This window comes from Arcicella aquatica (assembly GCF_034928825.1).
Taxonomy (GTDB): Bacteria; Bacteroidota; Bacteroidia; order Cytophagales; family Spirosomataceae; genus Arcicella; species Arcicella aquatica.
The window spans coordinates 1-52,744 of the sequence record NZ_JAYFUL010000040.1 but is presented as its reverse complement, the minus strand read 5'-3'; the positions used below and the strand labels follow the sequence as shown (position 1 = coordinate 52,744).

The 52,744-nt window shown below is 35.9% G+C and carries 42 protein-coding genes; 19 read left to right on the top strand and 23 right to left on the bottom strand.

Annotated elements, in window-relative coordinates:
• Nucleotides 1-100 precede the first annotated feature (100 nt).
• Nucleotides 101-313 carry a PIN domain-containing protein gene (locus VB264_RS25140; RefSeq protein WP_407654665.1) on the top strand — a complete coding sequence of 71 codons (213 nt, stop codon included), beginning with the start codon at nt 101-103 and terminating at the stop codon, nt 311-313.
• Between the two features lie 36 nt (nt 314-349).
• On the opposite strand, the gene VB264_RS19260 is transcribed toward VB264_RS25140, so the two are convergent.
• The 3 genes from VB264_RS19260 to VB264_RS19250 all read right to left on the bottom strand — a co-directional run bounded on the left by VB264_RS19260 (nt 350) and on the right by VB264_RS19250 (nt 2,939).
• Entirely contained in the window at nt 350-1,063 is a 714-nt protein-coding gene (locus VB264_RS19260) for an endonuclease/exonuclease/phosphatase family protein (protein WP_323252009.1), read from the bottom strand.
• Between the two features lie 85 nt (nt 1,064-1,148).
• Entirely contained in the window at nt 1,149-2,174 is a 1,026-nt protein-coding gene (locus VB264_RS19255) for a dienelactone hydrolase family protein (RefSeq protein ID WP_323252007.1), read from the bottom strand.
• A gap of 303 nt (nt 2,175-2,477) precedes the next feature.
• Nucleotides 2,478-2,939 (bottom strand): GyrI-like domain-containing protein, encoded by a 462-nt coding sequence (locus VB264_RS19250; RefSeq protein WP_323252005.1) that lies wholly within the window; start codon nt 2,937-2,939, stop codon nt 2,478-2,480.
• A gap of 263 nt (nt 2,940-3,202) precedes the next feature.
• Between VB264_RS19250 and VB264_RS19245 the strand changes: the two genes are divergently transcribed.
• Complete coding sequence (locus VB264_RS19245) at nt 3,203-4,195, top strand: YhdH/YhfP family quinone oxidoreductase (protein ID WP_323252003.1); 993 nt, start codon at nt 3,203-3,205, stop codon at nt 4,193-4,195.
• Between the two features lie 73 nt (nt 4,196-4,268).
• Here the strand turns inward: VB264_RS19245 and glpK are convergent, their stop codons facing one another.
• The 4 genes from glpK to hpt form a co-directional block, all read right to left on the bottom strand.
• Nucleotides 4,269-5,759, bottom strand: coding sequence for a glycerol kinase GlpK (gene glpK / locus VB264_RS19240; protein ID WP_323252001.1), 1,491 nt, complete (start codon nt 5,757-5,759; stop codon nt 4,269-4,271).
• A gap of 64 nt (nt 5,760-5,823) precedes the next feature.
• On the bottom strand, nt 5,824-7,416 hold the full coding sequence (locus VB264_RS19235) for a glycerol-3-phosphate dehydrogenase/oxidase (protein WP_323251999.1): 1,593 nt from the start codon (nt 7,414-7,416) through the stop codon (nt 5,824-5,826).
• Between the two features lie 236 nt (nt 7,417-7,652).
• Nucleotides 7,653-8,732 (bottom strand): alpha/beta hydrolase, encoded by a 1,080-nt coding sequence (locus tag VB264_RS19230; RefSeq protein ID WP_323251997.1) that lies wholly within the window; start codon nt 8,730-8,732, stop codon nt 7,653-7,655.
• 199 nt (nt 8,733-8,931) lie between these two features.
• Nucleotides 8,932-9,471, bottom strand: coding sequence for a hypoxanthine phosphoribosyltransferase (gene hpt / locus VB264_RS19225; RefSeq protein WP_323251995.1), 540 nt, complete (start codon nt 9,469-9,471; stop codon nt 8,932-8,934).
• A gap of 191 nt (nt 9,472-9,662) precedes the next feature.
• Here hpt and VB264_RS19220 point away from each other — a divergent pair, with 191 nt between their 5' ends.
• From VB264_RS19220 to VB264_RS19205, 4 genes are all read left to right on the top strand, one after another.
• A complete protein-coding gene (locus VB264_RS19220; protein WP_323251993.1) occupies nt 9,663-10,901 on the top strand; it encodes a tetratricopeptide repeat protein in 1,239 nt (412 codons plus the stop codon).
• A 211-nt stretch (nt 10,902-11,112) separates the two neighbouring features.
• Nucleotides 11,113-14,049 carry a DEAD/DEAH box helicase gene (locus VB264_RS19215; RefSeq protein WP_323251991.1) on the top strand — a complete coding sequence of 979 codons (2,937 nt, stop codon included), beginning with the start codon at nt 11,113-11,115 and terminating at the stop codon, nt 14,047-14,049.
• 134 nt (nt 14,050-14,183) lie between these two features.
• Nucleotides 14,184-14,735 (top strand): transposase, encoded by a 552-nt coding sequence (locus tag VB264_RS19210; RefSeq protein ID WP_323251989.1) that lies wholly within the window; start codon nt 14,184-14,186, stop codon nt 14,733-14,735.
• A complete protein-coding gene (locus VB264_RS19205) occupies nt 14,701-14,940 on the top strand; it encodes a hypothetical protein (protein WP_323251987.1) in 240 nt (79 codons plus the stop codon). Before VB264_RS19210 ends, VB264_RS19205 begins: the two co-directional genes overlap by 35 nt.
• 6 nt (nt 14,941-14,946) lie before the next feature.
• Here the strand turns inward: VB264_RS19205 and VB264_RS19200 are convergent, their stop codons facing one another.
• The 4 genes from VB264_RS19200 to gldB all read right to left on the bottom strand — a co-directional run bounded on the left by VB264_RS19200 (nt 14,947) and on the right by gldB (nt 22,360).
• Nucleotides 14,947-18,147 carry a S41 family peptidase gene (locus VB264_RS19200; protein WP_323251985.1) on the bottom strand — a complete coding sequence of 1,067 codons (3,201 nt, stop codon included), beginning with the start codon at nt 18,145-18,147 and terminating at the stop codon, nt 14,947-14,949.
• A 596-nt stretch (nt 18,148-18,743) separates the two neighbouring features.
• A complete protein-coding gene (locus VB264_RS19195; protein ID WP_309924688.1) occupies nt 18,744-19,169 on the bottom strand; it encodes a Fur family transcriptional regulator in 426 nt (141 codons plus the stop codon).
• A complete protein-coding gene (locus VB264_RS19190) occupies nt 19,166-21,094 on the bottom strand; it encodes an ABC transporter ATP-binding protein (protein ID WP_323251983.1) in 1,929 nt (642 codons plus the stop codon). The genes VB264_RS19195 and VB264_RS19190 overlap by 4 nt, the downstream gene beginning before the upstream one ends.
• A gap of 231 nt (nt 21,095-21,325) precedes the next feature.
• Complete coding sequence (gene gldB / locus VB264_RS19185) at nt 21,326-22,360, bottom strand: gliding motility lipoprotein GldB (RefSeq protein WP_323251981.1); 1,035 nt, start codon at nt 22,358-22,360, stop codon at nt 21,326-21,328.
• A gap of 74 nt (nt 22,361-22,434) precedes the next feature.
• Between gldB and VB264_RS19180 the strand changes: the two genes are divergently transcribed.
• Complete coding sequence (locus VB264_RS19180; protein WP_323251979.1) at nt 22,435-23,199, top strand: outer membrane beta-barrel protein; 765 nt, start codon at nt 22,435-22,437, stop codon at nt 23,197-23,199.
• Here VB264_RS19180 and VB264_RS19175 read toward each other — a convergent pair.
• Together VB264_RS19175 and sppA are read right to left on the bottom strand one after the other, a co-directional pair.
• A complete protein-coding gene (locus VB264_RS19175; RefSeq protein ID WP_323251977.1) occupies nt 23,196-23,684 on the bottom strand; it encodes a SixA phosphatase family protein in 489 nt (162 codons plus the stop codon). The genes VB264_RS19180 and VB264_RS19175 overlap by 4 nt on opposite strands.
• 389 nt (nt 23,685-24,073) lie before the next feature.
• The gene (sppA, locus tag VB264_RS19170) at nt 24,074-25,849 is read right to left on the bottom strand and encodes a signal peptide peptidase SppA (protein WP_323251975.1); all 1,776 of its coding nucleotides are present in this window, start codon (nt 25,847-25,849) and stop codon (nt 24,074-24,076) included.
• A 220-nt stretch (nt 25,850-26,069) separates the two neighbouring features.
• Between sppA and VB264_RS19165 the strand changes: the two genes are divergently transcribed.
• From VB264_RS19165 to VB264_RS19155, 3 genes are all read left to right on the top strand, one after another.
• Nucleotides 26,070-26,855, top strand: coding sequence for a hypothetical protein (locus VB264_RS19165; protein ID WP_323251973.1), 786 nt, complete (start codon nt 26,070-26,072; stop codon nt 26,853-26,855).
• Between the two features lie 197 nt (nt 26,856-27,052).
• A complete protein-coding gene (locus tag VB264_RS19160; RefSeq protein ID WP_323251971.1) occupies nt 27,053-27,328 on the top strand; it encodes a hypothetical protein in 276 nt (91 codons plus the stop codon).
• Nucleotides 27,329-27,396: 68 nt separating this feature from the next.
• Nucleotides 27,397-29,277: an ABC-F family ATP-binding cassette domain-containing protein gene (locus VB264_RS19155; protein ID WP_323251969.1), complete on the top strand. Its 1,881-nt coding sequence runs from the start codon at nt 27,397-27,399 to the stop codon at nt 29,275-29,277.
• Between the two features lie 253 nt (nt 29,278-29,530).
• Here VB264_RS19155 and VB264_RS19150 read toward each other — a convergent pair whose 3' ends face one another.
• The gene (locus VB264_RS19150) at nt 29,531-31,747 is read right to left on the bottom strand and encodes an alpha-galactosidase (protein WP_323251967.1); all 2,217 of its coding nucleotides are present in this window, start codon (nt 31,745-31,747) and stop codon (nt 29,531-29,533) included.
• A gap of 142 nt (nt 31,748-31,889) precedes the next feature.
• Here VB264_RS19150 and VB264_RS19145 point away from each other — a divergent pair, with 142 nt between their 5' ends.
• The 6 genes from VB264_RS19145 to VB264_RS19120 all read left to right on the top strand — a co-directional run bounded on the left by VB264_RS19145 (nt 31,890) and on the right by VB264_RS19120 (nt 38,385).
• The gene (locus VB264_RS19145) at nt 31,890-33,236 is read left to right on the top strand and encodes a glycoside hydrolase family 88/105 protein (RefSeq protein ID WP_323251965.1); all 1,347 of its coding nucleotides are present in this window, start codon (nt 31,890-31,892) and stop codon (nt 33,234-33,236) included.
• A gap of 156 nt (nt 33,237-33,392) precedes the next feature.
• Nucleotides 33,393-34,121 carry an SIMPL domain-containing protein gene (locus tag VB264_RS19140; RefSeq protein WP_323251963.1) on the top strand — a complete coding sequence of 243 codons (729 nt, stop codon included), beginning with the start codon at nt 33,393-33,395 and terminating at the stop codon, nt 34,119-34,121.
• A 274-nt stretch (nt 34,122-34,395) separates the two neighbouring features.
• Nucleotides 34,396-35,652: a metal-dependent hydrolase family protein gene (locus VB264_RS19135; protein ID WP_323251961.1), complete on the top strand. Its 1,257-nt coding sequence runs from the start codon at nt 34,396-34,398 to the stop codon at nt 35,650-35,652.
• A gap of 94 nt (nt 35,653-35,746) precedes the next feature.
• Nucleotides 35,747-37,219 carry a DUF4301 family protein gene (locus tag VB264_RS19130; RefSeq protein WP_323251959.1) on the top strand — a complete coding sequence of 491 codons (1,473 nt, stop codon included), beginning with the start codon at nt 35,747-35,749 and terminating at the stop codon, nt 37,217-37,219.
• Between the two features lie 180 nt (nt 37,220-37,399).
• The gene (locus tag VB264_RS19125; RefSeq protein ID WP_323251957.1) at nt 37,400-37,894 is read left to right on the top strand and encodes a hypothetical protein; all 495 of its coding nucleotides are present in this window, start codon (nt 37,400-37,402) and stop codon (nt 37,892-37,894) included.
• A 5-nt stretch (nt 37,895-37,899) separates the two neighbouring features.
• Nucleotides 37,900-38,385 (top strand): GAF domain-containing protein, encoded by a 486-nt coding sequence (locus VB264_RS19120; protein ID WP_309924554.1) that lies wholly within the window; start codon nt 37,900-37,902, stop codon nt 38,383-38,385.
• A 42-nt stretch (nt 38,386-38,427) separates the two neighbouring features.
• Here the strand turns inward: VB264_RS19120 and VB264_RS19115 are convergent, their stop codons facing one another.
• Both VB264_RS19115 and VB264_RS19110 read right to left on the bottom strand, forming a co-directional pair.
• Nucleotides 38,428-39,978 (bottom strand): FG-GAP repeat domain-containing protein, encoded by a 1,551-nt coding sequence (locus tag VB264_RS19115; RefSeq protein WP_323251955.1) that lies wholly within the window; start codon nt 39,976-39,978, stop codon nt 38,428-38,430.
• Nucleotides 39,979-40,247: 269 nt separating this feature from the next.
• Nucleotides 40,248-40,907, bottom strand: coding sequence for a phosphatidylserine decarboxylase family protein (locus VB264_RS19110; protein ID WP_323251953.1), 660 nt, complete (start codon nt 40,905-40,907; stop codon nt 40,248-40,250).
• A 179-nt stretch (nt 40,908-41,086) separates the two neighbouring features.
• On the opposite strand from VB264_RS19110, the gene VB264_RS19105 reads away from it, so the two are divergent.
• Both VB264_RS19105 and VB264_RS19100 read left to right on the top strand, forming a co-directional pair.
• Nucleotides 41,087-41,638, top strand: coding sequence for an RNA polymerase sigma factor (locus VB264_RS19105; protein ID WP_323251951.1), 552 nt, complete (start codon nt 41,087-41,089; stop codon nt 41,636-41,638).
• Between the two features lie 50 nt (nt 41,639-41,688).
• On the top strand, nt 41,689-43,140 hold the full coding sequence (locus VB264_RS19100) for a porin family protein (RefSeq protein ID WP_323251949.1): 1,452 nt from the start codon (nt 41,689-41,691) through the stop codon (nt 43,138-43,140).
• A gap of 7 nt (nt 43,141-43,147) precedes the next feature.
• Here the strand turns inward: VB264_RS19100 and VB264_RS19095 are convergent, their stop codons facing one another.
• The 4 genes from VB264_RS19095 to VB264_RS19080 form a co-directional block, all read right to left on the bottom strand.
• Nucleotides 43,148-44,233 carry a type III polyketide synthase gene (locus VB264_RS19095; protein ID WP_323251947.1) on the bottom strand — a complete coding sequence of 362 codons (1,086 nt, stop codon included), beginning with the start codon at nt 44,231-44,233 and terminating at the stop codon, nt 43,148-43,150.
• A 118-nt stretch (nt 44,234-44,351) separates the two neighbouring features.
• Nucleotides 44,352-45,137: an alpha/beta fold hydrolase gene (locus tag VB264_RS19090; protein ID WP_323251945.1), complete on the bottom strand. Its 786-nt coding sequence runs from the start codon at nt 45,135-45,137 to the stop codon at nt 44,352-44,354.
• A 6-nt stretch (nt 45,138-45,143) separates the two neighbouring features.
• Nucleotides 45,144-46,526, bottom strand: a complete 1,383-nt coding sequence (locus tag VB264_RS19085) for an MFS transporter (protein WP_323251943.1) — start codon at nt 46,524-46,526, stop codon at nt 45,144-45,146.
• A gap of 357 nt (nt 46,527-46,883) precedes the next feature.
• Nucleotides 46,884-47,324 (bottom strand): Dabb family protein, encoded by a 441-nt coding sequence (locus tag VB264_RS19080; protein WP_323251941.1) that lies wholly within the window; start codon nt 47,322-47,324, stop codon nt 46,884-46,886.
• Between the two features lie 190 nt (nt 47,325-47,514).
• Between VB264_RS19080 and VB264_RS19075 the strand changes: the two genes are divergently transcribed.
• A complete protein-coding gene (locus VB264_RS19075; protein WP_323251939.1) occupies nt 47,515-48,093 on the top strand; it encodes an NADPH-dependent FMN reductase in 579 nt (192 codons plus the stop codon).
• A 190-nt stretch (nt 48,094-48,283) separates the two neighbouring features.
• On the opposite strand, the gene VB264_RS19070 is transcribed toward VB264_RS19075, so the two are convergent.
• From VB264_RS19070 to VB264_RS19060, 3 genes are all read right to left on the bottom strand, one after another.
• Nucleotides 48,284-48,988: a sulfite oxidase-like oxidoreductase gene (locus VB264_RS19070; RefSeq protein ID WP_323251937.1), complete on the bottom strand. Its 705-nt coding sequence runs from the start codon at nt 48,986-48,988 to the stop codon at nt 48,284-48,286.
• A gap of 386 nt (nt 48,989-49,374) precedes the next feature.
• The gene (locus VB264_RS19065) at nt 49,375-50,616 is read right to left on the bottom strand and encodes an MFS transporter (RefSeq protein ID WP_323251935.1); all 1,242 of its coding nucleotides are present in this window, start codon (nt 50,614-50,616) and stop codon (nt 49,375-49,377) included.
• A 257-nt stretch (nt 50,617-50,873) separates the two neighbouring features.
• Complete coding sequence (locus VB264_RS19060; protein ID WP_323251933.1) at nt 50,874-52,406, bottom strand: M20/M25/M40 family metallo-hydrolase; 1,533 nt, start codon at nt 52,404-52,406, stop codon at nt 50,874-50,876.
• Nucleotides 52,407-52,744: the final 338 nt, after the last annotated feature.

Sequence of the window (52,744 nt, the reverse complement as noted above, 5' to 3'; positions counted from 1 at the left end):
TTTTAGCAGAAACAAAATACAGAAAAACCCTGAAAATTGCCAATATTGACACTTTTTCGGGGTTATTTTATTTATAATGTATTGATAATCAAATAATTATATTACTAAAGGGAAGCCATTTTCACAGATTCATGACGTAGATACAACCTTAGTTGATATTACCATTAATATCAGACAGGAATACAAAGTAAAACTCCCAGATGCAATTATTGCTGCTACAGCTTTAGCAAAAGATTTAACATTAATCTCACGTAATTTAAAGGATTTTCATGGAATTACTGATTTGAAATTTATCAATCCTTATGAGTTGTAACCGAGGTTGAATCATATTTTGACTTTATTACTTTTTCTATCTATCCTCAAATATTATTATCATTGGTGAATGGTCACTTAAATGTTTCCAATTTTCAAAAGGCTCTACTGTAACATTGTTTAGATTATCAACGAATTGCATTGAAGCGAAGCAATAGTCAATATGATAAGGTTTTAAAATATTCCTATGTAAGTAAAAGGTAGGTTGAGATTCCTTTCCTTGTTCTTCTTTTGTGAAGGTATGATAAAGGCTTTCAATACCTATTTCTTTCAACTCCTTTACTACGTCGGAATGGTTCCACCATCTGTCCCATTGATCCCATATTGTATTACTATTAAAATCACCTGCAATGATAGCATTAGTTACTTTATGTTTATTTATCTGTAAATATTTCCAGAACTGACCTATATAGCCAAAATTGGGTGAATAATTTTGATGTGTCCAAACTGCAAGTAGGTCAAATTTTCCATTTATAGAGCAAGGCAGAAAATGTTTGACCCGATGACCGTTATAAATATCCGACCAATCTAAGGGCTTCAAATCAATGTGCTGTTTGGCAAATACACCAAGACCTTTGTTTTTTGTATCTCCTATCCATAAGTAGTTTATAGCCCAATCGACGTATTTTTTATCTTTTGATTCAGCAGGATTTTCACATTCTTGAACAATAATCAAATCTGCATTAAAGTCTAAAAGACTTTCAAACTTTTTTCTCAAAGCTCCATTACAATTCCATACAATAATTTTCATGCTGTATATAATATCTAGAACAATTTGTTTTAATGCTTATGAATATTATCCTGCAAGGATGAAAATAATTGGCATTCATTGATAATTATTTTAACCATTCCATCCAATCTTTGGCTACATCATCTCCACGATAAACCTTATCAATTACTTTTCCAGTAGTATCTTTTTTCAATTCAAAAAACTGGTGATTATGATTTGGATAAGCTTTCAATGTTAGATTCTTTTTTCCTTTTTCTATAAAATCTAGCGGTAAATAATCTAAGCCTATTGTAATTTCATTATCCTCAGTACCATAAGCGATATATAGCGGAGTATTGATTTTAAGCAAATTATTAATATTCTTTGTAGAAAACGAATGCCATGCATAGTAGGTATCTCCTAATGTTTTATCTGTTGCCTTTGGATATTTAGTAATATCTTCCCAAAACTTATAAAGTTCTTCTATTTGCTTTTGTCCTTCATTTGCATCCATTTTACCTTGTTTGATAGCATCGCGAATCTGATAGATTTCAAACTCAAACCGTCTGCCAGTATGGCCAGAAAAAAGAATAGTATGGGTTATAGATTTATTATAATTAGCTACCAAATTAGCCCCAATCGTAAATCCTTCAGAACCTCCGCAAAACACGATTTTACGAGTATCAATCCAAGGCTGTTTTACTAAAAAATTAAATACTTGGTTACATTGCTCCGTTGCTTTGTCAAGATTGTTATTTTCTTGGTATTCTTTCGTGAAGAATCTTGGATTGCCAGTTTTTAGCCCATCTTCTAATTGAGCCATATAAGCAGAATCTGCTACAAAAACAGTCCCTGATTTTTGTACCATCACAAAATGATAATCCTTTTGATAGGGTTTTATACTAAAAGGCATCTGGGGGTAGTATTTGCCTTGATAAATCTCTAGTAAAGGTCTTGGCTGTGAACCTTGGCGAAAAAAGAAGAGAGGTTTTTTGATTTTTAAATCTTGTTTTGTACCAAATACAATAAAGGTGATGGTATCTTTTTTATTTGTCAGATGAAAAACTTGACAGAGTTCTTCTAGGTTTTTAGTTTGAGAAAATCCATCAATATTAATAAGAAAAAATAAGAGGAGTAAAACTGTTTTTTTCATGGCTTTGTGATAAAATTATTCATGAAATAAAACAAAGCATTTTAACTTTAAATGACAATCTGTTTAACATCTTTTAAGAAAATTAAACTAGTATAATCGTGGGTTAGTACCTACCCTCGCTATTTCTAATATTCTTGCTAAGCGATGGTCATCGTGTTCTGTCACAAATAGGAATAAATCTAACGTTCTCATTGGTGTTTATCTAACATTCGTTATTGATAATAAATCGATAAATAAAATGCCTATCAAAGAAATACATTTCCATGATAGGCACTCTAAAAAGTCAAACTTACATTCCAAACACTATTCAATTCCCAATAAAATATCCGTAACATTTTCAGAAGAAGTCAAATCTACCCACTTGATATATACCTCTCTGGTTTGTGTAGTAGGCTTATGGCCTTGTGCGAATAAATTGTTGAAAAGTTCTTTATAAACAGGCATGATGTTACTAAAATCGCCATAATGGGTATAGGCGAAGGCTTTGAAAGCGGGATGTTCAACCAGTTCATAAGGTGAAGGAACTTCTACTGTTTGATTTCCCACAGGCAATGCAATTTCCAATGTAAATGGTTTTTCTACATCACCTGTAGCTCCCCAATAGATAAACTCAAGAGGTGCTGAGGTGTCTAAGCCCAATTGTCCTGCTGTAGCATACAGCGTGTCAATCTCACGCACGGCAATAGCATTTACGTTTAAAAGCGTAGTTTCTGTACGATAGATAAAATACTTCTGAGCAGGTATTTCTTTTGCTTGTACTTGCATGTTAATTTATATTTTGAGGTTTATGTTTTTTGTTAACAATGCAAAGTAAATAGGGCTTACTGACAACAGTATGTCAGTGCAAAAATCAATTATTCATTTATTTTTATTGTTTTTCTAGTGCTATAAAAATTAAGTACTTGATTATCAGAAGAACTGTACTTTTTGTGAGTAATTGTAAGCTTTGTAACTACTTGACTTTCAATGTTTTTTTGTTGAGGTTTACAATATAAATATAGCTTGTTTCATCAAACAAACACAAAACCATGAGCCATTCTTTTAAAGCCTTAGTGATTGCTGAAAATGCCGAAAAGCAGTATGTTCGCAATATTGTACAAAAAGATATTTCAGATTTGCCTGTAGGTGACGTTTTAATAAAAGTACATTATTCAGCATTAAATTATAAAGATGCCTTGTCGTCAGTAGGAAATAAAGGTGTAAGCAAAAATTATCCGCATACCCCAGGCATTGATGCTGCAGGAGTTGTGGAAGCAAGCGATTCTTCCGATTTTCAAGTAGGAGACCAAGTAATAGTGACTAGCTATGATTTAGGGATGAATACCGCAGGTGGTTTGGCAGAATATATTCGTGTACCCGCCAATTGGATTGTGAAACTACCCGCAGGACTAACCTTAAAAGAAGCAATGATTAACGGAACGGCTGGTTTTACGGCTGGTATGTGCATCAATGCGTTACTTAATCATGGATTAAATCCTGAAAAAGGGAAAGTATTAGTAACAGGCTCGACGGGGGGAGTGGGAACGCTAGCCATTGCGATGCTTGCAAAATTAGGTTTTGAAGTTGTTGCAGTCACAGGGAAACCTGAAGCCGTTGATTTTTTAAAGAAAATAGGCGCTAGTGAAATAGTTGGAAGAGAAGCATTAGACGATCAGTCGGGGCGACCATTGTTAAAATCTGTTTACGCAGGGGTGGTTGATACCGTTGGCGGGAATATTTTGGCAACAGCGTTGAAGTCTTTAACGTATGGTGCTTCGGCTGCCATTTGTGGGTTAGTAGCTTCTGCTGAATTACATACTACAGTATTACCTTTTATTTTGCGTGGCAATACATTGTTTGGAATAGATTCAGCAGAATGCCCAATGTCTTTACGACAGAACATTTGGCAAAAATTAGCGACAGACTGGAAACCAAATGATTTAGCATTGCTTGCCCATGAAATTTCCTTAGAAGAAGTACCCGAAAAATTAGATTTGATGTTGAAAGGAAAAGCTCTGGGTAAGACCATAGTTAAGCTATAATTTAAACCGTAGCACGAGTTTTTAACTCGGGTCACATTAATTTGACGAGTTGAAAACTCGTGCTACGGATTTATTACTCTTCCCACTCAAAGCTGCGAGTGACGGCTTTTTTCCAATAATGATAAAGTTTTTCTCTTTTTGATGTCTCCATGTTGGGTGTCCACGTTTGTGCAATACCCCAGTTTTGTTTCAAGTCTTCTAGGTCTTCCCAATAGCCAATGGCTAAGCCTGCGGCATAAGCAGCACCCAAAGCGGTGGTTTCTATCATAGCAGGACAAACCACTGGCACATCTACCATATCTGCCTGAAACTGCATTAAGGTTTCGTTTACCACCATCCCGCCATCTACTCTTAGCGAAGAAATTTCAATGCCCGCATCCTTTTCCATCGCCTCTAATACTTCTAAGGTTTGATAAGCGGTAGCTTCCAAAGCGGCCTTTGCAATATGGGCTTTGGTGACATAGCGTGTCAGTCCTACGATTACTCCACGAGCATCTGCTTGCCAATAAGGGGCATACAAACCTGAGAAAGCAGGGACGAAATAACAACCTCCGTTGTCTTCCACAGCATTTGCCAATGTTTCAATCTCAGCACTATTTTTAATGATTTCTAAATTATCACGAAGCCACTGTACCAATGCCCCCGTAATGGCAACAGAACCTTCCAATGCATATTTTACAGGCTGATTTCCAAACTGATACGCTACTGTAGTAAGTAATCCGAAGGTTGAAGGCGTTATTTTCTCGCCTGTATTCATTAACATAAAACAACCCGTACCATAAGTATTTTTGGCTTCGCCAGGGGCAAAACAAGTTTGCCCAACAAGAGCAGCTTGCTGATCGCCTAAATCACCTGCCACAGGTACACCCGAAAGTACACCACGGGCTTCGCCATAGACTTCACTACTTGATTTTATGGCGGGCAACATTGCTTTAGGAATATTTAATTTCTGAAGTATATCATCATCCCAAGCTAAGGTTTTCAAATTCATTAACTGGGTTCTGCTGGCATTGGTTACGTCGGTAATATGGATTCCACCATCTGTTCCGCCCGTTAAATGCCAGATGATAAAAGTATCCATATTCCCAAAAATAGCCGTTCCTTCTTCAGCATCTTCTCTCAGCCCTTCAACGTTTTCTAAAAGCCATTTTAGCTTCAAACCGCTGAAATAAGTAGCCAGAGGCAAGCCTGTCTTTTCACGGAAACAATCGGCTCCTCCTTCTTTGGCTAAATCTGCTACCATGTTGCCAACGCGGGTATCTTGCCATACAATGGCATTGTAATAAGGCTGACCAGTGAATTTATTCCATACCACTGTTGTTTCTCGTTGATTGGTAATGCCTACCGCTGCAATATCTAAAGGCGAAAGGTTGGCTTTCCCTAATGCTAGCCCGATTACTTCCTGTGTATTGCTCCAGATTTCGTCTGAGTCGTGTTCTACCCAGCCAGCTTGTGGATAAATCTGAGAATGTTCTTTTTGTCCGACAGAAATTTGATTGCCTTGTTTGTCGAAAATGATGAAGCGGGTACTGGTAGTCCCTTGGTCAATAGAGCCTATATACATTTTAAAGAGTGTTTTTGATAGTTAATTAGGTAATTGAATAAATTAGAGCTTTGTAAATCTTTGTTTAATTTTCAATATTTTGATGACTGATAAATGTTTTTCCAGGACTTAAAAAAGCCTCTACTAAGCTTTCAGATTCTTTGGCAGCTTGCGCGTCTCTTAATCCTAAACCCAACCTTCTGTTTAGTACATCTTGGGTAGTAACTGCCATTTCTTCTTGAATCGCATACACAATCTCAGCTTGGATAAATGGATGATTAGGATGAATTAACTCTTTCAATTCAGATTGATTTTTTGCTAAACTTAATACTGTTGCTGCCAATGAACCATATTTTTTCATTAAGTGCTGTGCTATTGTTGGGGAAACATGATATTGACTGACAAGTTGTTGCCAATCCTCAAAATGATACCCTTCTGCACCATGCAATAATTGATGTTCGGATGTACAAAGTACAGGTTCTTTGTGCCAAATGGTTTCATAAACATGGTCTATGGTATCTTTTGCCATTAAGCGATAGGTAGTCCATTTTCCACCCATGATACTTACTAATTGACTGCTCTTGTCAATCTCCACCTCGTGGTCACGAACTAGCGATTTGGTATCAGAACTTTTTTCAGCTTTTCCGAGCAATGGTCTTTGTCCTGCAAAACCACTGGTAATTTCTTCGGGTGTAACGTCTTTTTCTAAATAACGATTTACATAGCTTAATAAGTACGGAATTTCGTCTGGTTCTAAGTCTGGATTTTCAGAAAGTTTATCTTCTTCGTCGGTTGTACCTACCAACAAATGGTCTTGCCAAGGAATGATAAACAATACTCTTCCATCATCCGTTTTGGGTACTAAGATAGCAGTTTCATTTTTCATCAAACTGGTAGGCAAAACAATGTGAGCCCCTCTGCTTACTTTCATCCGAGGTTTCAATTTTGTGTTAGCCATCTTGCGAATATGGTCTGCAAAAGGCCCCGTAGCATTGATAAATACTTTCGCCTGAACTGTTAAAGTATTGTTGCTCACATTATCTTTAATCGTCAAAGCAGTTAGCTTTCCTTCATTATCTTTTTCAAACCGAAGGGCTTCTGCATAGTTCAAAACGGTTGCCCCCAAAGCTTCTGCTTTTTGGATAATCGCTAAACAATAACGTGCATCATCCAATTGCCCATCGTAATATAATACTGCGGAGGTTAGATTTTCTTTTTTTAACTCAGGAATGGTTTTCAATGCTTCTTTTCTCGATAGCCATTTACTGGCACCAATACCATGATTACCTGCTATCCATTCATAGAGTTTTAAGCCGATTGTAAGGTAAATACCTTCAATCCAAGAATAACAGGGCGTTAATAAGGCTAATGGACGAGTGAGATGAGGGGCGTTTTTGATAAGGGTATCTCTTTCATGGAGACTCTTTTGCACCATTTTGTACTGTTCCCAATCCAATTTTTTTACAGCTTGCTCAAGATAGCGTACTCCACCATGAATAAGTTTGGTAGACTTAGATGTAGTTTGACCTGCAAAATCAGCTTTATCAATTAACAATACCTTTAAACCTCTTAGGGTAGCATCTAAGGCAATACCTGCACCTGTTGCTCCGCCACCTATGATGCACAAATCAAATTGTTCTATTGACGAGATTTTACTTAATTGTTCTATACGATTCATAATGGATAATTTACCTGAATATTAACAAAATATACTCATAAAAAAGGACTGACAGCAATAAGCAAAAATAGAGGATATTTAATAATTTACAACAATGATATGCTGTAAGTTATCTAATGGTATAACAAACCTAAATGCCATAACATTTCATAAAACATAAAAACAAAAAAGCGGCTCATCTACTTACAAAAATGTAAATAAATGAGCCGTTTGAAGATTAAATTTTTCATGAATGACTAACGATAGAATAACCACTCTATCGCTTTAGGGAATTCTTTGCCCCATTGGTCTTCGTTGTGCATTCCATCAGGGTCATACGAAAGATGAATATCCGTTTTTCTGATACCTTGTCTCTGGAAAGTTTGCTTTAGTTTTTCCACATTTGGTAACATCATCGTTCCTTCGTCACCACCCGCATATACATAAATGTCGGTTGGCAAATGTGAAATGAAATCAATCGCATCAAAGTAAATATTAGGTGAAACCCACAGTGATGGCGAGAAAACCATCAACTTCCCGAATACTTCTGGAAACATCAAGCCTGAATAAATACTGATTAAGCCTCCTAGCGAGCTTCCGCCAATACCCGTAAATTCTCTTTCTGGGCGTGTACGAAAGTTTTTGTCAATATATGGTTTTAGCGTTTTAGCCAAAAACTGAGTATATTTTCTACCCTGTCCTTTTCCCATTTTTGGGTTATTATAGGGCGAATATTCTTGATAGCGTTGTTCACCACCGTGTGCTACTGCCACAACAATGATATCGCCATGCCCACGAGCTGCCAAAACGGCTAATTGCTTATCAATTCCCCAGTTTCCAAATACAGAACCTCCGCCAAATAAATTCTGAGCGTCTTGTAAATAAATTACAGGATAGTGTTTGTCGGATGTTTCGTAATTATGGGGCAAAAGGATATACACAGCACGCTTTCTATCAAACTGTGGTATCTCAAAAGCATCAGAGATTAAGCGGATTTCAGGCATTAAATCACCCGAAAGATTTTCGCCATCTAGTCGCCAGTGTGGTACAAAGTCTTTTAGAACCCCTGTTTTTACTTTAGATATTCTGTTGGCTGTAGGTTTACCAAATTCATCTAATTCTACTTGATTCCATCCACCTTTGGTATATTTATACTCAAAGCTTTCTGGCAGTTTGATAGTATCTGGTAACTTCAATTCATATTTTCCGTCTTCAACTTTGTTTAAACGGAATTCTTCTTTATTGGGCAGCCATTCGTTGAAACTCCCTGAAATAAATACAGGTCTATTGTCTTCAACGGGGGTTGTTAGTTCAAAATATAATACGCCTTTACTCATTAGTGATTTATTTGTCGAACCACAAATTTAATTAATAATATTTGCTTTTTTATAACAATATTCCAATATAGAATATTGTGTGTAACAAGCTGAGCATCAGTAATGAAAACCTTTCTGTTTCGATATACAAGTATTATATGCAACTATTGTACCAAACGCATCCTTGCTCTTTAGCGATAGTCTAAAGCTTTGTACTGCACTATTCACACAATACATACAAATCTGCCAGATTTCTTCCTAATCCATCATAATCTAAACCATAACCCAATACAAATTTATTTTCTAAATCAAATCCGACATATTGCACATCAATAGGAACTTTTAACGCTTCTGGTTTTTGGAAAAGCGTAGCTATGGACAAAGAACTTGGATTTTGAGCCAACAATTGTTTTTTGATTTCAACCATCGTTAGTCCAGTATCGATAATATCTTCAATAATGATGATGTCTCGATTTTCAATATTTTCAGTTAAGCCCAAAATCTGGTGTACTTTCCCTGTAGATGCTGTTGCTTGATAAGAGGAAACTCGTAAGAAAGTGATTTCGCAACTTACCGAAATAGATTTCATCAGTTCAGCAGCGAACATAAATGAGCCATTCAGAATAGCTAAAAACAAAGGTTGTTTTCCTGTGTAGTCTTGGTTGATTTCAGCGGCAAGGGCATTGATGCGCTTTTCTAAAATGCTTTGTTCGATAAATACTTCAAAATGTTTATCGTGTACTTGTATCGTGGATTTCATAAATACTTGATTTCTAATTTGTAAAAATACGCTAATCTATAGAGCTCGCCAAATCATTAGAAAGCAAGTAATTACTCTTGTGAATAGAATATCTGGATAAATGACACTTTTTAATAATGCTTTTCGTTGTATCATTCGTTAGAGCAATACTTAAAATTTCCTTAAATTTACATCCAGAAAAGACAATCACCATGAAAAAAGTATTTGATTTATCGATTTATATAAAAGTATTCCTCTTGTGCAGTTTGTTGGTTTCACAACAGCAAATGGCTAACGCACAATGGTGGAAAGATACAGAGAAAGCAGAACAGGAACGTTCAAAAGGAATGCTTTTGCTTACGACAGAAGTACAAATTGAAGCGACACAGGCTATCAATCACATGTATAATTTCAAGTTTTATGAAGCCGAACGCGAGTTTAATTATTTGAAAGTAAAATATCCTGACCATCCGCTCCCTGAATTTTTATTGGGATTAATGGAATGGTGGAAAATTGTGCCTAATACTGAAAATGTCATTTACGATGAGCGATGTATAGAATACATGGATAAAAGCATTGAAAAGGCTGAGAAAATATGGGATGATTCTGAAAATCCAGAGGCGGCTTTCTTCATGGCGGCAGCCTATGCTTTTAAAGGACGTTTGCATTCTGAAAGAAAACATTGGACGAAGGCTACTTTTGCCGCAAAAAATGCACTAAAATACCTTGATAGGTCAAGAAGTTTCTCTGATTTTAGTCCAGAATTGATGTTTGGTGATGGTCTCTACAATTATTACTTCCATTATGTAAAAGAGAATTATGCGATGCTTCGTCCAGTACTTTGGTTGTTTCCTAAAGGTGATAAGCCAAAAGGAATCAGTCAGTTAGAAAAAGTAAGTTATAATGCTTTTTATACACGTACAGAGGCACGCTACTTTTTATTACAGATTTATGGACTAGAAAACATGAATGAAAAAGCGTTGAATTTGTCAAAATACACGTATGAGACGTACCCAGACAATCCGTTTTTTCAACGATTCTATGCTAGAAGTGCCTTTGTAGCTGGTCGTGTTTCTGAAGCTAAAACCATTGCCAAAAGTATTTTGCAAAAAATAGACGAGCATTATCCTGGTTATGAAGGCGTGAGTGGTAGATATGCTGCTTATATTCTGGGTTATTATGCGATGAATTATGATAGAGACAATAAAGAAGCAAAGACGTATTTTCAAAAAACAATAGACTTTGCCAAACAAACGGGGTCGACTAATTCGGGTTATTATTGGTCATCGATGATAGCCCTAGGAAAAATAGCTTCGCAAGACCAAGATTATGATACTGCGATAGAGTATTACAAACAGGTAATAGATGATTCTGAGCGAAAATCTTCCCAAAGAGAAGAAGCAAAAAAATTACTAACCGAAGCAAAAAAGGCACGAAGGAAGAAAAAATAATTAAAACTAAAAAAAGTCGCTTTATCCTATAAAGCGACTTTTTTATTATCAAGCCTTAAATTTGTGATTAATTATTTGGTAAAACCCATCAAGTTTAGCTATATTTAGGATTCATTATCTTAAAAAATAATGACTTCTTTGCTTTATTGAATAACTTTTTAGTTAACTAAAACCTCTACTTGGTCAAAAAAATGAATTTGACTAATCTATCATGAAAGTTTCTACTTCTCAGCCATTTCAGATTATTTATTCGATACTCAACCACGAGTACCTCGGCTATCTCTTTGAGGCCTTTGTCGTTCAGTTAGATGACAAACAAGAATTGACTTTGCTCAACCAAAATGTTTCGATAAAAAACATCAACGAGTTTGCACACGGCTTAGACGAAAACGATTTGCAGTTAGTAAAGCTCATTGATTACCTTCAATCAGAAAATATTTATAAAAAATTCGTTGGCTCAAAAAAAAGAACAGTCGTTGATTTTTTCTTGAAAGTATATGACCAACAAAAAGGAGAGAAGGCTTTACAAGAAATAATTGCTGCTTATGTCGAAAAAATAAAAGCAGAAATGTTGCCCTTACTGCTAGGCAAACAATTGTTTATCATGGGAGGAGACGGCAATCCTATCTGGCAAAAAGTAGAAGTATTGTCTGAAAAAGCAACGGTATTTTTTCATTTTATGCGAAATGAAGAAAATACTCATTACTATCCTACGATTAAATATGAAGGGGAAAAAATAGATTTTCAATATAAGAATGCCTACATCGTTTGTGACGAACCCGCATGGATGATTCTTGAAAATAAGCTTTATCATTTTGCCAAAGAAGTAGATGGTAAAAAGCTTAGGCCTTTTTTAAAGAAGAAATTTATTGTCATACCCAAGACCATTGAGGAAGATTATTACCGCAAATTCGTTACATCCATCATCAGTATGTTTGATGTGCGACCTAAGGGTTTTAAAATTTTGAACGAAAAATATGCCGTTATTCCTATTTTGAACCTTGCCGAGCAAAAGAGTCATCAAACAGTATTGGTTGAAGCGAATGATGTGGATGTTCAGAAAGAAGAAGATGTTACGTTAGCCATTAGTCTGTCTTTTCAATACGGAAAATTCACTTTTAGGTTCGATAGTTTTTCTACCGAAGTAAATGTGAGCATGGAAAAAAATGGAGACGATTATGTCTTTCATAAAGTAGAAAGAAATTTGACGTTTGAGAAAGCCACTTTAGCAAAGCTTGAAGCGTTGGGTTTAGAACTGAAAAATGGGCGAATGATTCTCCCTAAAAGTGATGCATTGGCACTCATTCAGAAAAATTATGCTGAACTAACAGCAACAGGTTTCACCATAGAACAGAGTGTAGAAGAGGATGCTAAAAAATATTTCTTAGGTTATTCAAATATAGAAGTAAATATTACCGAAGGAAATGATTGGTTCGATATTCATGCGATTGTGCATTTTGGTGATTTTGAAATACCTTTTCTGAAACTTAGAAATTTGATTTTACAGAAAAAAAGGGAATTTACGTTACCAAACGGCGAAATCGCTGTGATTCCAGAAACTTGGTTTACCCAATATTCCGAGCTTTTTGCTTTTATTGAACATCATTCAGAAAGAGATGGCTTTATCTTGAATAAACACCATCTTTCATTGGTGCAAGATTTACAAAGTGAGTCATTGGCATCGGCAGTGTTGAGTAGAAAGTTGGAGAAACTGAGAGATTTTGAAGAAATGCAAACCTATCAGTTACCCAAAGGCTTTACTGGCAGTTTGCGTCCCTATCAAAAAGCAGGATACGATTGGATGCGATTTCTGAATGATTATCATTTTGGCGGATGTTTGGCGGATGATATGGGCTTGGGTAAAACCGTTCAAACCCTTACGTTGTTACAATCACAAAAAGAACAAAAGAATAATCAGCCAAGTTTATTGATTTTACCTACTTCCTTGATTTATAACTGGGAGATGGAAGCACGAAAATTTACGCCAGAACTTAGGATACTGACTTATACCGGTACTTATCGCGATAAAAATATTGAAGTTTTTGATAATTATGATGTAGTCCTTACTACCTATGGCATCATCAGAATTGATATTGATTTACTGAAAAACTATCGATTTAATTATGTGATTCTGGATGAATCACAGGCCATTAAAAATCCATCTTCTTATATCACTAAAGCCGTAATGCAATTGAATTCTCGGAATCGATTAGTATTAACGGGAACGCCTTTAGAAAATAGTACAATGGATTTATGGTCGCAGATGACCTTCATTAATCCTGGGTTATTAGGCTCACAGCATTTTTTTAGGAATGAATTTCAAGTGCCGATTGAAAAGAAAGGGGACGATGTAAAAATGCAAAGGCTTTATTCTATCATCAAGCCTTTTATGTTGAGAAGGCATAAGTCACAAGTAGCCACCGAACTACCACCTAAAATAGAAAGCATCCATTATGCTCAGATGACAGAGCAACAACAAAAGGAATATGAAGAAGCAAAATCGTATTTTAGGAACTTAATTTTAGAGCATATCGAAGAAGCAGGCATGGCGATGTCACAAATGGTGGTGTTACAAGGTCTGACTAAATTACGTCAATTGGCCAATCATCCACGCATGACAGAACCTGATTATCAAGGAGATTCTGGTAAGTTGGAAGATGTAATGGAAAAGCTAGACACAATTCTAGAAGAAGGACATAAAGTGTTGATTTTTAGTCAATTTGTGAAACATCTCGACCTTTTCAAAGAACGCCTTGACCAAGAATCACGAACGTATGCGTATTTAGACGGAAGTACCCACGACCGACAAGCACAGGTAGAGAAGTTTCAGAATAACGAGGACATACAGATTTTTTTAATTTCTTTGAAAGCAGGAGGACTAGGGTTAAACCTTACTGCGGCTGACTATGTATTTATCTTAGACCCTTGGTGGAATCCTGCTATTGAGGCTCAGGCAATAGACAGGGCGCATAGGATAGGGCAAGTAAATACCGTTTTTACATATAAGTTTATTACTAAAAATACTGTTGAAGAAAAAATATTAGCATTACAGCAAAGCAAACAACGCCTAGCGAACGAATTGATTACAACAGAAGAGAGTTTTGTAAAATCCTTGACAAAGGATGATGTATTGGCTTTATTGGAGTAGAACATAGCAATTCTTTAAAGATAGAAGGTAATATCTTTTATCTCGATACCCATGGCTGGTCTCCCGACCAGTCCATTTCTCTCCCGACCAGCCCATTCTAATTTCAAACAGTCCATTATAACAAATTCTACACTATGAATGCACCTCAAATACGTAATTCACACATGGAGATTGGTGAAGTTTATTTTTATACATCAACAATACTTGGATGGAAACATCTATTGAAACACGACTTATATAAAACTGTTATTATAGACAGTTTAAGAAATTTAGTAGAACGTGATTGTATAAAAATCTATGGATTTGTCATTATGCCAAATCATATACATCTCCTTTGGGAGATGTTAAAAAAGAATGGAAAAGAAATGCCTGATACTAGTTTTACTAAGTTTACAGCACATCAATTTAAGCATGATTTAAGTAAAAATCATCCTCACATATTAGAAAAATTCAAGTCTGAAAAAAATGACCGACAATATCACTTTTGGCAAAGAGACGCTTTAGCAATAAGGGTTTTTTCACGAGAAATGTTTATTCAAAAACTAGCATATATACACTTGAATCCATTGCAGGAAAGATGGAATTTGGCAAATAGACCTGAAAATTATGTTTGGTCTTCAGCTAAGTTTTATGAACTTGGAGAAGATAATTATGGGTTTATTACTCATTTTATGGATAGGTTTTAGTTTTATTGCTTCGTACTCATGGATTGCTTACGCATTTATGGACTGGTCGGGAGACCAGCCATGGGTGTTAGGCAACACTATCATTGGTTGCCCGATGAATAAACATGGTTGGTATCCTAACAAATACCCATGGCTGGTCTCCCGACCAGTCCATAAAAAATCCGTAACCAACAATTTGTTGATTACGGATTTTCATTTTTACTAAACAATTTTACTTTTTAGCATCAATATCTTTCAATAGTGTTTCCACTGCTACTTTCAATTGTTCGTCAGTGCCTTTAGCTATCCAGTCTGGTGTGTTTTCAACGATAACATCAGGAATGGCAGCACCTAACTCTTGGTTTTTATCAGTTGTTTTAGTGTACCAACCTCTTCCCGGCAATCTAACAAACGAACCATCCATTAATGATTTTCCTCCTGTTGAAATTACCGAACCATTTGTTGGTAAGCCTACTAATTTACCTATACCCAAAGATTTGTATGCGTGTGAGAAAATCTCAGCATTAGAATAACTTCCTTCATTACAAAGAGCAATTGATGGCTTTGTCCAAGCTGCATATACCAAGCGTTCACCTATTGGGTAATAGTCTCTAAATTTTTTCTTGTCCTTTTCTAAATCATTGCTTGCACCTCTTGGAATGGTATAAGCATGTTGTTTATAATTTAAAATAGTCATTAAATAATCCGTTGTCGACCCACCACCATTATAACGAACATCAATCAAAATACCTTCTTTGCCATAACCAGCAGCAGTAAATTCTCTTTCTACAACTTCAAAACTAGGGAAATCCATGCTTTTAATGTGAATATAACCTAGACGACCATTCGAGAATTTTTCTACTAATTTCTTTCTGCCTTCAACCCATTCATTGTATAAATTATCACTAATGCTTTGTGTAAGACGCACTACCACTTCTCTACTTTTACCTGCGGCATCAACTACACTGACGATTACTTTTTCGTTCGCTAATCCATTTAACAAACTATAGAAGTTTTCGTTTTCGCTAACTTGTTGTCCGTTGATAGCAGTGATGGTTTCGCCTTCGTTGATAACACTCTTAATTTTTGTTACAGGTGTTTCTGGTACAACATGGTTTACTTTCATACCCGTTGGCGTTGGAATAAGTTCTGTTCCTAACAATCCAGTCAATTCTCTCTGCGTTTCAGCACGGTCTGGTGCGGTTAAGCCCATGTGGCTAGAATTTAATTCACCTAATAGTAAATTAAACATATCTCTAAAGTCATTAGAAGTACTAGCATTGATACAACGCTCTTTGTATTTATCGTGCAATTGTACCCAGTTGTTTCCGTGGAACTTAGGGTCATAAAAACCATCACGAATGGTTCTCCAAGCTTCTTCAAATACCTGTGTGCGTTCTGCCAAATAGTCTATTTTCATTTTGGCAGCAAACGGCATTGGTTCAGACATCCCCGTTTTTACATCAACGCGAGATAAGCTACCGCCCATTTTTGTATAGTAGATATATTTACCTTCCTTATCTAATGTTAGGTTATTAGGGTTACTGCCACCTTTCGTAATTTCTTTTAGTTCTTTCCCATCCCATTTAACACTGTATAAATCTCTACCTTTTGCCGAGCTAGTTGATGTAGTATAAAAGAATGTTTCACCATCTTTTGAAATCACAAAATCGTTTTCATCGCCAGGGAAATTTGTTACTTGTACTACTCTTTCGTGGATATTATCAAAATCGATAACGATTGGTTTTACACTTTTTTTCTCTGGTTTAGCATCAGGAGCAGGTGTTTCTTTTTCTTGCCAGTCTTGTGTTTCTTTTTCCCAATCTTCTTTTTTCAACCATACAAACCAAACGTCAGCACTACGACCAGCGCTTCTTTCTGAAACAAAACCTAATTTAGAACCATCAGCACTCCAGAATGGATTACTATCGCCACGTGGGTGCATACTAACATTGACAGGTTTGCTTGAATTATCAGCCGTTCTGATATATACTTCTTGGTTATAATATAAATCAGATTGACTATAAGCGATGTATTTGCTATCAGGGCTCCAAGCGATGTCAGAAGGATTGTTCCAACCTTCTGACAAGATTTTTTCGTTCGTTAGTTTTCCATCAGCACTAATATCAGCAACGATAAAGTTGCCTCTCCCTCTTACATAAGCAATCTTTTTATTATCTGGTGAAACTGTAGGAGAAGTCTCATCTTCTGGCGTTTTAGTAAGTTGTACGATTTGATGTTTCAACGATTTGAAGATATTATGCTCAGCACCATCAGCAGAATTTACTAGATACAAATCAAAATTGCCATTGTTGCGGTCGCTAGTAAACAACAAAGTTGAGTCATTCAACCAAGCTGGTGAAACGTCACGGAAAGCATGTTTAGAAACATTAATGCTTTTTGTTTTTTCTTTGTCAGCTTCCTTGATGAAAATTTCTCCACGAATGCTATAAGCAAGTAATTTACCGTTCGGAGAAACTTTGTAATTATCTAGACCAGTAGCCAATGTTTTTTGTTCTGATGCATCAAAACGCTCATCTGCATTGATGATCACGTTGATTTTATCAATGGCACCATTCGCAATTTTATAGGTGAAAAGTGCCATTTCTTTTTCAAATACGATAGTATTACCATCATTTGAAATACTAAAATGACGAATAGATTCATCTTTAAATTGCGTTAATTTTTTAGGAGCACCTATTGCCTTACCTTCGTCCGAAATTTTGATTTGGTATAAGTTATACGCTCCGTCAACGCTACTCAAAAAGTAAAGTAAGCCATTCTTGCCCCATTGAGGAATGATGTCGTTGGTATCAAAAAGGGTTATTTTATTAAAGCTCTTGTTTTTGGTATTGTACATCCAAATATCTCTGTTTGAGCTACCATTATAAGCCTGACGAGCTACAGGGTTAATGTCTCCACGGACAAAGGCTACCAATTTTCCGTCAGGTGATAGCACAGGGTCGAAACCAACGGCTTCTAATAAACGAGACTCTGTTCCCCCTTTGGGACTAATCGTATAAACTTCTTGTGGGCGTTCAATTTGTTTAAATTCACGGCTTGTAGAGAATAATATTTTATCGCTCTGTGTCCAGCTAGCTACTACATCTTGACTTGAGTGATAAGTCAACCGTTTAGGCAAGCCACCTGTTGCAGGTATTACAAAAATATCGTTATTGCCAAAGCGAGTACCTGAGAAGGCTATTTGCTTGCCATCAGGGCTAAAAATAGGATTATTCTCGTAGGCCTCATGAATGGTAAGCCTTGTTGCATTTCCACCTGAGCTTGGTACAGTCCAGATGTCTCCTTGATATGAAAATGATACTACCGAACCGTCGTTATTAATACTTGGTTGGCGAAGTAACAGCGGGCTTTGAGCTATAGTACTTCCTGCGGAAAGCAATGAAAAAAGTAATAAAAAATGTTTTTTCATGAATTTGTTAATGATTTGATGAAGATTTAAGCCACAAATAAGTAATAATTTGCCAAATTAATAAATTATCAAAAGAATATTCGCCCAACAGCCCTTTTTATGCGATGTTTGCTGGGAGACCGGTTATGGACTTTAAGATTAGAAGACTTTAGGACTAAAAGATTAATCAATGCTGAATGAACGCTGTTATTCGTTTATAATATATCATAAAAATAGGCTATCCATCACTGAATAGCCTAATAGAAAAAACATATTTTTAGTGCGACTGCTCTAGTTTAACATCTAACATCTTCTAGTCTCATATCTAATATCTTCTAGTCTCATATCTAGCGTCTTCTAGTCTAACATCTAGCATCTCTTAGTCTAATATGTAGCGTCTTCTAGTCTAATATCTAGCATCCTCTAGTCCAAACATCTAGCGTCTTCTAGTCTAACATCTAGCATCTTTTAGTCTAATATGTAGCGTCTTCTAGTCTAATATCTAGCATCCTCTAGTCCAAACATCTGGCGTCTTCTAGTCTAACATCTAGCATCTTTTAGTCTAATATCCAGAGTCCTCTAGTCCTTAAGTCTCAACATCCTCAAGTCTACAGAAACTATCGATTACAAGCCTTACAAACCCCTTGTACTAACAAATTAGTCTCAACACGTTTATATCCTTCGGGCAGAATAAAATTAGGAATCACCACATGATCTAAACAAGTTGTTAAGCCACAAGTAGTACATTTAAAATGCACATGGTCGTGGTGATGAGTATGGTCTTCTGAATGGCAATTGTCTTTACAAAGTGCATATTTAATACTACCCTCATCGTCCAGCACTTTATGAATTAATCCCTTATCTACAAAAGTTTTTAAGGTTCTATATACTGTTACTCTATCAAACTGTTCAGTTAATTGCGATTCCACATCTGCATGAGCCAAAGCATGTTCTTTGCTCATAAAAACATCTAAAATACCTTCACGACAGTCTGTTTGGCGAAGGTTATATGATTTTAATGTGTCTTTTATTGCTGGTTTCATTCTATTATCATTGCATTTTCAAACTGCAACTTTACTAAGTTAGCATAAATTCCTTCATCAATCAAGACCAATTCGTCATGTGTTCCTTTTTCGGCTACTTTGCCATCTTTCAATACATAGATTGTATCTACATTACGAATAGTTGCTAAGCGATGGGCAATAATTATTGTAGTACGGTTTTGCATCAAGCGGTCTAGGGCATCTTGAACCAATCTTTCAGATTCCGAATCTAGTGCACTTGTTGCTTCGTCTAACACCAAAATGGCAGGGTCTTTTAAAATCGCACGAGCAATAGCAATACGCTGACGTTGCCCACCCGAAAGTTTTACGCCACGTTCACCCACAATCGTTTTAAAACCTTCAGGAAATGAATTGATAAAATCTAAAGCATTTGCTTTTCTGGCGGCTTCAATGACCAAATCCTCTGTTGCTTCTGGATTACCATAAGCAATGTTTTCATAAATTGTGCCACCAAAAAGCATTACTTCTTGCGGTACAATGGCTATATTTTTTCTTAATTCTGTAATATCAAAAGTGTTGATGTTTTTACCATCTACTAAAACTTCCCCTTTGGAAAGGTGATAATAACGCATTAATAATTGCACAATGGTTGATTTTCCTGCCCCCGAATGACCAACTAAGGCTATTTTTTCGCCAGATTTTACAGATAAAGAAATATTCTTCAACACTTCCATATCTGGGCGAGAAGGATAATTAAAAGCAACATTCTTGTATTGAATTTTAGGGATAGCAAGCTCATTATTTGTCTTCGCTGGTGCTGGTATAACAGCTGTTTTCGGAGCATTTATGTCAACAATTTTTACTTCTGATTCTTCATCTAAAATTTCTAAAATACGTTCAGAAGCACCTACTGTTTTTTGAATCTGCGCATACATATCGCCCAAACCACCTACAGAACCTCCGATAAAACCTGTATAAATGATAAAAGTGAAAAGGTCTTTGAAGGATAATTCGCCTTGCAATACCAAATTACCACCATACCATACTACGCCCACTACGCCACCAAACAGTACAAAAATAATAAACGAAATAAAGCCTCCTCTGAAAGTAGCAGCCTTTAAGGCATAATCTACTACTTTTTGAACAGATAGCCCATATCGATGCGCTTCTAGGCTTTCATTGGTGAAAGCTTTTACAACATTGATAGATTGTAACGTTTCTTCAACAATGATGTTAGTAGCGGCTAGTTCGTCTTGTACCTTTTTAGAATTTTTACGAATAAATCTCCCAAAAACAATGGCAGCAATTACCAAGAATGGGAAAGTAAGCAACATAAAAAGCGTTAGCTTGCTCGATAAGTAAGAGATTAATACAATACCACCGACTAAAGTAAATACTTGACGAAAAAGTTCTGCCAGTGTAATAGATAGGATATCTTGTAGCTGACCAATGTCTGTTGTAATTCTACTCATTAATTCACCCACACGATTTTTTTCAAAAAAAGGAACTGGTAACGTAATGATTTTACTATATAGGGCATTGCGTAAATCACGCATTGATTGTTCAGAAACCCTTGTAAATGTATATACTCTGAAAAAAGAGAATACAGATTGTAAAATAAGTAATCCAATAAAGAAAAGAGTTACTTCGTTCAAGGTAAATTTAGGTGCTTCATGAAAAACGTGTTGAAGTTTATCCGTCATCATACCACTACTCATTCCCGAAGCAGCGTCTGGTAGTTTGTCTGGTGAAACTATTGAGCCAACCATTTGACCCATCAATAAAGGAATACTCATAGTGGTAATCTGCGAGAGTACCAAAAATATAAAACCTATTAAAAATGTGCCTTTATAAGGAAGGGTAAATCTAAAAATCTTTAAGGCTTTCTGAAAACCTTCTTTGCTTACTTTTTTCTTGTCTTCTGGAGAAACCTCTGCTCCAAAATTGCTACTTCGCTTTGCCATTTTTTGGGTTAATTACTAAAAAGCTATTAATTTAGTTATGAATTAGTGATTAAGTGATTGTTTAAATATCAAGCATAAAGCTCGAGTATGTAACCCTAAATTTAATAAGTGTGCAAAAATTTTAGGTATATTTATCACACACGTACAATATTCACTTTCTATTAGGGGGCGACTTAAGTCGCCCCCTAATAGAAAAATTGGAGAGTTTGCTGTTCAAAGCCTAAGCCAAAATCACTCTTCCTCATCTGGTAATCCTTTATAATGAGACTCTTCAAAAATCTTCTGGGCATTTGTTTCCTTCATCAATTCCTGAATCGTCAGTTTATCATTCTCGTCAAAATATTTTCCTACAATTCGCCAGCCTAGCCAACGACCGATTCCCCCTGGACAAGATGCTCCAATCTCAGGCGTCGTAGGTCTATCCATGATATACTTTGCTTTGATGGGGTCATCATTGGTATGCAATAATTTATTATCAATAAAATGAGCCCAAATATCTTTTTGGAACGTATAACAGTCGGTCAATTGTGCATCTGAATAACCAATAAACAGGCTATCAGCCTTTGAGGGCATCATCGTATGACCAAAAACATAACTTTTTCCATACCAAACCATATCTGCTAATAACGATTTTTCAGAAGGTTTGGTTGCATTGTATTTGGCAGAAAGTAAAAGCACAGCTTGTGGCACAATAGCATGAGGAGAAGCTTTCCTTAATTGATAGTCATAAATGTCAGGTAAGAATTTTCCTTTCTTTCCCATGAAATAATCTAATCCAATAATAATTAATGAGTCCGAAATTATTAATTCTGGACTACTTAGTATATCCTGCGCAAAAAAACCTGTAAAAATTGTAATAATTTTAGGCTCTTTGAAGTCAGGATAATAATATTTCAGGTGCTGAAAAGCTTCTTTAAAATCATCTTCAAGCTCGGTATTTCCAAAAAAAGCTTGTTCTTGAGATTGCTTATAAAAGTCTTGAAAAGCCTGATTGGTGATTACTGGGAGTAATCTTTCAGCCAATTTATCAAAGTCTTGTGGTAAAACTTGAAAGTAAGTACTCACAAAGCTTTTATGTGCATTGAAGAAATTTATTAACTGATTTTTGTCTTTACACGCAAGTAAATCTTTGTCAAGTCGTTGAATAGCTACATTTACTTTTACCGAACTAACATCGGGTTCAGAAGAACTATCTTGTTCGGAAGTACAAGCAAAAACTAAGCTTGAAAAGAGGAGAATAATATAATATTTATACTTTTGAAGCATAAGTTTTTTAGATTAATAGTTTTAAGCAGTAGTATTCGTCTAAGTTTCAAAACCATATTTAACAGTACAAAATTATGAAGAAAAACGCATTTTTAGTCCTTTTTATTCTGTTGATGATAACGAGAGGTTACGCTCAAAATTATGGATACGGTTCTGGATATGGCGGAGGGTATCGTAACGGGCTATATAAATTAAAAATAGGGTTTAAATTTTCACCCACTATTACACTCAACGAAGTAGATGCATCAAAGGAATTCCGCGGTTTTGATGCATCGGGAATCAACCTGAAAATGAGCTTAGGACCTGTAATAGATTTCTATTTTGCCGAAAAATATGCTTTTAGTACAGGATTATGGTACAGTGTCAAAGGAGTTAGTTATGCTGTTGGAAGCAATTTTTATGATAATGATTTGTTTGGCACGTATCCACTCACTGCCGATGAGCATACGGGGAATAAAGCGGCATATAACCTACAATATTTACAAGTGCCCGTTACACTCAAGATTTTTAGTGACGGTGTTTTTTCAGATACACCTGTTTATTTGCAGTTTGGAGGTACGTTCGATTTGAAAATTGCCGAAAAACCCATTGATAGAACCTCCAATCCGCTTTATCAATATAGCCAACGGGTAATGAATCAACCAGATGTTTTTAGTTTGGGAGATATCAATCTATTGTTAGGATTTGGTATTGAAAAGCGATTGAATGGCGGAGACGATTCTTTTATTTTTGGGATTCAATACCAAAGAGGCTTAACCGAAATTAACCACACAAAAGGCTATAGTAATTTAATTACTAAAAATGGGCTAATTTCTCTAGATTTGGGTTTGAAGTTTTAATACTTCTCGGCCTTGAATTCAACGAGTTTTTTGTCTTTTATTTTTACGACATACAAATTGTCATATTCGCTCTCTGGAATTATTTTTAGGTCAAAGTTTGCACCCAAAAGCCTAACAATTTCAGGAACAGTATTCGAATGTCCAATGATTAAAATGTTTTTACGAGGTTCAACTTTATCCAAAAAATGAGCATTTCTAGCACTATAAATAGTAGTATCTATTTGATTATTGATACGCAGAGAGTCGCCAGTTTGTTGTACTCTTAGGTATTCAGTAGCATAAATTTTAGTAATTTTTTCATTGGCTAAACGTTTGGCAAGTTTACCAGCACGTTGATACCCCGAAGCACTTAAAGGACGGAAATGGTCATCACCTTTATAGACTAAATCCTTCTCTGCATGGCGTACCACAAAAACTGTAGAGACTTTGCTTGTACAAGCAGCCAAGAAGATAACAATTGTTAAAAAAGGTATCCATTTTTTCATAAGAATAGTCAATGAGAAATATAAATTCGGAAATCGGACTTCAGTTGTCGGCTATCAAATTTTAGAGTTGGCGAAAAATTAAAACAAGATAATCATTAACTTTTATTCATTGTGATTCGTCTAAAGCTAAAGATATTAAATATGAGTTATCTCAAATTTTAAAATCAAAAAAGCGGTCAGAAAACTATTTTAGACCGCTTTTTTGTGATTGATAAGCAACGAATTCCTACTGTTTGAGCGAAGCGAGTTTAGGAATTCTTGATTTTTTTGTTACTTTTTGTATCAAGACAAAAAGTAAGGTCGACAATAAAATAAAAACTCTTCAAGCCTTCTAAAACTTTTTATTTTAAAGGGAAATTCTGAATGACTTATGCTTAATATTTCAAAATCTATTTAAATTCAATCACCTCAGGCATCAAAGTCATTAAGCCTTCACGAGCTTTCAAGTCTTGAATTTGTTTTACATAAGGTGCTAATTCACCAAATTGTGCTTTCATAATTTTAGCTTGTGCTTCTTCCTCTTTTTTCTCAAAAATTTCTTCAATGAAAGATTTTGGTTGTGGATAAAACTTCGCTTTATAATCACCATCTTTTAGTTTTGCTTTTTTCGCTGCAATCTTAATTGCATCGTCCAAGCCTCCTAATACATCTACTAAACCATTCGCTTTTGCTTCTATTCCCGACCAAACGTGTCCTCCTGCTAATGATTTCAATTTCTCAATCGTCATTTTTCTACCTTTTGCCGCTTTAGAAGTAAAGGTTTCGTAGCCTGCATCTACACTTCTCTGAAACCAATCTTTTTCAAAATCAGTCATTTCACGAGTAACTGTTGGGAAATCAGAATGAGCATTAGTATTTACACGGTCGTTGGTAATACCCAATTTGTTCTTCAAGAAGTTTTCAAAGTTGAAAAACTGAGCAAAAATCCCGATAGACCCTGTAATGGTTGTTGGTTCAGCAACGATAGTATCAGCCGCCATTGCCATGTAGTATCCTCCAGACGCTGCGTAGTCTGCCATTGAAGCAATCACAGGTTTTACTTTTCTGGTTAATTCTACTTCACGCCACATTACATCAGAAGCTAATGAAGAACCCCCTGGGCTATCAATTCTTAATACAATGGCTTTTACTTTTTTATCTTCACGAGCTTTACGAAGTTCAGCCACCCAATCATCCGAGCCAATATTTCCTTTATCTGCTTTTGCTCCGATAATCGCTCCTTCACCTACAATTACGGCAATTTTGTTTTGAGAGTCGTTAAAAGGAATAGCAGATTCTGCTTTTAAGAATTTTGAAAGACCTACGAAATCAATTTTGTCTTCTGTTTCTTTCTTTAACTTCTTCTTGAAATCAGCCTCAAATTCATCGTAATATCCCACATCTGTCACCAATTTTGATGCTAAAGCTCCTTTTGGTTTGTAGGCAATTAATTCATCAGCAACCTTTTTCAACGTTGCAACGTCGATGTTTCTTGATTTTGCAATTTGCTCAAAGATATGATTGTTGATACTATTTAGTAGTAATGAGTATTGTTGCTTATTGGCATCACTCATGTTTTCACGAAGATAAGGTTCAACCGCTGATTTATATTCGCCTACTCTGAAAACTACGGGCTTGATATCTAGTTTATCTAAAGCACCTTTATAAAAACTTACTTCAGCACTGATACCGTTGAAATCCATTCCGCCCGCAGGGTTCAAATAAATTTTATCAGATACCGAGGTAACATAATATCCTTTTTCAGTAAATGATTCGCCGTAGCTATAGATAAACTTTCCAGATTTTTTGAAATCTAACAGCGCATTGCGGATTTCTTCTAATTGAGCATAGCCTGCCTGAGGGTAATGTGCTTGTAAATAAATTCCTTTGATATGACTATCAACGGCGGCACGTTTCAAAGCCTCTCTGATTTGAACCATACCAATGCTTTCATTATTGTCCATGAATGCTCCACCTAAATCCTTGAAAGGATTTTCATCGTCGCTAACATTTTCAACAATGCTATGATTGAGGTCTAATTTTAAAACAGAATTATCCTTAAGAGTAGTTTCGTCTTTAGAAGAGCCAACTGCGGCAGCAATACCAATAATTATAAAAAGGCTAACAATAGAGAAAACTATTAATCCGACTATGGTAGCTAAAACATATTTAAGAAATTGTAACATGAGTTTTCGTTTTGGTTTTAATACTTACAACCTACAAGATTAAGAACTTTTATGATAAGTCGTAAACCCAAAAATAAATTGACTTGTTTCCAAAAAAAAGTTTATGTGTTCAATGGAGAATTGGCTTGATAGGAGGGTGTATTAAAGAAAACAGAAATCCAGAAAGGATTGTTATTGACAAAAGTATTTGTCATTTCGTAAATTTGTATATTTGTAACAAATGGAAAAATTCGGAGATATAGAGATAAGAGTTATTGGTAACTATGGTAATATCAAGCTTTCACCAGAAAGTTATGATATAAAGGAGATTTCTTTGCTTCTACAAAATGTTGAAGATTTACTCTATCCCATTAATAAAAAAGACAGACCTCTAATTAGTTATAATCTTGAAAAAGGTTCGGTAAGGAATGTCTTTAGAACTGGTCTCCAAGCTGTTATCAGTTTAAGTGCTGTTTTAACTCAAATTAGCCATCTTAACTCAATAGATTTTTTAGAACTAAAAACAGCTCAGGCTATTGAGAATATCCAAGCACTATCTATCCAAAAAAACTATGAATTTGAGTTTAGAACTTCATTGAGAAAAGATAATGAACTTGAACTAAGAATTACCCCTCAGACGAGTTTTGTTAGAACAAAAAATATCTGGGTAGATGCAGAGCTATATTTTTATGGCACTCTTACCAATGCTGGCGGGAAAAGTAAAGCTAATATTCATATCGATACTCCAGATTTTGGCTCTTTAACAATAGATACATCAAAGACATTTTTGGAGGGTCAAGAAGAAAATGTGCTATATAAAAAATATGGTGTCAGGGTGTACGGAAAACAAAATATAGATACAGGCGAAATTGATAAAAGTACTTTAACACTCTTGGAGTTAATAGACTTTAATCCTAAATATGATGATTCATACCTCAATGCTTTAATTGGTAAAGCAAAAAAGAATTGGAATGGAATTGATGCAAATGAATGGTTATTTAATTTAAGAGGGACGTATGAATTATAGTGTTTTGTTAGACACCAGTTTCTTCATTAGATTATTAAATGATGAAGACCCATTACATACTAATGCAAGAGGGTATTTTAAATATTTTCTTGAACAAGGAGTTATCTTAAAAATATCTACTATTTCTATAGCAGAGTATTGTGTTTTGGGTTCAATTAATGAGTTGCCTTTAAAGAATATTCAGATATTAATTTAATTTGAATCATGCTAAAAGAACAGGAGAGTTTGCTAAGATAGTTTTTACCGAAAAGGGTAAAACAAGAGAAGAATTAAAACCTCGAACTGTTATACCAAATGATTCCAAACTTTTTGCTCAGTCAGATACTGAAACGTCAATCAATTACTTTGTGACTTCTGATGCTCGTTCGTTGGCAATCTATAATATCCTTAAAAACGAAACCAAATTGAATTTTCACATTATAGATATTAACCATTCTCATAGTGAAGTTTTTGGACTGCTAGACCTTAAGTAATTAATCCCTTTCTACCTAATTCCCTCAACTCTCTATCCTTTTACAGCTTTAGTTCCTACCTTTGTAGTATGAATTATTTATCAGCAGAAAATATCTCGAAAAACTACAGCGAAAGGTGGTTGTTTCGTAACATAAATTTTGGTATCTCGAAAGGAGATAAAGTAGCTTTAGTCGGACAAAATGGAGCAGGTAAAACTACTTTAATGAACATTCTGGCAGGATTGATTCCTTCTGATGAAGGAACTGTAAGTATCCGTAAAGGTATTTCGGTAGGATACCTTTTCCAGAATCCAGATTTTAATGAGCAATTGAGTGTAATGGATACGCTTTTTACTGGCGATTCTCCAGCCAATCAAGCCTTGAAAATGTATGAAAAGGCGATGGAAAATCCAGAAGATTCAGACCTTTTGTCGGATGCTTTAGAAATGATGGACAAGCACGATGCTTGGGATTATGAAAGTAGGGTGAAGCAAATCTTGGGGAAACTAGGTATTCACGATTTTGAGCGTAAAATCTCTCAACTTTCGGGTGGACAACGTAAGCGTGTAGCTATGGCGAAAGTATTGATTGATGAGCCCGATTTGATGATTTTTGATGAGCCTACCAACCACTTGGATTTAGAAACGATAGAATGGTTGGAACAAACACTTTCTGCTCAGAATATCACTTTATTGTTGGTTACTCACGACCGTTATTTCCTGGACAGAGTGTGTAATAACATTGCTGAATTAGATAACGGAACGATATATCCTTACCGTGGAAATTATAGTTATTTCTTAGAGAAAAAAGCTGAACGTGAAGCCTCGGAAGCGGCGAGTATCGATAAAGCAAAAAATACGTTAAGGACAGAATTGGAATGGATGCGTCGCCAACCAAAAGCGCGTGGTACAAAAGCTCAATATAGAATCGATGCTTTCCATGAGCTGAAAGAAAAAGCTTCGCAATCTAAAGACGATTCAAAAGTTACTTTGAATGTAAAAATGTCTCGTCAAGGTAGTAAGATTCTTGAAATTGAGGGATTGAATAAAGGATTTGGCAATCAAAAGATTGTTGAAAACTTCTCTTACATTTTCCAACGTAAAGACCGAATAGGTATTATTGGTAAAAATGGTATCGGGAAATCTACTTTCTTGAACATGATTACCCAAAATCTAAAGCCAGACTCTGGTAGTATTACTACGGGCGAAACTGTAGTGTATGGTTATTATACCCAAGGAGATTTAGATTTTAAACCAGGCGATAAAGTAATTGACGTTATCAAAGATATTGCGGAGGTAGTGACGGTAGGAACGGGCGAAACCATTTCTGCAAGCCAGTTTTTAACGCACTTCAAATTTGAACCGAAAGTACAATATGCGGCGGTAGATAAACTCTCGGGGGGAGAAAAGAGACGTTTGCAATTGATGAAAGTATTAATAAAGAACCCCAACTTCTTGATTCTTGATGAGCCTACCAACGACCTTGATATCCAAACGTTGAATATCTTGGAAGATTTCTTGATTGCTTTTGGAGGTTGTCTATTATTGGTTTCTCACGACCGTTACTTTATGGATAAATTGGTTGAACACCTTTTTGTATTTGAAGGCGACGGACAAATTAGAGATTTCCCTGGAAACTATACTGACTATAGAGAATGGTTGGAAGAAAACGAAATTACTTTAGGCGAAAAACCTAAAGCGAAAAGTGAGCCAGTTTCAACGAATAATCATAAGTTAGAACCTTCTGTTCAGGTTTCAACGACGAAAAGAAAACTTTCTTTCAAAGAACAAAAAGAATACGAAGATTTAGGCAAAGCCATCGAAAAAGCAGAAAAAAAGAAAGCAGAATTAACGACACGATTAAACAATGGCGGTAGTTATGAAGACTTAACTGCTTGGGCAAAAGAAATAGAAGAAATCAATAATGATTTGGATGAGAAAGAATTAAGATGGTTAGAGCTTTCAGAGTAAGATAGTTTGGCTGTCTGATTTCGGACTTCAGCTTTCGGATAAACAAAATAGGGGTCATCCCAAATTTGAAAATCATAAAAAATCGGTCGAAATTAGTTTTTCGACCGATTTTTTATGATTGATGAACATCGAATTCCTACTGTTTGAGCGGAGCGAGTTTAGGAATTCTTGATTTTTTTGTTACTTTTTGCATCAAGGCAAAAAGTAAGGGCGAGTATAAATCCAAAAGTCTTTGAAATCTTCTAAAAATCACCTATTTTACTGCTGTCAGTTCTAGTACTACACTTGTTCTTCTGCGTGTAATATCTGGATTGATACCTACATTCATTAAATAATCGCCAGAGTAAACAAGGTCTTTTGCTAAGCTAGACTTCGTATCAGGATAAATATTGATTTCCTGAACCTTGTATCTTTTCTTAGGGTCTAATCCTTTTAATTTCACAGGCGTAATACTGAACACTTGGTCGTATCTGTTGGTAGTTAAGTATGAAAATACCACCGCATGGTCTTGTTGTGCATTACTAAACATCAACGAAGCATAAGGATTTTCCCAAGGGTTTTTCAAACGATACAAATCACCATGCCAGATAACATCACTAACATTCTTATAATTTGCCAAGGCTTGTTGACTAAACTGTAAATCTTTTTCAGATAACTCACTTACTACAATATCATAACCCATTTTACCCATCATCGCTACGTCAGTACGGTATTTAATACCTACTTTACTCCAATCTGTAATATGGTTACACTGAGCAATGGCTGGATAGAAATAAGAATATTCCCATTGTAAAAATACTCTTTCAAGTGGGTCTGTATTATCACTTACCCAAAATTCCGTAAAGTATTTTAAGGCTTCGTAGTCTACTCTACCACCTCCGCCAGAGCATAACATCATAGGTACTTTAGGATATTTAGCCCTGATTTTTTCTAATACTTTATACAACCCTCGGACATATTCTACATACAAATGGGTTTGAGGTAACCCCTTTTTCTGTAAATATTCTGAATGAGCATTATACGTTACCGCATTACAATCCCACTTAATAAAAGCAATCTCTGGATTTTTAGTAAACAAATTATCAATTACACCATATACAAAATCTTGTACTTCTGGATTCGACAAGTCTAAAGGCAATTGATTTCTAAAATATTGCTCTGGGCGTTCAGGCTCACGGATTACCCAATCACGGTGTTTTTCATACAACTCAGATTTCGGATTTACCATTTCTGGTTCTACCCAAATACCAAATTTAATGCCTGCCTTTGTGGCTTCCTTTACTAAATAACCAATACCATTCGGTAGCTTTTTGCGGTTTTCTTGCCAATCGCCCAAACCTGCATTATCACCATTTCGTGGGTATTTGTTAGCAAACCAACCATCATCTAATAAAAACATATCAACGCCCAACTTTTTACCATCTTTGAAAAGTTCTGTAAGTTTAGGCTCATCAAAATCAAAATAAGTAGCTTCCCAGTTGTTCAACAGTGTCAGTCTAGAGCCTTCACCATCCAAAATCCTGTATTTTCTAGCCCAATTGTGCATATTTCTACTGGCTTCGCCTTTTCCATTTTCAGAGAAAGTAAAGATGAATGAAGGCGTTTTAAAATCTTGGTTACTAGCCAAAGAGTACTCAGAAGCAAAAGAATTGATTCCCGCCAATAAACGAAGATTATGATAGGTGTCTAGTTCAAAATCAATCTTGAAATTACCAGACCACGCCAATGTTCCTAATAATACTTTTCCGTAGTCTTCCGTGGCAGGTTTATCGAAAGATAGCATGAAAGTAGGAGGCTGAAATAAGTTAGCTCTTGTGCCTAATTTAGAATCTAATGTTTTAATCCCAGCCGTTAGCTTTGTTTCCTCTGGCTTCATTTCTTTAGCCCAACCACCATGATAATGATTGAGGTAATAATCATCTGCCATGAAATACAAATTGGCAGAAGCATACTTTTGTAAAGTAATATTTTTAGCTTCCTGATGTTTGATAATAGACCATTGCTCGATGACGTTCTCTTTGAAATAGGTTTTGTAGAAAAGCCTAACTTCTACCGCATAAACAGGATCTTTCAGCACAATCATTGTCTGAGAAACATTGTCATCAATTTTTGTTACTTCATGGCTTACATACTTTAGCTCCAACGAAGTATTGCCGTCAGCATGTTTTACTTGAATAGCAGGTTCTACTAAATTCCAAGTACCACTAGGCGTGTAAACGGAGTTGAAAATCCCCGAATTTTCATCGCTGTTTTTATATTCCTTAGAAACTACAGGATATTCTGATGCTTGAGCGAGCTTCTTGCCGAAGAAGACTGTTCCGAGACGGTTTTCTTGATCTGTCTGAAAAACCAAGGCGTTCTGAGCGGTTTGTATAGGAATAGTAACAACGGGCTTTTGGGCTGAAAGACCAAAGCTGATGAGAAAAAGACCTAAAATGATATAAAACGTTTTCTGAGAGTGATTAAACATATTATTGTTTTTTAATTATTTATGCCAAATTAAATCATTTTATATACTTGAATAACCAATCTTATCATGAAATATACTTAAACTTCATTAGATTTCTGAGAGTATTGCCTTTATGCTCTCAACAACCATAATACATTTAAGCATGAAAAAAATTAAACAAAGCTCTTTTCTCCTTCTGTTATGTTTAGGTACAGCTTTACCTTCTTTGGCACAGCAAAAATCTTTACATTCAGAAATGCTTCATACGGCTCAGCCAGATTACCCTGTGGCTTATACTACACCGAAAGTAGAGGAGGTTACCCAGTTGCTCAATAGAGTACATAAATATTTGGATGCCGTAACACCTACCAAAGTAATTAGCAATACGACTAAAAAGGAGATTACAGATTTTTCTAAAATAGATACTAGTGCCGTTGTAGAAAGAGGAACTTTTAGCTTAACTAGCTACGAATGGGGCGTTACTTACTCAGGAATGTTAGCAGCTAGCGAGGCCACAGGCGATGAACGTTTCAATGAATATACCCGTAAAAGAATGACTTTTCTAGCGGAGAAAGCTCCTTATTTCAAAGAGGTATTAAAGCAAAATCCAAGTAGTAAAGGACTTCGTCAGGTATTGATGCCACATGCCTTAGACGACTGTGGTGCGGTGTGTTCTGCCATGATTAAGGCAACCACAGGGAAGGTCATCAAAACAGATTTACGTCCTTTGATTGATAACTACATCAATTATATTAGTACAAAAGAATTTCGTTTTGCTGATGGTACGTTAGCACGTAATCGTCCGCAAGCTAATACACTTTGGTTAGATGATTTATTCATGGGTGTGCCTGCATTGGCACAAATGGGTAAACTAACAGGCGATAATCGTTATTTTGATGATGCTGTTAAACAAGTTTCTCAGTTTTCTAAAAGAATGTTTAATCACCAGAAAAACGTATTTATGCACGGTTGGGTAGCTGATATGGAAACGCATCCTGAATTCCACTGGGGACGCGCCAACGGTTGGGCTATTTTGACGATGGTTGAATTATTAGATGTTTTACCAGAGAATCATGCAGGGCGTGCAGAAGTATTGACATTGTTAAAAGCACATGCAAAAGGCTTGGCTTCATACCAAACAGGAAGTGGTTTCTGGCACCAATTATTAGACCGTCCAGATTCATACCTTGAAACATCGGCAACGGCTATTTATGCATATTCGTTTGCTAGAGCCATTAACAAAGGGTGGTTGGATGCTAAAGCGTATGGCCCAGCGACCTTATTAGCATGGAATGCTGTAGCTACCAAAGTAAATGCAGAGGGGCAAGTAGAAGGGGTTTGTGTAGGTACAGGAATGGGTTTTGACCCAGCCTTTTATTATTACCGTCCAGTGAATGTTTTGGCAGCACATGGTTATGGTCCTGTGTTATTGGCGGGTGCAGAAATGCTAAAGTTGATGAAATCTGGAAAATATACTATTAACGATAGTGCTTTGCAGTACAATAAATAACAACAGTCTATTTTTATCCAAGGGCCACAAATTGAGCATTAATCTCAATCTTGTGGCTCTTTATTTTTATCTTTATGAGCAATGTTAATCTTTTGTTAACAAAATACTTTTCAAGCAAAAGGCTCGTTTCCCTGTCAAATCAAATTAAACAATCAGATGAAAAAATTAGCTAAACTATTAATGCTCGTTGTTCCTTTCGGACTAGGAGCTTTTGCAAGCACTGCACAACAAGTAATCGTAGAGAAACCTCAACCTAAAAAAATTGAAGTAACAGGAAGTGCAGAACAAGAAGTATTACCAGATGAGATATATGTATCTGTAACGCTCAGAGAGTACTTTAAGGACAAAGACAACAAAAATAAAGTGGATATTATGACTTTAGAGAAACAACTCCAAAAGGGTGTTGAAGAGGCTGGTATTGTGAAAGAAAACTTTACAGTAGGGAATATCAATGGTTATCGTGAATGGTTTGGTAAGAAAAAACCAACGATATTTTTAGAAAGTAAAAACTATGTAATTAAGGTATCTAACCTTTATAAAATCGATGGAATCATCGCTAAAGTAGATGATAAAGGTGTTGCTTCTACTAATATCGAACGCTTTGAATATTCTAAAATAGAGCAATTGAGAAAAGAGATTAAAATAAAGGCATTGCAAGCGGCAAAGGATAAAGCAAAGTATTTACTTGAAGGAATCGGTGAGCAATTAGGCGATGCATTAGAAATCTACGAAATAGATAACGGTTATTCACCTACACCGATGTATTCAAATATGATGATGAAATCAGCAAGAGTAGAGTCAGCAGACGCCATGCCTGAAAGCACTATCGATGTACAGAAGATTAAAGTGAGATATGAGATGAAGACTGTGTTTAGAATTAAGTAGATTTTTGGAGAGACTTTAGGACTAGAGGATGATGGACTAAAGGACAGGGAGATTATTAGATGTTAGAATAACAGGATGATAGATTGGTCAATATTGAGATAATACTATCAAAATAGAAGCAGTAGCCTAAATATATTCTTAAAGTCTTTTAGTTCATTATCCTCTAGTCCTAAAGTCTGCAAAATCCACTAATCCGCAAACAAAAAATCATTTTAATAGCACGATTCTCACGAGTCGTGCTATTTTTGTTTATAAACTAACTTCTTCAGCAAACATGAAAAAACATTTACTTTACTCAATAATCCTTTCATTCTTTTGCCTACCATCTTTTGCACAACAAAATACTTATTTGCTTAAACCCTCTCGTGTTTTCGATGGAGAGGTGATTCATGAAAACTGGCAAGTATTGGTTCAAAAAGATAAGATTATCGCTGTGGGCGAAAACCTAAACGTTCCGTTAAATACGGAAATTATCAATTTACCTCATACTACTTTATTGCCGGGGCTGATTGAAGGACATTCCCACCTGTTACTTCATCCCTACAACGAAACCTCTTGGGACGACCAAGTACTGAAAGAATCTCGTGCGGAACGCATCGTCAGGGCGACTGTTCATGCCAAAAACACTTTGATGGCTGGCTTTACTACTGTTAGAGATTTAGGCACAGAAGGCTCAGACTATGATGATGTAGGTTTGAAGCAATCTATTGAAAAAGGCATTATCGCAGGTCCACGGATGTTAGTAGCAGGGCGGGCTTTAGTCGTTACAGGTAGTTATGGACCAAAAGGCTTTCAGTCAGATGTAACTGTAATACAAGGAGCAGAGGAGGCCGACGGGATAGATAATTTATCAAAAGCAGTGAGAACCCAAATTGGGAAAGGAGCAGATGTCATAAAAGTATATGCCGATTATCGTTGGGGACCTTTCAAAGATGCTCAGCCTACTTTTTTGGAGTCAGAATTAAAATTAGTCGTTGATATTGCCAAGAGTTCGGGGAGGGATGTGGTGGCTCATGCTTCAACGACCGAAGGAATGCGGCGGGCAATTATGGCGGGTATTAAAACAATAGAACATGGCGACGGTGGAAATGCGGAAGTATTTGCCTTAATGAAAGAAAAGGGGGTATGTTTTTGCCCGACTTTGGCCGCTGGTGATGCCACTACCCAATACAAAGGCTGGAAAAAAGGACAAGAGCCTGAGCCAACACGTATTCAGGAAAAACGCAAGAGTTTTAAACTAGCTTTAAATTCAGGCGTGAAAATCTGTATGGGTGGAGATGTAGGGGTGTTCCCACATGGCGAAAATGCCCGTGAAATGGAGTTAATGGTAGAATATGGGATGAAACCTATGGATGTTTTACAATCGGCCACCGCTATTAATGCAGAAGTATTTAAACTAAAAGAGCTAGGAAGAATAAAAAATGGCTATTTTGCAGATATAATAGCCGTTGAAGGAGAGCCAGAAAAGAGTATCTCTCATATCAAAAATGTGATATTTGTGATGAAAAATGGCATTATTTATAAAAAATAATACCTAACAGGCTGGTATAATTTTTTACTTATATATTTGTAAGAAAGATAATAACTTATTACTGCATATATTGATTACCGCAAACCAAATTACTATGTTTACTCAAAACGACCTCAATCAAATTCAAGAATTAGGCATTAACTTAGAAACTGTTGAACAGCAAATTCAGGATTTCAAAGATGGATTCCCATTTATGCAGCTTCAAAAGGCCGCTACTCCTGAAAATGGTGTAATACAGCTTTCTGACGAGAAATTGGCCGAATATGTAAGCCTTTATGAAAGTAAAGTGAAAAGCATTACGCCATTGAAATTTGTTCCTGCATCGGGTGCAGCCTCAAGGATGTTTAAGTCTTTATTTGCCTTTTTGGAAGAAGGAAAATCAGATAAATCAACGAATCAGTTCTTCGAAAGATTACCTGAGTTTGCATTTTATGACGATTTGCAGAAAGTTCTCCCTGAAAATGCCGACGAAAAAACCATTGCCGACTATTATTTAACAAGCAAAGGACTAGAATATGGCTCTTTACCAAAAGGACTTTTAAAGTTTCATAAATATGACACAGGCAATAGAACAGCCATTGAAGAACACTTGGTAGAAGGGGCAAATTATGCTAACACCGATGGTGTTGTAAAACTACATTTTACTGTTTCGCCCGAACATTTAAGCCGTTTCCAAATGCTTTTAGATCAGGTAGTGCCCACCTATGAAGTTGCTTTTGGTGTGAGCTATGATATTACGTTCTCCGAACAGCGTCGTTCGACAGACACCATTGCAGTAAACCTAGACAACACACCTTTTCGTGAAAAAGATGGGTCATTACTGTTTCGTCCAGCAGGTCATGGGGCATTGTTAGCTAATTTGAATGATATTGATGCCAACATCGTGTTTATTAAAAACATTGATAATGTGGTGCCAGACCGTATCAAACAAACTACCTATGACTATAAAAAGGCTTTGGCAGGAGTATTGGTATATTATCAAGACAAAATATTCGACTATCAGCATCAGTTAACTCAGTTTGCTTCGCAACCTTTGATTATAGAATTGACTGAATTTTTTGAAAAAGAATTGTGTGTATTGCAACCATCAAATTTTACAGATTTACCTCATAACGACAAAATAGCTTATTTCCTTAAAAAGCTTAATCGTCCGCTTCGTGTTTGTGGGGTTGTAAAAAATACTGGTGAACCTGGGGGGGGGCCTTTCTGGTGTAAAAACGCTGACAGAACTACTTCTTTACAAATTGTTGAATCGGCTCAGGTTGATTTAGAAGATGAAAAACAAAAAGAAATTTTTAATAATTCAACGCACTTCAACCCTGTAGATTTAATTTGTGCTTTGAAAAATAGTAAAGGGGAAAAATTTGATTTACTAAAATTCCGTGACCCTAAAACAGGTTTTGTTACCCAAAAATCTAAAGATGGTAAAGACTTGAAAGCGCAAGAGTTGCCAGGTCTTTGGAATGGAGCAATGGCTGACTGGAATACCATTTTTGTTGAAGTACCTTTAATTACATTCAATCCTGTAAAAACAGTGAATGATTTGTTAAGAGACGAGCATCAGTAGAAGAAGGGGAATGAAGTTTATAAAATCCCTTTGACTCATAAACTTTCAACTCATTAGCTATATACGTCAACGGCTTTAATTTGTAAACTCTTGGAGTTACAGGTTAAAGCCGTTAATTTTTAGGAACTGATTTTGCTTAAAAATCATTATCTCTTTAGTGAAAAAGAAAACAGAAAAAATATGTTTATTCCTTTTGAAAAAATGCCCGATTATGCCCGTGTTTGGGTATATCAGACTGATAAAAATTTAAGCGATACTGAATTTATTTATGTGCTAGAGACCCTTGAAGCACAGGTAAATCAGTGGGCAGCACATGGCGTTCCTTTAGTAGGTTCGGTAAAAATATTACACAACCGTTTTATTGTAGTAGCCGTAGACGAAGCCCAGAATCAAGCGTCTGGTTGTTCTATTGATGCTTCTACGCGTTGGTTGAAAGAGCTTAGTGCTGAAATGAATATTAATTTCTTCGACCGCTCTATCGTGTTCATTCATCAAGATGCACTTCAAAGTGTAGAGATGTTGAAAATTAAAAGCCTTGTAGCCGAAGGAATCATTCATCCTGATACCTTAATCTTTAATAATTTAGTGGCTAATATCGGCGAATTTAAAAACAATTGGCAAGTAAGTGCAGCACAAAGCTGGATGAAACGCTACTTCCAACCTATTACCGCTTAATACGCATGTCAGAAAGTTTGTATATTCCATCAACGACTAATCGTAAAGAAATTTATGAAAGTCTTTTGCCACAAATCAAATCACTCGTTTCAGGAGAAAACGATTTAACGGCAAATCTTGCTAATATATCAGCAGCATTAAAAGAAGCTTTCAATTTCTTTTGGGTAGGGTTTTATCTAAAGAAAGAGAATCAATTAGTATTAGGCCCTTTCCAAGGCCCTATTGCTTGTACACGCATCAATTTCAATAAAGGTGTTTGTGGGCATGCCTATACGACTAAAGAAGTTGTCATAGTGCCAGACGTAGAGGCCTTCCCTGGACATATTGCTTGCTCTTCGGCATCAAAATCTGAAATTGTGCTACCTGCTATCAACAAAAACGGAGAAGTATTCCTAGTGCTTGATGTAGATTCAGATGAATTAGACGATTTTTCTGAAGCAGATGCAGAAGGCTTATCGCAAATCATTAAGCTAATAGAAGAAATGGTGTAAGATTATAAATCATCAATTTTGTTCATCAAGATAAAATTATATTTAGAGAATAGCCTTTGCTGTTCTCTTTTTATTTTCTAAAATAATCGCAGAGGGAGGCAATTTCCGCCCCATGTTTAACTGTTCAACATCAGGCATACCTCTTCGTAAAAACGAGCCTAATATGATGTCAGCATCGCCGTCTTGATCCATATCTCCTACATCCATTACCATCCATTTCCCATGAGTAGCCTCAGGGAACGTAGCCACCTTAAACTGATTATTCCCTTGATTATCTAATAACAAGAAATCCTCATGAGGCTTCTGTGTGGGATCTGTAAAGAATGAAATCGCAGCAATATCTAAATCTCCGTCTAAATCAAAGTCGGCTGCCATTGCTTTGGATGCTCCAAACATCGGGTAGAAATAAGTTTGCTTAAAATTATTTTTGCCATCATTCATGAAAATTCTGATGCCATGATAGCTTTTGAGGATAATAGAAAAATCAGCATTGTCTCCATTGGTATATAAAATATCCACGAAGCCATCCTTGTTGAAATCTGCTAATTCCATGTAACTAGAACCATATACAGCAGGGAAAGAGAGGACTTGTTTTTCTTCAAAATTCCCATTGCCTTTGTTATAAAAGATAAAAATACCTTCTCGGGCTTGCGTCATCAATGCCACAATGTCGGGCAGGTTATCCCCATTCATATCTTTGATGAATGTATTTCTTGCTCCTGGGAGTGCCTTTAAAAGGTGTTCTTGCTTATTTTTGCCATCATACCAAGCTAATTTCCCGATTTCGTTACCAAAATTGCAAAGGATAAAATCCTCTTGTCCATCCTGATTTAAATCGCCAAAAGTTGCCTGTACAGGTCTCTGTAATGATTCTATAATAGGCTTTTGTTGTTTCTGAGCATTGATTTCGAACAAACTACCTTTGCTGAAATTATTAGGGTCCATCAAACCCATGGTTAATACTCTATTATTTTTTGTAGAAAAATCTATATCTGAAACAGGACTAGGAACACTCAACGAATCTGTTTGTGTAAATCCTAAATCAAAAATTTTCAGAAAACTTTGTAATCCGCGCCAGCCTATATAAATATTTTTCTGAGCAGGATTAAATTTAACAAAAGTTACATAAGGTATTTTGTTGGGAATTCCTTGTATTTCTACCACCCTAAAGTTGCTTAAGCCCAGAGAAACTTTTTCTTTTGGAGCTTGTGGAAGGGGTTTCTCTGGAGCGTTATCGATATAATATTTAATGATTTTAGCCCAATCTTCTGGGGCAATCACAGGCTTTTCGGGAAATACATTGGCAGCCGCAAGAATTGGTAATTCCTCGGGAGACATTCCGTTGTACACTTTAAAAATATCAGGCTCTAACCCTAATCTATACGACATTTTAGGCAACACGCTTCTTTCCCAAGTCGTCTTATCTAATAAATCAGGAGAGGGTAGTTGATGGCAACTACTACAGTAGGTCTGGGCTAATTCTTTTCCAGTTTTATTAGAAGGCACAGGAGGAATATAAGTCTCCTTTTTATTTGAACTAGAACAGTTCCAAAGTAAACAAACTGCAACAATGAATAATAAGCGATTGAACATTTCTTGAGATTGAGGTATAAAAATGGTGTTAAACACAAAAAGGGTAAATTAAAAATACTTAAAATTTTTAATTTACCCTTCGGGATATATATTGAAGCTGTTTAAACTTTCCCTTTCGGATTAAACTAAGTCTTTTAGAATAGCTTGTTCCAAAATTTACTCAACGTAGCGATGCTATGCTTCGCAAATTTTGAAAAAATCAATTCAAAAATACAATACTTTCACCACAGAAACGGAAAGTTTAAACAGCTTCATTGTTTAGAAAAATATTAGGCTAATTCAGCAATCACTGTTTCACCGCCTATTGGTCTGTCTTCTAAGTTCACTAAAATTTTAGCATCTAAAGGAAGATAAATGTCTATTCTTGAGCCAAACTTGATAAAACCAAATTCTTTTCCTTGTTCTACAGCCTGTCCTTCTTTTACATACCAGCAAATTCTACGGGCTAATGCTCCTGCAATTTGACGGAACAAAACCTCCGTGCCGTTATCGTGTTTTACCACAACGGTTGTTCTTTCATTATCAGTACTTGATTTTGGATGCCAAGCTACCAAATATTTCCCAGGATGATATTTGAAATAAGAAACAATACCAGAAATTGGATTGAAATTGATATGAACATTGATAGGCGACATAAAAATAGAAACTTGTCGGCGTGGTTCTTTGAAATATTCAGTTTCAACCACTTCTTCAATTACCACTACCTTTCCATCGGCTGGAGCAATGACGTGTTTTGAATTTTTTTCCGTTGTACGAACAGGTACACGAAAAAATTGTAAAATAATCAATGCAAATATTACGCTAAAAGCGATAACAATTTTGCGTAATAATTCATTTTCAGGAAAAAAATAAGCAACTGCACTATTTAAAATGGTTAAAAAAATGATTGTAACTAAAATAGTACCTTTACTTTCTTTATGGATAGTCATGTGTTTAAGGGGGTATAATCAAACAAAGTTAATTAAAAACTTTGAAAATCATGAATTATTGGTTTGGGATAGTTATCTTAATTGTTGAATAAGGAAAGAATAAAAAAAAACATATATTGCCTATATTATTACGCAACCTTTTGTGATAAAAACCGTAATGGTAATGAAACGTATTCAAAATGCCCATTATTACAGATAAGAATAACAGCCTCCAAATCATACTCGAAGGATGCCGTAACGGCGATTCTAAGAGTCAAGAATTGCTATACAAGCAGTTTTATGGCTACGGTATGAGTGTCTGCTTGCGTTATACCAGAACGCGGGATGAGGCTGTGGAGATTGTTAATGATGGGTTTATAAAAGTATTTAACAATGCCGAAAAGGTTGATTTGAATAAATCGTTTAAGAATTGGTTCAGAAGAATTATGGTTAATACTGCACTAGATTATTACAGGCAAAACCATAAGCATTATGACCATGATGATATAGAATATGCAGAAAATGTGAGCGATAGGAGTGATGAGGCATCAGCTAATCTTGCTTATGAAGAACTATTATCTTTTGTGCAAAGGCTTTCTCCAACTTATCGAACTGTTTTTAGTTTGTTTGCCATAGATGGTTACTCGCATGAAGAAATAGCAAAGATGCTAGGCGTTTCAGTGAGTGCTTCAAAGTCAAATTTAGCTCGTGCGCGGGTTAATTTGAGAGAAATGTTAAGTAAACGTTTTTAAAAATAACAAAAGAATAAAATAAAGATTCAACAAAGAATCTTACTAAAAAGATGTCAGATAAGTGGTGGGATATGTCCGATGATGAACTGGATGACCTTATCAGAGAAGCCTCTGATAAGGTAGAAATCCCGTTTGACCAGTCGTCTCTGGATAAACTTAAAAATAAGCTAGCGCCCCAGTCTGCAATAATACCAAAAAGTCGTTATAAATACGAAAGATGGTTATTATTGCTGTTTTTGCTATGTTTTGTGAGTGGGATTACGATATATTATTTTACTAAAAATAACCTCACAGAAAAATTAACTACGGAAACACAACTAAACAATAATCAATTAGAAAGTCAAAAAGAGGTATCAAAAGCATCTAAACAAAGCACTACAAAGGGAGAAGAACTAAGTGAAAATATTACTAATGCTAATGCTGTTTCAGTACCTGATGATAAAAAAACAACCGTACAACCTAAAGTTGAAAGTGTTGATAAAGGCACAGTGATAGAAAATAAGGTTGATGCTGTTTCAAAACACAATGAAAAAGTCAATTCAAAGTCATTAAAAACATTTAAGTCTATCCCAAGCTTAGTAAAGAATAAAGTAACCTCTAAATCATTTACTAATTTTAATTATACTAGTCGAGTTCAGGAGGTATCGAATATTCGTCAGACAGGAATAAATAGTGATGGACAAAGAAGTATAGATAATATTGGGAAAAAAGAGATAGGACAGGGTGTATCATTCACCCAAGGAAATGTGACAAGAGATAATTCATTAAAAACATCTGAAAGCTTGTCATTACTTACTGGCAAGCCCTTAAAGCCACTAAAATCAGCGTTAGAAATCACTTTGCCAGAATTTGAAGAGAGTAGCAGTGAACCTCGTGTTAGTCCGCTCGTTAAATCTAATAAATTTTCACGTTTTGGGGTTAGATTATCTATTGCACCAGATGCAAATGGAGTAGAAAGCTTAGCAGGTTTTGCACTTGGTAAATCGGCAGGGATATTATTCGAGTATAATATCACAAAGCGTATCGTTATTCAAACAGGTGCAGTTTATAGTTCAAAAAAATACAGTACGGGTATCGAAAACTATCATGCGTGGGCAAAAAACTGGGCTACCCGCCCTGTTTTGCCTACAAGTGTTGAGGGCGATTGTCAAATTTTGGATATACCTTTTAATATCCGTTACAATGTTTTACAGAAAGCTAAAGATACTTGGTTTGTAAGTGCAGGGGCATCTTCTTATTTGATGTTGACAGAAGGATATGAATATTATTATCCCGAAACAGCTACAGTGCCACCTAATTTCCCTAGATATGTATCTTGGAAAAGAGATAATGATTATTTTATGAGTAGCTTGAATATTTCATTTGGGTTTGAGAAACGAATCAATAACCATCTTTCTATCCAAGCAGAACCTTATTTGAAAGCACCTTTGAAAGAAGTAGGGCGAGGAAAGGTTAATTTATACAGTAGCGGAATTATGTTCTCGTTGAAGTATGGTTTTTAGAGAAACGCTAAACGATTTCCAGAATCATAGATTCTAACGTCAGTCCTGGCCCAAAAGCACAGCTTAGAATATGTTGGTTTTTGCGAACATTTGCTATATCTTCGATGATAGCCTTCAATACAAAAAGTACTGTTGCCGACGACATATTTCCATAATCCCTCAGAATCTGATAGGCATACCGATTGTCCTCCACACTAATACTTAGCGCCGTTTCAATGGCTTCTAAGATAGCTTTTCCCCCAGGATGCATAGCATATAATGAAATATCCTGTGTCATCAATCCACAGTTTTCTAATAATTTATCTGTTAGTGCCTTAATGCCTGATTTTACCAATTTCGGGATGTATGAAGTGAGCGTCATTTCAAAACCAAAGTCGGCTACTTGCCAAGCCATATCTTGTTTCCCTTCAAGGTACAAATCACAAAAAAACGATTTTAATGCTAATGATTGCCCCGTCGCTGAAGGCGTTCCTGTTACTAAAACAGCCGCAGCTCCATCTGCAAATAATGCATTGGATAAGAGAAAATCCTCATCCATTTTTTTCTGGAAATGGAGTGTGCATAACTCTACACAAATAACCAATACCTTCGCTGTTGGATTAGCTTTACAGATAACATCGGCCATTTTTAAGCCATTAAATGCCCCGTAACAGCCCATGAAATTAATAGCGGTTCGCTGAATAGTAGTGTTTAACTGTAAAGACGCAATAATTTCAATATCAAGTCCTGGAGCATACATTCCTGTGCAACTTACGGTAATGATGTGCGTGATGTCTGGAAGAGTGCCTAAGTTATCAATCGCTTTTAGGCAAAGAGGCAATGCATATTTTTTATAGGCAAGCATTCTTTGAGAAATACTTGGGAATGGTTCTAAATCTAATGTATTTGGGTAAAATTCGTACTCATCAATAGTTTTACCATAATCTGTTAATACAGAGTATCGCTGATTGATTTTGGTAGAACGATACAGCGCTTTTAGTCTTCGTTGGTCGTATTCATTCATTTGAAGTGCAGAAGCCATGAATTCCGCAATTTGAATCTGTGGAAAACAGTTTTCAGGAACAGCCGTACCTATAGCATTGATAAAACTCATAAATGATTATGGTATTAACCGTTTGTTGATAATGAAAGCTACGCATTATACATGATAATACAAATGATATACGAAATTGGAAGGATAATTGTTTTAATATAGTCGGATAGATGTCACTTTATATTATTTTATCATTCATTTGTAGGTATTCTACTACTTTTTCAAGCATTTTTGTATGTCCAGCTTCAAGTATTATCATCTGAACATTTGGTAATTTTTGTGAGAGAGGCAATACTTGTTTAGTCGGCAAAATTGTATCGTATTTCCCTGTGAAAATACTTACTTTAATATTTCGTGAATGAATAATTTTGGCTAGGGTGCTCATATTAAACTTTAAATGCCTAAAACCAGTCCATGATTCAAAAACTTGCTTTTTTTTGCGAGGAGTATCAAGCATTCTATGGGCAAAGCGTATAGAACTTTCGGGGACAATCCGCATTTTGGCAAAAAGCTTGGTTAATACCAATAGCTTATCTTCTTTAAAAATAACGTATTTGAATAACCTCCTCGTCAGATTAAAATGGGTGGCAAAGGCATAAATTGGATGCTCAGAAATGCCATCTGGCGCAATTAATATTAGGTTTTCAACTTTTTCGGGAAATGCTTCTAGTGTAGCCAAGGCAAATCTACCACCCATACTAAAGCCTACTATTGAAAAAGAATCGATCTTATTTTGATGTAGAAAACTGTTCAAAAAATCTTTCCAAATGTTTTTGGTAATAATGCCATTTATGGGATGGTTATTGAGGCTTTTCCCATGAAAAGGGAGGTCAAAAGCATAGGTAGTGTAGGTATCACCAAAGGTTTCGCCAAATTGTTGGAAACACAAAAAATCCTGCCCAATTCCATGAAAGGCGAGCAGGATTTTTTGTCCGTTTCCAAATTTTTGAAAATGTAATTCCATTAATTATTAATGACCTTTACCGCCTGTAACAACAGCATTATCAAAATCAATTCCTTGTCTTCTCAATACAGTTTGTACTCTTATTCCAAAGAATACTAAGTAAGAGAAACAAATAATTGGCACAAAATAAGATTGTTGAATACCGATTGTATCAGCCACGATACCTTGTAGTACTGGTACTACGGCACCACCACAAATCATCATAATCATGTATGCTGAACCTTGGTTGGTATATTTCCCTAGACCTGCTGTTCCCAACGAGAAAATACATGGCCATAAAACCGAGCAGAATAAACCTCCACTAATGAAAGCGAATAAAGTAACAGTTCCGCTAGATACTAAACCGATAATCATTGCCAAAGCACCCATTCCAGAGAAAACTAAGAGTGTTCTTACAGGCTTTTCATCGCAGTAGAAGAACGCCGCAATCATAATCAATACGCAAATACCATAAGCATACAAATCGCTCATATCGCTTCCGTGCAATGTATTTACACCTAATACAATGGCAAAAGCTACGAATGGCACAATGATCGTCAATAATTTTTTAGTAGTCGGAGTAACGTCAAAATTACTGATTGATGCCGTCCAACGACCAATCATCATACTTCCCCAGAACATCGAAACGTAATGCGAAATCTGAGACGAATCTAAACCTTGAGTTACTTTTAAGTATTCACCTAAATTACTACCGATGGTTACTTCAACCCCCACGTACATAAAGATAGCAAACATACCCAATATTAATTGTGGGTATTTCAATACACCTGTTCCGATTTCTACTTCTTCGTCATTCGTTATTCTTGGTAATTTAGATACTTTGAAGAAAATAGCCATTAATACAAAAAGTGCTCCTAGAATCAAATAAGGTAATTTTACTGATTCGATGGTTGCATTTTTAGCAGCATCAGCCGCAATTGAACCAAAGATGGCGAAGCTGATGATTACTGGACCAATAGTCCCTCCTAAATTGTTTACAGCACCACCTAAGTTAATTCTGTGTGAACCCGTTTCTGGTGGTCCGAGGGCAATCATGAATGGCTGTGTAGCCGTTTGTTGAAGTGAGAACCCTAAACCAACAATAAACAATGCTGAGAGTAATAAAGGAAAAGATTTCATTTCGGCTGCTGGATAAAATAGCAAAGTACCTAACGCCGATATAATTAAACCGTACACAATCCCATTTTTGTAGCCGATTTTGTTTAAGATATCACTTTTTATGGCACTCGAAACGATAAAGTATAAAATAGAACCAACCGTATAAGCGATATAAAATGCAAAATCAACCAATTGTGCTTGCCATTGTTCTAAACCAAATTTTTCCTTGAATAAAGGAATTAAAATACCGTTTGAGGCAGCAACGAAACTCCAAAAGAACCATACTGTCATTAATGTATAAAGATGGGACTTTTGATTGGATTGTGTGGTCATTGAAAACTTGTTTAAGGGTTATTTTTTGAATGAAGCGGTTTAAACTTTCGGATTCTTAGGTGAAAGTATTGTATTTTAGAATTGATTTTTTCAAAATTTGCGAAGCATAGCATCGCTACGTTGAGTAAATTTTGGAACAAGCTATTCTAAAAGACTTAGTTTAACCCGAAACGGAAAGTTTAAACAGCTTCAATAATTAAAAAGGATAATTTTACTTTAAAACTAATACTTTTTAATTGTTTCGTCAAAAATATATTAATAAAATACTAGAGTCTTTACTTATATTGCCGATTAAGCTTTAAAAGAGTCTATTCACTACTGAACATAAATATCTGCTGAATCATAAACTACTACTTTAGACCATAAGTGATGATTGTCTGCTCCGAATTTTTTATGCAATGGATGTACCAAATACTTTTCTTCGTCCTCTTTACTAGCAAAAATCAGCATTACTGAAAAAGAATAAGAAGCGTCAGTTACGGGCTTGTCAAAATCATTGATAGAAGGAAGTCCAATATGTGCAGATTTGATTACTTCTATTTTTCCTAATGCTTTCAAGGCTGCTAATAATTGGTCATGGTCTTTTTTATTAGAAGGGTCTTTCAACCAGAAAAATACATGATGAATAAACGAAAGTTTGCCAGCTACGGGTGCAGCGGCTTCTGAATCTGTGGTAGCAATACCTGTCATAATAGTTCCTGTAGCTAAAGCTACTGTTGAATTTTCTAAAAATTTTCTTCTAGTTGATTTTTGCATGATTTTGGATGAGATAAGTAAAATTTACAATGTTTTTGAAGAGTTTCGCAACAAATATATCTTTTCTTGACTTAAGTCTATCATGAAATACCTGTGAACTATTTTTATAGCGACATCGGTTAACGCTATAGATTAAACATTTTTTGTAATTTACGGCTTAATTAATACCCATTTCCCTAAAACGAACATTATGAATATTGCTATTATTGCCACATCGCCCAGAAAAAACAGCAACTCATTACGCTTTTCTAAATATCTCCAAAAAGTACTCTCTGCGGAAGGTTTTGAGTCAACCACGGTGGTAGATTTCCATCATTTTGATATTCCTTCAGTAGGAAGAGGAGTAATTAACAAAGATGAATTAACTCCTTTTCAAAGCGAATTGATTGGTGCTTGGGAAAAAGCTGATTTAGTTTTTTTGGTAAGTCCAGAATATAATTGGACGGTGAACGGAGATTTATTAAATGCGCTACACCAATTAGGTTCAAAGGATTTTGTGCATCTTTTTGATAACAAAGTATTTGCTTTGGCAGGGGTTTCGAACGGACGTGGCGGAAAAATACCTTGTTTAGAATTGACAACAGTTATTAATAAAATCATCAATTTCACGCATCAATATTCAGTGGTTTCGCCAAGAATCTATGAGTCGCATGAAACATCATCAAATTTAGATGAGCATTCTGAATCAACAGGTAATAAAATATATGAATTTACGGTAAAATCTTTTGTTGAATACGCCGTGGCTGTGGCACAGAGGTGGGTTAAATAATTGTGATTGAGTGAATTGTGATTTAGTGATTGAAATAGTTGTGAGTTAGTGAATTGTGAGTTAGTTTTTTTAATTGTAAGCTAGTGATTGAACAATTTAAAAGGAGCTTCGTCGTAAATCAATTATCCCAAAATTATTTTATTTTTTTAATCACTAACTCACAACTCACTCATTCACAACTAAATCCTCACTAACTATATCTATCATTCCTCCAAGGATAAGCCGTGTTTGAATAGCCTCTTTCTTCCCAAAAACCTAACTTGTTTTTAGGCATAAATTCTATCCTTTTAATCCACTTAGAGCCTTTCCAAGCGTATAACTGTGGCGTAATCATCCGTAATGGTCCACCGTGTTCTACAGCCAAAGGTTGACCGTCTACGGTATGCACCAACAATACATCTGGCTTTAGGGCTTCTTCTAATGACACATTCGTTGTATAAGTGTCATAGCCATAACACATTATGTGCGTAGCAGTTTCTTTGGGTTGTACTAAGTCCGCTAAATCTAACAAACGTACGCCTTGCCATACCATATCTAGTTTAGACCAAGTAGTTACACAGTGAAAATCTGAGACATCCTCCGTTTGTGGCAAAGCCATAAAATCATCCCATGTTAATATCAATGGCTTTTCTACTTCGCCATCAATAATCAATCGCCATTTGTCTAAAGGGATTTTTGGTTGATACCCCAAATCTAAGACAGGCCATTTAACAGTTAGGGTTTGTCCAACTGGAGTAGTTGGCATACCGTGCCTATTGATAGGCCCCTTTCCTTGAGGTTTTGAATCAGCCATTGAAGGCGTCGCTTTCATTTTTTCTTCAAAACGAGCTTTCAATTTCATTCTAGCCTCGATGATACGGTCGAGCTTATCGTCTTGATGTTGTTCGTTTTCCATGGTAGTATTTTTTTAGCATTGAGCTTTTTTGTCTATTTTTTTTACCCGCTGATTTACGCTGAAAACTTACGCAGATGACGGAGATTTTTAATTTATCACAACTTTAAATCAGCGGTTTCAAATCTGTGAAATCAGCGGGTAAAATATCTCCCGCAGATTTACGCTGAAAACTTACGCAGATGACGGAGATTTTTAATTTATCACAACTTTAAATCAGCGGTTTCAAATCTGTGAAATCAGCGGGTAAAATATCTCCCGCAGATTTACGCTGAATACTTATGCAGATGACGGAGAATTTAATTTATCGAAACTTTAAATCAGCGGTTTCAAATCTGTGAAATCAGCGGGTAAAATATCCTCCACAGATTTATACTACAAAAGTATAATCATAATCTATACTCTATAGTTTCTTCGGCATTAATTTTTAACCATAAAAATGCACCAATGATTACGATGACACCAAGTAACAGCACAGGAAAATTGTATCCAAAATTAGTCACTAGATACCCGAAACTTACGGTATTTAAATAAGCAACTAACAATCCTGCTGAATTCATGGCTCCAGAAATAGACCCGCTTCTGTTTCCTCCAATATCCATTGAAACCGCCCAAGCTACTGGTGCAGTAACATCCATAAAAGCCATACCCAATGAAAGCAAGACAATGGCAACCGTGTTATTAACAGTAAGGGCCGAGATAATTAAAAATATACCTGAAATACCCATGCCAGTCATCGGAACAATTCTTCGTCCCCATTTTTTGCCATACTTCTTTACTAAAATATCGCTAATAAAGCCACCCATAAAACAGCCAAATGCTGCCAATAGAAAAGCGATAGAACTGATATATTTTAGTTGGTCTTCGCTGACCCCTCTACCTTGTTGCAAGTATTTAGGCAACCATGTTTGAAAGAAATAAATGCCTGTTGCATAGCAAGCGTACATTCCCATCAGAAACCATAAGTTTTTACTTTTCAGAAATTTCCTAAAAGGTACTTTATCTGCATGATTATCTAATTGACGCTTCGCTAAGATTTCATCTAACTCACTCTTTGAAATATCTTTTGCCTGCGTAGGGTCTTCTTTATGCCAAAAGTACCAGAAAATCACCCAAATTACGCCTACAAAGCCTAATACATAGAAAGATGCCTCCCAACCATACCGCTGTTGAATCGGAATTACCACTAGTGGTGTTAAACCCGCCCCTAAACGCGAAGCACCCCAAATGATGGCTTGGGCTTGTCCACGTTCGTTAGCAGGAAACCATTTTGCCAAGGCAATAGCAATATTCGGATATGCACCCGCTTCGCCAATGCCAAATAGAAACCTAATGCCAAGTAGCATGACAAAGCCAGTGGAGAAACCCGTTAATACTGTAAAAAACGACCACCATAATACTACTCTAATCAAAACCGATTTTGCCCCGATTTTATCACCCAATAAACCTGTTGGAACTTCAAAAAGGGCATAGGCTAAGGTAAATGAGCCTAAAATCCAACCCCATTGTACGGGCGAAAGTCCTAGTTCTTTTGTGATACGTTCTCCTGCGGTAGAAAATGCAATGCGGTCTAGAAAAGTTATGACAGATAAAATAGCAAGTACTAACAGCACTTGGTGACGTTTTTTCATTATTAAAAGGGTTTATTTAGATGGTTAAAGATAAGTAATAGTTATGGATTATAATGAAGCTGTTTAAACTTTCCCTTTCGGGTTAAACTAAGTCTTTTAGAATAGCTTGTTCCAAAATTTACTCAACGTAGCGATGCTATGCTTCGCAAATTTTGAAACAAGCTATTCAAAAATACAATACTTTCACCTCATAAACAGAAAGTTTAAACAGCTTCAATTTCAAAAAGCTGATATACACTATAATTATACTGTTCAATTTATTGAATATTCATCAATGCTACATACGTTTCAAGGCCGTTCCAAAGGTTTTGTATTCTGATGTTTTCATTTTCAGCATGCTGATTATTATCATGATTGGCAATAGGGACAGTAATGGTAGTAGTTGACAAATATTTGCCAAATAAATACAAAGGCAAACTTCCACCTGAGCTTGGCATCAACACGATGTCCTCTTTAGAAGTACTCTGCACAGCTTTAATGATAAGTTGAGCTATTGGCAAATCCATTTTAGTCCGTTGCGCATTGTATCCATCTTTAGCTTGTACACGGGCAATGAGTGGATACTTTAATCGCTCTTCGTCGGTTATACTTTCGTTGGTAGTGACATAATAGCCTTGAGCTTTGATATGATTAATTACTTTTTGCACCTGTCGTTGAGCATCATTTCCTAGCACTAAGCGTAAGTCTAAAGCCGCTGTAGCCGAAGTAGGAATAATATTGGCAACCATTTTACCTACATTGGCACTCGCTATGCCATTGATATTTAAAGAAGGCAAACTAATTAATTCTGCTAATGACTTACCATCACCTTCTGCACGGACAAAACCCAATTCATTTTTCATTTGTTCGTCGGGAGGAGGAATATTGGCTAAAGCTTGTTTTTCTAAGGCTGTTAAAGGTGTAACATCATCATAAAAATCTTTGATTAATACTTTCCCTTTTTCATCTTTCATAGATGCCAATAGATTAACTAATAAATTAGCAGGATTGGGAGCCCAGTTGCCATAATGTCCACTATGGAGTGGTCGTTTAGAGGCATATACTTTTACTTCCATATTTACATCTCCGCGTACACCAAACACAACCTGTTTGCGTCCAGATTGATGGACTGGTCCATCACAAATTACCCAGAGGTCAGCTTTGAGTTTATCTTTATGCTTATCTAAAATTTCTTCCAAGTGGGTAGAACCAGCTTCTTCTTCTCCTTCAAAAAAGAATTTTAAATTAACTTTCGGACTAATGCCCATTTTTGTCATAGCCTGATAAGCTGACAGAATAGTAAAAACTCCTGCTTTGTCATCAGAAGCACTGCGACCATAAATTCGCCATTCGGGATTGATACTTTCTGTGGCTTTGGGCGTAGGAATGATTTTTCCGCCTTTTTCTAAAGAACCGTCCAAGAAAACAGCTTCAAAAGGTTTGATACCTTCTGCCCATTGGTTAGGATTTACTGGCTGACCGTCGTAATGAGCATAGAAGACCAACGTCTTTGTAGCATTAGGCACAATTACTTCGCCAAAAATAGCAGGAGGAACCCCTTTGGTTTTGGCATCTAACTTTTGAGCTTTGATACCCCTTTCCTCCATCATTTTTACGATATAGTTTGCAGTTTTCTGAATCCCGACGGTATCATACACTACATTTGGTATCGATAACAAACCCATGAATTCATTCAAAAGACGATGTTCATTCGATTTGCGAAATTCACGTGTTTTTTCTACTAAAACATTTTGCGAGAAGGCAGACAAAAGAGTGAGACTGAGTATGGTAAGTAAAAAATAGCGTTTCATGGATGAAGTATGGATTTTAGTTTACCCAAACTTACATTTTGCAACGCATAAAACAAAATTGAGGAGAGGAGGATGTGGGACTTGAGGATAGAGGACTTTAGGACTGGAGGAGGTTGGATTGTAGACGTTAGATTTTAGACTTAAGGATAAAGGACTTTAGGAATGGAGGAGTTTGGATTATTGACATTAGACAAAAGACTTTTAAACCGTGTTCTGTGACACACCATAGCCGTCAGGCTATTGATTTATTTTATTAATTTTGTCTTCAAAATCTGATACAATGAATTTAGAAGATATATCAAACTCAATTGAGTTTTTAGAAATTAATCAACTTTTGG

Bases quoted from the DNA above. Each gene is read 5' to 3' on its own strand.
- VB264_RS19135 (WP_323251961.1), top strand. From the start codon at position 34,396: ATGAAAAAACATTTACTTTACTCAATAATCCTTTCATTCTTTTGCCTA.
- VB264_RS19110 (WP_323251953.1), bottom strand. From the start codon at position 40,907: ATGACTATCCATAAAGAAAGTAAAGGTACTATTTTAGTTACAATCATT.
- VB264_RS19105 (WP_323251951.1), top strand. From the start codon at position 41,087: ATGCCCATTATTACAGATAAGAATAACAGCCTCCAAATCATACTCGAA.
- VB264_RS19175 (WP_323251977.1), bottom strand. From the start codon at position 23,684: ATGAAAAAATGGATACCTTTTTTAACAATTGTTATCTTCTTGGCTGCT.
- VB264_RS19215 (WP_323251991.1), top strand. From the start codon at position 11,113: ATGAAAGTTTCTACTTCTCAGCCATTTCAGATTATTTATTCGATACTC.
- VB264_RS19205 (WP_323251987.1), top strand. From the start codon at position 14,701: ATGGGTTTATTACTCATTTTATGGATAGGTTTTAGTTTTATTGCTTCG.
- VB264_RS19155 (WP_323251969.1), top strand. From the start codon at position 27,397: ATGAATTATTTATCAGCAGAAAATATCTCGAAAAACTACAGCGAAAGG.
- VB264_RS19065 (WP_323251935.1), bottom strand. From the start codon at position 50,616: ATGAAAAAACGTCACCAAGTGCTGTTAGTACTTGCTATTTTATCTGTC.
- VB264_RS19235 (WP_323251999.1), bottom strand. From the start codon at position 7,416: ATGAATCGTATAGAACAATTAAGTAAAATCTCGTCAATAGAACAATTT.
- VB264_RS19145 (WP_323251965.1), top strand. From the start codon at position 31,890: ATGAAAAAAATTAAACAAAGCTCTTTTCTCCTTCTGTTATGTTTAGGT.
- gldB (WP_323251981.1), bottom strand. From the start codon at position 22,360: ATGCTTCAAAAGTATAAATATTATATTATTCTCCTCTTTTCAAGCTTA.
- sppA (WP_323251975.1), bottom strand. From the start codon at position 25,849: ATGTTACAATTTCTTAAATATGTTTTAGCTACCATAGTCGGATTAATA.
- VB264_RS19075 (WP_323251939.1), top strand. From the start codon at position 47,515: ATGAATATTGCTATTATTGCCACATCGCCCAGAAAAAACAGCAACTCA.
- VB264_RS19095 (WP_323251947.1), bottom strand. From the start codon at position 44,233: ATGAGTTTTATCAATGCTATAGGTACGGCTGTTCCTGAAAACTGTTTT.
- VB264_RS19090 (WP_323251945.1), bottom strand. From the start codon at position 45,137: ATGGAATTACATTTTCAAAAATTTGGAAACGGACAAAAAATCCTGCTC.
- VB264_RS19260 (WP_323252009.1), bottom strand. From the start codon at position 1,063: ATGAAAATTATTGTATGGAATTGTAATGGAGCTTTGAGAAAAAAGTTT.
- VB264_RS19220 (WP_323251993.1), top strand. From the start codon at position 9,663: ATGAAAAAAGTATTTGATTTATCGATTTATATAAAAGTATTCCTCTTG.
- VB264_RS19195 (WP_309924688.1), bottom strand. From the start codon at position 19,169: ATGAAACCAGCAATAAAAGACACATTAAAATCATATAACCTTCGCCAA.
- VB264_RS19140 (WP_323251963.1), top strand. From the start codon at position 33,393: ATGAAAAAATTAGCTAAACTATTAATGCTCGTTGTTCCTTTCGGACTA.
- VB264_RS19255 (WP_323252007.1), bottom strand. From the start codon at position 2,174: ATGAAAAAAACAGTTTTACTCCTCTTATTTTTTCTTATTAATATTGAT.
- VB264_RS19070 (WP_323251937.1), bottom strand. From the start codon at position 48,988: ATGGAAAACGAACAACATCAAGACGATAAGCTCGACCGTATCATCGAG.
- VB264_RS19210 (WP_323251989.1), top strand. From the start codon at position 14,184: ATGAATGCACCTCAAATACGTAATTCACACATGGAGATTGGTGAAGTT.
- VB264_RS19180 (WP_323251979.1), top strand. From the start codon at position 22,435: ATGAAGAAAAACGCATTTTTAGTCCTTTTTATTCTGTTGATGATAACG.
- VB264_RS19125 (WP_323251957.1), top strand. From the start codon at position 37,400: ATGTTTATTCCTTTTGAAAAAATGCCCGATTATGCCCGTGTTTGGGTA.
- VB264_RS19150 (WP_323251967.1), bottom strand. From the start codon at position 31,747: ATGTTTAATCACTCTCAGAAAACGTTTTATATCATTTTAGGTCTTTTT.
- hpt (WP_323251995.1), bottom strand. From the start codon at position 9,471: ATGAAATCCACGATACAAGTACACGATAAACATTTTGAAGTATTTATC.
- VB264_RS19200 (WP_323251985.1), bottom strand. From the start codon at position 18,147: ATGAAAAAACATTTTTTATTACTTTTTTCATTGCTTTCCGCAGGAAGT.
- VB264_RS19120 (WP_309924554.1), top strand. From the start codon at position 37,900: ATGTCAGAAAGTTTGTATATTCCATCAACGACTAATCGTAAAGAAATT.
- VB264_RS19245 (WP_323252003.1), top strand. From the start codon at position 3,203: ATGAGCCATTCTTTTAAAGCCTTAGTGATTGCTGAAAATGCCGAAAAG.
- VB264_RS19085 (WP_323251943.1), bottom strand. From the start codon at position 46,526: ATGACAGTATGGTTCTTTTGGAGTTTCGTTGCTGCCTCAAACGGTATT.
- VB264_RS19115 (WP_323251955.1), bottom strand. From the start codon at position 39,978: ATGTTCAATCGCTTATTATTCATTGTTGCAGTTTGTTTACTTTGGAAC.
- VB264_RS19080 (WP_323251941.1), bottom strand. From the start codon at position 47,324: ATGCAAAAATCAACTAGAAGAAAATTTTTAGAAAATTCAACAGTAGCT.
- VB264_RS19190 (WP_323251983.1), bottom strand. From the start codon at position 21,094: ATGGCAAAGCGAAGTAGCAATTTTGGAGCAGAGGTTTCTCCAGAAGAC.
- VB264_RS19100 (WP_323251949.1), top strand. From the start codon at position 41,689: ATGTCAGATAAGTGGTGGGATATGTCCGATGATGAACTGGATGACCTT.
- VB264_RS19230 (WP_323251997.1), bottom strand. From the start codon at position 8,732: ATGAGTAAAGGCGTATTATATTTTGAACTAACAACCCCCGTTGAAGAC.
- VB264_RS19250 (WP_323252005.1), bottom strand. From the start codon at position 2,939: ATGCAAGTACAAGCAAAAGAAATACCTGCTCAGAAGTATTTTATCTAT.
- VB264_RS19165 (WP_323251973.1), top strand. From the start codon at position 26,070: ATGGAAAAATTCGGAGATATAGAGATAAGAGTTATTGGTAACTATGGT.
- VB264_RS19060 (WP_323251933.1), bottom strand. From the start codon at position 52,406: ATGAAACGCTATTTTTTACTTACCATACTCAGTCTCACTCTTTTGTCT.
- VB264_RS19130 (WP_323251959.1), top strand. From the start codon at position 35,747: ATGTTTACTCAAAACGACCTCAATCAAATTCAAGAATTAGGCATTAAC.
- glpK (WP_323252001.1), bottom strand. From the start codon at position 5,759: ATGTATATAGGCTCTATTGACCAAGGGACTACCAGTACCCGCTTCATC.